This window comes from Geobacillus sp. WSUCF-018B, assembly GCF_002809985.1.
In the GTDB taxonomy this organism is placed as follows: Bacteria; Bacillota; Bacilli; order Bacillales; family Anoxybacillaceae; genus Geobacillus; species Geobacillus thermophilus.
This window is the reverse complement of record NZ_PIJF01000001.1, coordinates 57150-114180: the sequence shown is the minus strand read 5'-3', so window position 1 is coordinate 114180 and position 57031 is coordinate 57150. Positions and strand designations below refer to the sequence as shown.

At 55.4% G+C, this 57031-nt stretch carries 61 protein-coding genes (2 of these 61 only partly in view); 1 reads left to right on the top strand and 60 read right to left on the bottom strand.

Translation table 11 applies throughout. The features are described 5' to 3' along the window. The 5 genes from dapA to dpaA all read right to left on the bottom strand — a co-directional run. Positions 1–726, bottom strand: the 5' portion of a protein-coding gene (dapA, locus tag CV944_RS00605) for a 4-hydroxy-tetrahydrodipicolinate synthase (protein ID WP_033008058.1). 144 nt of this gene lie to the left of the window's left edge; the window shows 726 of its 870 coding nt (coding positions 1–726); the start codon lies at positions 724–726; the stop codon falls past the left edge of the window. 31 nt (positions 727–757) lie between these two features. Then, on the bottom strand, positions 758–1987 hold the full coding sequence (gene dapG / locus CV944_RS00600; protein ID WP_050368519.1) for an aspartate kinase: 1230 nt from the start codon (positions 1985–1987) through the stop codon (positions 758–760). A gap of 19 nt (positions 1988–2006) precedes the next feature. Then, the gene (gene asd, locus CV944_RS00595; RefSeq protein WP_033008061.1) at positions 2007–3050 is read right to left on the bottom strand and encodes an aspartate-semialdehyde dehydrogenase; all 1044 of its coding nucleotides are present in this window, start codon (positions 3048–3050) and stop codon (positions 2007–2009) included. A gap of 120 nt (positions 3051–3170) precedes the next feature. After that, positions 3171–3779, bottom strand: a complete 609-nt coding sequence (locus CV944_RS00590; RefSeq protein WP_033016831.1) for a dipicolinate synthase subunit B — start codon at positions 3777–3779, stop codon at positions 3171–3173. Next, positions 3776–4681: a dipicolinic acid synthetase subunit A gene (dpaA, locus tag CV944_RS00585; RefSeq protein ID WP_100663741.1), complete on the bottom strand. Its 906-nt coding sequence runs from the start codon at positions 4679–4681 to the stop codon at positions 3776–3778. The genes CV944_RS00590 and dpaA overlap by 4 nt, the downstream gene beginning before the upstream one ends. A 173-nt stretch (positions 4682–4854) precedes the next feature. On the opposite strand from dpaA, the gene CV944_RS00580 reads away from it, so the two are divergent. After that, positions 4855–5097 (top strand): YlmC/YmxH family sporulation protein, encoded by a 243-nt coding sequence (locus CV944_RS00580; RefSeq protein ID WP_033008066.1) that lies wholly within the window; start codon positions 4855–4857, stop codon positions 5095–5097. 71 nt (positions 5098–5168) lie between these two features. Here CV944_RS00580 and CV944_RS00575 read toward each other — a convergent pair whose 3' ends face one another. The 55 genes from CV944_RS00575 to flgC all read right to left on the bottom strand — a co-directional run. Continuing rightward, positions 5169–6416, bottom strand: a complete 1248-nt coding sequence (locus CV944_RS00575) for a M16 family metallopeptidase (protein ID WP_100663740.1) — start codon at positions 6414–6416, stop codon at positions 5169–5171. Further along, positions 6403–7386, bottom strand: a complete 984-nt coding sequence (locus CV944_RS00570) for a polysaccharide deacetylase family protein (RefSeq protein WP_033008071.1) — start codon at positions 7384–7386, stop codon at positions 6403–6405. The genes CV944_RS00575 and CV944_RS00570 overlap by 14 nt, the downstream gene beginning before the upstream one ends. A gap of 88 nt (positions 7387–7474) precedes the next feature. Further along, on the bottom strand, positions 7475–9634 hold the full coding sequence (gene pnp / locus CV944_RS00565; protein ID WP_033008073.1) for a polyribonucleotide nucleotidyltransferase: 2160 nt from the start codon (positions 9632–9634) through the stop codon (positions 7475–7477). A gap of 136 nt (positions 9635–9770) precedes the next feature. Next, positions 9771–10040 carry a 30S ribosomal protein S15 gene (rpsO, locus tag CV944_RS00560; protein WP_033008170.1) on the bottom strand — a complete coding sequence of 90 codons (270 nt, stop codon included), beginning with the start codon at positions 10038–10040 and terminating at the stop codon, positions 9771–9773. Positions 10041–10127: 87 nt separating this feature from the next. After that, positions 10128–11114 (bottom strand): bifunctional riboflavin kinase/FAD synthetase, encoded by a 987-nt coding sequence (ribF, locus tag CV944_RS00555; protein ID WP_033008075.1) that lies wholly within the window; start codon positions 11112–11114, stop codon positions 10128–10130. Positions 11115–11150: 36 nt separating this feature from the next. Next, positions 11151–12059, bottom strand: coding sequence for a tRNA pseudouridine(55) synthase TruB (gene truB / locus CV944_RS00550; RefSeq protein WP_033008077.1), 909 nt, complete (start codon positions 12057–12059; stop codon positions 11151–11153). Positions 12060–12114: 55 nt separating this feature from the next. Then, the gene (gene rbfA / locus CV944_RS00545) at positions 12115–12501 is read right to left on the bottom strand and encodes a 30S ribosome-binding factor RbfA (protein ID WP_033008079.1); all 387 of its coding nucleotides are present in this window, start codon (positions 12499–12501) and stop codon (positions 12115–12117) included. Positions 12502–12517: 16 nt separating this feature from the next. Further along, entirely contained in the window at positions 12518–12796 is a 279-nt protein-coding gene (locus tag CV944_RS00540) for a DUF503 domain-containing protein (RefSeq protein ID WP_033008081.1), read from the bottom strand. Beyond that, complete coding sequence (gene infB, locus CV944_RS00535; protein WP_100663739.1) at positions 12793–15018, bottom strand: translation initiation factor IF-2; 2226 nt, start codon at positions 15016–15018, stop codon at positions 12793–12795. The genes CV944_RS00540 and infB overlap by 4 nt, the downstream gene beginning before the upstream one ends. Positions 15019–15022: 4 nt before the next feature. Beyond that, positions 15023–15340, bottom strand: a complete 318-nt coding sequence (locus CV944_RS00530) for a YlxQ family RNA-binding protein (protein ID WP_033008083.1) — start codon at positions 15338–15340, stop codon at positions 15023–15025. Further along, a complete protein-coding gene (gene rnpM / locus CV944_RS00525; protein WP_033016843.1) occupies positions 15337–15621 on the bottom strand; it encodes an RNase P modulator RnpM in 285 nt (94 codons plus the stop codon). The genes CV944_RS00530 and rnpM overlap by 4 nt, the downstream gene beginning before the upstream one ends. Positions 15622–15633: 12 nt before the next feature. After that, positions 15634–16785, bottom strand: a complete 1152-nt coding sequence (gene nusA, locus CV944_RS00520) for a transcription termination factor NusA (RefSeq protein WP_094239897.1) — start codon at positions 16783–16785, stop codon at positions 15634–15636. Between the two features lie 24 nt (positions 16786–16809). Beyond that, complete coding sequence (gene rimP / locus CV944_RS00515) at positions 16810–17283, bottom strand: ribosome maturation factor RimP (protein WP_033008087.1); 474 nt, start codon at positions 17281–17283, stop codon at positions 16810–16812. A gap of 204 nt (positions 17284–17487) precedes the next feature. After that, on the bottom strand, positions 17488–21792 hold the full coding sequence (locus CV944_RS00510) for a PolC-type DNA polymerase III (protein WP_047818152.1): 4305 nt from the start codon (positions 21790–21792) through the stop codon (positions 17488–17490). 105 nt (positions 21793–21897) lie between these two features. Further along, complete coding sequence (locus tag CV944_RS00505) at positions 21898–23601, bottom strand: proline--tRNA ligase (protein WP_047818151.1); 1704 nt, start codon at positions 23599–23601, stop codon at positions 21898–21900. A 26-nt stretch (positions 23602–23627) separates the two neighbouring features. Further along, positions 23628–24893, bottom strand: coding sequence for an RIP metalloprotease RseP (gene rseP / locus CV944_RS00500; RefSeq protein WP_171697966.1), 1266 nt, complete (start codon positions 24891–24893; stop codon positions 23628–23630). A 2-nt stretch (positions 24894–24895) separates the two neighbouring features. Next, entirely contained in the window at positions 24896–26044 is a 1149-nt protein-coding gene (dxr, locus tag CV944_RS00495) for a 1-deoxy-D-xylulose-5-phosphate reductoisomerase (RefSeq protein ID WP_100663744.1), read from the bottom strand. Positions 26045–26064: 20 nt separating this feature from the next. Then, positions 26065–26859, bottom strand: a complete 795-nt coding sequence (locus CV944_RS00490; protein WP_049624612.1) for a phosphatidate cytidylyltransferase — start codon at positions 26857–26859, stop codon at positions 26065–26067. Continuing rightward, positions 26856–27629, bottom strand: a complete 774-nt coding sequence (locus CV944_RS00485) for an undecaprenyl pyrophosphate synthase (RefSeq protein WP_033016874.1) — start codon at positions 27627–27629, stop codon at positions 26856–26858. The genes CV944_RS00490 and CV944_RS00485 overlap by 4 nt, the downstream gene beginning before the upstream one ends. Positions 27630–27711: 82 nt before the next feature. After that, positions 27712–28269, bottom strand: coding sequence for a ribosome recycling factor (frr, locus tag CV944_RS00480; RefSeq protein WP_033008096.1), 558 nt, complete (start codon positions 28267–28269; stop codon positions 27712–27714). 2 nt (positions 28270–28271) lie between these two features. After that, a complete protein-coding gene (gene pyrH / locus CV944_RS00475; RefSeq protein ID WP_033008098.1) occupies positions 28272–28994 on the bottom strand; it encodes a UMP kinase in 723 nt (240 codons plus the stop codon). 68 nt (positions 28995–29062) lie between these two features. Continuing rightward, on the bottom strand, positions 29063–29947 hold the full coding sequence (gene tsf / locus CV944_RS00470; RefSeq protein ID WP_033008101.1) for a translation elongation factor Ts: 885 nt from the start codon (positions 29945–29947) through the stop codon (positions 29063–29065). A 158-nt stretch (positions 29948–30105) separates the two neighbouring features. After that, entirely contained in the window at positions 30106–30813 is a 708-nt protein-coding gene (rpsB, locus tag CV944_RS00465) for a 30S ribosomal protein S2 (protein WP_021322279.1), read from the bottom strand. Between the two features lie 150 nt (positions 30814–30963). Further along, complete coding sequence (locus tag CV944_RS00460) at positions 30964–31590, bottom strand: hypothetical protein (RefSeq protein WP_095859167.1); 627 nt, start codon at positions 31588–31590, stop codon at positions 30964–30966. 9 nt (positions 31591–31599) lie between these two features. Further along, positions 31600–31830 (bottom strand): hypothetical protein, encoded by a 231-nt coding sequence (locus tag CV944_RS00455; RefSeq protein WP_094239894.1) that lies wholly within the window; start codon positions 31828–31830, stop codon positions 31600–31602. 19 nt (positions 31831–31849) lie between these two features. Next, on the bottom strand, positions 31850–32605 hold the full coding sequence (locus tag CV944_RS00450; RefSeq protein ID WP_047818146.1) for a FliA/WhiG family RNA polymerase sigma factor: 756 nt from the start codon (positions 32603–32605) through the stop codon (positions 31850–31852). Positions 32606–32645: 40 nt separating this feature from the next. Further along, the gene (locus CV944_RS00445) at positions 32646–33143 is read right to left on the bottom strand and encodes a chemotaxis protein CheD (RefSeq protein WP_033016882.1); all 498 of its coding nucleotides are present in this window, start codon (positions 33141–33143) and stop codon (positions 32646–32648) included. Then, the gene (locus tag CV944_RS00440) at positions 33140–33772 is read right to left on the bottom strand and encodes a chemotaxis protein CheC (RefSeq protein ID WP_094239893.1); all 633 of its coding nucleotides are present in this window, start codon (positions 33770–33772) and stop codon (positions 33140–33142) included. The genes CV944_RS00445 and CV944_RS00440 overlap by 4 nt, the downstream gene beginning before the upstream one ends. A 23-nt stretch (positions 33773–33795) precedes the next feature. Next, positions 33796–34230, bottom strand: a complete 435-nt coding sequence (locus CV944_RS00435) for a chemotaxis protein CheW (protein WP_063211248.1) — start codon at positions 34228–34230, stop codon at positions 33796–33798. Between the two features lie 108 nt (positions 34231–34338). Beyond that, a complete protein-coding gene (locus CV944_RS00430; RefSeq protein ID WP_100663738.1) occupies positions 34339–36369 on the bottom strand; it encodes a chemotaxis protein CheA in 2031 nt (676 codons plus the stop codon). 13 nt (positions 36370–36382) lie between these two features. Next, positions 36383–37429, bottom strand: coding sequence for a protein-glutamate methylesterase/protein-glutamine glutaminase (locus tag CV944_RS00425; protein ID WP_047818144.1), 1047 nt, complete (start codon positions 37427–37429; stop codon positions 36383–36385). Positions 37430–37438: 9 nt separating this feature from the next. Further along, positions 37439–38311, bottom strand: coding sequence for a MinD/ParA family protein (locus CV944_RS00420; protein ID WP_049624605.1), 873 nt, complete (start codon positions 38309–38311; stop codon positions 37439–37441). Beyond that, on the bottom strand, positions 38305–39417 hold the full coding sequence (gene flhF, locus CV944_RS00415; RefSeq protein ID WP_100663737.1) for a flagellar biosynthesis GTPase FlhF: 1113 nt from the start codon (positions 39415–39417) through the stop codon (positions 38305–38307). The genes CV944_RS00420 and flhF overlap by 7 nt, the downstream gene beginning before the upstream one ends. After that, a complete protein-coding gene (gene flhA / locus CV944_RS00410) occupies positions 39414–41459 on the bottom strand; it encodes a flagellar biosynthesis protein FlhA (protein ID WP_044741293.1) in 2046 nt (681 codons plus the stop codon). Before flhA ends, flhF begins: the two co-directional genes overlap by 4 nt. 18 nt (positions 41460–41477) lie before the next feature. Beyond that, on the bottom strand, positions 41478–42560 hold the full coding sequence (gene flhB, locus CV944_RS00405; protein WP_063211215.1) for a flagellar biosynthesis protein FlhB: 1083 nt from the start codon (positions 42558–42560) through the stop codon (positions 41478–41480). Position 42561: 1 nt separating this feature from the next. Continuing rightward, on the bottom strand, positions 42562–43335 hold the full coding sequence (fliR, locus tag CV944_RS00400) for a flagellar biosynthetic protein FliR (protein ID WP_063211213.1): 774 nt from the start codon (positions 43333–43335) through the stop codon (positions 42562–42564). A gap of 6 nt (positions 43336–43341) precedes the next feature. After that, positions 43342–43611 carry a flagellar biosynthesis protein FliQ gene (gene fliQ, locus CV944_RS00395; protein ID WP_033008116.1) on the bottom strand — a complete coding sequence of 90 codons (270 nt, stop codon included), beginning with the start codon at positions 43609–43611 and terminating at the stop codon, positions 43342–43344. 15 nt (positions 43612–43626) lie between these two features. Further along, a complete protein-coding gene (gene fliP, locus CV944_RS00390; protein WP_033008117.1) occupies positions 43627–44295 on the bottom strand; it encodes a flagellar type III secretion system pore protein FliP in 669 nt (222 codons plus the stop codon). Next, positions 44288–44944: a flagella biosynthesis regulatory protein FliZ gene (gene fliZ / locus CV944_RS00385; protein WP_047818139.1), complete on the bottom strand. Its 657-nt coding sequence runs from the start codon at positions 44942–44944 to the stop codon at positions 44288–44290. The genes fliP and fliZ overlap by 8 nt, the downstream gene beginning before the upstream one ends. Before the next feature lie 24 nt (positions 44945–44968). Then, complete coding sequence (locus CV944_RS00380) at positions 44969–45328, bottom strand: response regulator (protein ID WP_033008120.1); 360 nt, start codon at positions 45326–45328, stop codon at positions 44969–44971. A gap of 25 nt (positions 45329–45353) precedes the next feature. Beyond that, positions 45354–46520: a flagellar motor switch phosphatase FliY gene (fliY, locus tag CV944_RS00375; protein ID WP_100663736.1), complete on the bottom strand. Its 1167-nt coding sequence runs from the start codon at positions 46518–46520 to the stop codon at positions 45354–45356. Then, the gene (fliM, locus tag CV944_RS00370; protein WP_044741299.1) at positions 46510–47514 is read right to left on the bottom strand and encodes a flagellar motor switch protein FliM; all 1005 of its coding nucleotides are present in this window, start codon (positions 47512–47514) and stop codon (positions 46510–46512) included. Before fliM ends, fliY begins: the two co-directional genes overlap by 11 nt. Positions 47515–47541: 27 nt before the next feature. Further along, positions 47542–47970, bottom strand: a complete 429-nt coding sequence (gene fliL, locus CV944_RS00365; RefSeq protein ID WP_100663735.1) for a flagellar basal body-associated protein FliL — start codon at positions 47968–47970, stop codon at positions 47542–47544. Continuing rightward, on the bottom strand, positions 47957–48181 hold the full coding sequence (locus tag CV944_RS00360) for a flagellar FlbD family protein (RefSeq protein WP_047819264.1): 225 nt from the start codon (positions 48179–48181) through the stop codon (positions 47957–47959). The genes fliL and CV944_RS00360 overlap by 14 nt, the downstream gene beginning before the upstream one ends. 50 nt (positions 48182–48231) lie before the next feature. Further along, positions 48232–49092, bottom strand: a complete 861-nt coding sequence (flgG, locus tag CV944_RS00355; RefSeq protein ID WP_094239886.1) for a flagellar basal body rod protein FlgG — start codon at positions 49090–49092, stop codon at positions 48232–48234. Between the two features lie 17 nt (positions 49093–49109). Further along, a complete protein-coding gene (gene flgD, locus CV944_RS00350; protein ID WP_094239885.1) occupies positions 49110–49538 on the bottom strand; it encodes a flagellar hook assembly protein FlgD in 429 nt (142 codons plus the stop codon). Between the two features lie 17 nt (positions 49539–49555). Beyond that, positions 49556–50665, bottom strand: a complete 1110-nt coding sequence (locus CV944_RS00345) for a flagellar hook-length control protein FliK (RefSeq protein WP_100663734.1) — start codon at positions 50663–50665, stop codon at positions 49556–49558. After that, positions 50662–51264 carry a MotE family protein gene (locus CV944_RS00340; protein ID WP_100663733.1) on the bottom strand — a complete coding sequence of 201 codons (603 nt, stop codon included), beginning with the start codon at positions 51262–51264 and terminating at the stop codon, positions 50662–50664. The genes CV944_RS00345 and CV944_RS00340 overlap by 4 nt, the downstream gene beginning before the upstream one ends. Then, entirely contained in the window at positions 51265–51711 is a 447-nt protein-coding gene (gene fliJ / locus CV944_RS00335; RefSeq protein WP_047818133.1) for a flagellar export protein FliJ, read from the bottom strand. A 38-nt stretch (positions 51712–51749) separates the two neighbouring features. Further along, the gene (gene fliI / locus CV944_RS00330; protein WP_094239882.1) at positions 51750–53057 is read right to left on the bottom strand and encodes a flagellar protein export ATPase FliI; all 1308 of its coding nucleotides are present in this window, start codon (positions 53055–53057) and stop codon (positions 51750–51752) included. Further along, a complete protein-coding gene (gene fliH, locus CV944_RS00325) occupies positions 53035–53814 on the bottom strand; it encodes a flagellar assembly protein FliH (protein ID WP_033008141.1) in 780 nt (259 codons plus the stop codon). The genes fliI and fliH overlap by 23 nt, the downstream gene beginning before the upstream one ends. Further along, complete coding sequence (fliG, locus tag CV944_RS00320; RefSeq protein WP_100663732.1) at positions 53798–54817, bottom strand: flagellar motor switch protein FliG; 1020 nt, start codon at positions 54815–54817, stop codon at positions 53798–53800. The genes fliH and fliG overlap by 17 nt, the downstream gene beginning before the upstream one ends. 12 nt (positions 54818–54829) lie before the next feature. Beyond that, complete coding sequence (fliF, locus tag CV944_RS00315; protein ID WP_100663743.1) at positions 54830–56416, bottom strand: flagellar basal-body MS-ring/collar protein FliF; 1587 nt, start codon at positions 56414–56416, stop codon at positions 54830–54832. A gap of 84 nt (positions 56417–56500) precedes the next feature. After that, entirely contained in the window at positions 56501–56797 is a 297-nt protein-coding gene (gene fliE, locus CV944_RS00310; protein WP_033008148.1) for a flagellar hook-basal body complex protein FliE, read from the bottom strand. 21 nt (positions 56798–56818) lie between these two features. Continuing rightward, positions 56819–57031, bottom strand: the final stretch of a protein-coding gene (flgC, locus tag CV944_RS00305) for a flagellar basal body rod protein FlgC (protein ID WP_033008152.1). Its footprint extends 240 nt past the window's final position; the window shows 213 of its 453 coding nt (coding positions 241–453); its start codon lies off the right edge, out of view; its stop codon occupies positions 56819–56821.

Below are 57031 nucleotides of genomic sequence, written 5' to 3'. Positions count from 1 at the left end.
CATGAGCGGAAGCCATTTCCGGTGCAACGCGGCGGCGGCTTGATGGTCGCCGGCCTGGAACGCACGAATCATTTGTTGCATTTCGTTGCCGATGATGTGCGATGCAACAGAAACCACGCCGGCGCCGCCGATCGCCAACACCGGCAGCGTCAAGCTGTCATCGCCGCTATACAGCTGAAAATCGTCCGGCGTGCGTTCAATGATTTCCGCCATCGCTTCTAAATTGCCGCCGGCTTCTTTGACCGCGACAATATTCGGAATCGCTGCCAGCCGAATGACGGTCTCAGGAGCGAGGTTGACCGACGTGCGCCCCGGCACGTTGTACAACATGACCGGCAGCGGCGTGCTCTCAGCGATCGCTTTAAAATGCTGATACAGCCCTTCTTGATTCGGTTTGTTGTAATATGGCGCCACAAGCATGACAGCGTCGACGCCTGCTTCTTCCGCCCGTTTCGTCAGCTCGATCGAGGCGCGCGTATTGTTCGTTCCCGTCCCAGCAATAACCGGCACGCGGCCATTGACGACGGAAACGACATGGCGGAACAGTGCGACTTTCTCTTCCGTCGTCAACGTCGGCGATTCGCCGGTCGTGCCTGCGACAACAAGCGCATCCGTGCCGTTATCAAGCAAATAGTTGACGAGTTCTGTCGTTTTCGCTAAATCTAAGTTTCCTTTTCGGTCAAAGGGGGTGACCATCGCAGTGACGACATTCCCGAACTGAACCACGGTTTTCACTCCTCATTTTCAAATCGGTTGATCATTCGTCCTGTTCGGCCTCGGACAAGCAAAAGGCGTCGTGCAAGGCATTGACGGCCTTTTCCATATCGTCTTGTTTGACTAATACCCAAATGGTCGTATGGCTGTCTGCCGATTGCAAAATTTGGATGCCTTGCTCCGATAGAGCGGTGACGATTTTGGCCGTTACTCCCGGCACACCGGCAATGCCGGCGCCAACGACCGACACTTTGGCGCAGCGGGGCGTCACAACCGGATCATAGCCAATGCGGCGCAAAGCGGCTATCGCTTTTTCCGTCATATCTCCGCTCACCGTATAGACGACGCCGTACGGTGAAATGTTGATAAAGTCGACGCTGATTCCTTCGTGAGCCATCGCCTGAAATACATCCGACTGCAGTTCATAATGCCCTTCTTTTGCCAACACTTTCATTTGCGTCACATTGGCGACGTACGTAATGCCCGTGACGAGACGCTCTTTCACATCGCTTCCTCTTTGACCGCGCACCGATGACGCAACGAGCGTCCCTGGCCCATCGGAATACGTTGAACGGATGCGCAGCGGTACTTTCGCCTGCATGGCGATTTCCACCGCGCGCGGATGGATCACTTTCGCCCCTTGGTACGCCATATTGCAAATTTCCGTATAGGTGACAACTTCCAACGGCCGAGCATTTTCGACAATACGCGGGTCGGCCGTCATCACGCCATCGACATCGGTAAAAATGTCAACCCACTCGGCGTTTAGCGCCGCGCCGAGCGCCGCGGCCGATGTATCGCTCCCGCCGCGCCCGAGCGTTGTGATGTCTCCGTTTTCCGCCATGCCTTGAAAGCCGGCGACGACGACGACGTCGTATTCCCGAAGCGCTTCAAGCAACCGTTCGCAGCGCATTTCAACAATTTTGGCGTTCGTATGATCACTGGTCGTGCGAAATCCGGCTTGCGCGCCGGTAAACGCCGTCGCCTTGATGCCGTGTTCGTTCAGCAAGTTGCTGAACACGACGCTCGAAATGATTTCCCCGCACGCCATAAGCATATCTTGCTCGCGCTTCGTCACATGGTGACGGGCTCCGCCGATCAAGCCAAGAAGCGTGTCGGTCGCATACGGATCGCCTTGGCGGCCCATCGCTGATACAACGGCGACGACTTTGTACCCATCTTCAAGCGCGTTTTCAATATGGCGGCGCGCCAAGTTTCGCCCGCGTTCGTCGCGGACGGACGTGCCGCCGAACTTTTGAACAATGATTTTCATGATAACACCCCGATGCTCGTTAAATGAGCCCGAGCTTCAGCAAACTTTCGGCAATTTGCACGGAATTTGAAGCAGCCCCTTTTAGCAAGTTGTCGGCAACAATCCATAAATGAAAGGCGCGGCTGTTGTCCAAATCGCGGCGGATGCGGCCGACAAAGACGTCGTATTGGCCGACGCAGTTGGCCGGCATCGGATACAGCTGTTCGCTCGGATCGTCTTGGAGAACGACGCCCGGCGCCTCGCGCAGCACCGCTTGCAAATCGGCAGCCGTGACTCCGTCTTGCTCGATCTCGATATACACCGACTCCGAATGCCCGCTCGCCACCGGAATGCGCACGCACGTCGCCGCGACGCTCAGCTCGGGCATATGCATGATTTTTTTCGTTTCGTTGATCATTTTCATCTCTTCGAACGTAAACCCGTTATCTTGAAACTTATCGATTTGCGGAATGGCGTTAAACGCGATTGGGTAATGCTTCCGGTCCGATTTGACCGGCAAAATGGTTGCCTCGAACGGCTTATTGTCAAGCACCGCTTTCGTCTGCTCGTACAGCTCTTCAATCGCCTGCGCCCCTGCTCCCGAGACGGCCTGGTACGTGGAAACGATGACGCGGGATAAGCCGAACGCCTTCCGAATCGGCTCAAGCGCCACGACCATTTGAATCGTCGAGCAGTTCGGATTGGCGATGATGCCGTTATGCCATGTCAAATCGCTTTCGTTCACTTCCGGGACGACAAGCGGCACGTTTTCCTCCATCCGGAATGCGCTCGTGTTGTCGATGACAATCGCCCCGCGCCGAACCGCCTCCGGCGCCAATGCTTTCGACACTGCGCCGCCAGCGCTGAATAAGGCGATATCAACCCCATCAAAGCGCTCGGGCGCGGCGGCCTGCACTTCAATCTCTCTGCCGCGGAAGCGCATTTTTTTGCCAGCCGAGCGTTCTGACGATAACAACGTTAATGTTCCGACCGGGAAGTTCCGGTCTTCAAGCGTCCGCACCATTTGTTGTCCGACTGCCCCCGTGGCTCCGACGACAGCGACATGGTATTGTTTTTCAGCCATCAGCCATTCTCCTTCCACATCGTCACTCTAAAGAGATGAATTCATAGTCTTTATTTTATCACATTCCGCTGCGGACGAGAGAAAATTTTTCTGTCCGGCGTCGATTTTCCACACCCTCCGTTAGTCGTTGTAACGGAACCGTTCGATCACAACTGGCTGCAACTGCTTTCCTTCCAAGGCGGCAAGCACAGTGTCATGCAGGAGCGTCATGCGCGCCACCATCGAGTTCGGTTTGGCGTGCGGAGCATCTTGGCCAAACGGGATGAAGTAAATGTTTTTCGCCGCCATCAGCCGCATCAAATTGACGCCGTTTAGGCCGAGGGCGTCATTCGTGGAAATACCGAGCACGACCGGGCGGTGGTTGCGCATCGTCGCCTTGGCGGCCATCAACACCGGTGAATCGGTCATGGCGTTTGCCAGCTTGCTCATCGAGTTGCCGGTCAGCGGCGCGATGACCATGCAGTCGAGCGGGATTTTCGGCCCGAGCGGTTCAGCCTTGACGATCGTGTCAATCACCTCGTTCCCGGTCAATTGCTCGAGTTTTTTCACCCACTCTTCCCCTTCGCCAAACCGGGTGTTCGTCGTCTTCACCGTATACGTGACGATTGGCAGCACCTCCGCCCCTTCATTCACGAGTTTTTCAATTTCCGGGAACACAGCGTCATACGTGCAGTGCGATCCAGTCAGGCCGAAGCCGATCCGCTTCCCCTTCAGGCTTTTTTCGCTCATTGTTTATTCTCCTCCCGTTTCTGTAAATCTTGATACAAAAGCTGCGCCAAGACGTTGGCGATAATTTGTCCGGCCGTTTTCGGCGCGACGACCCCCGGCAGCCCAGGCGCCAAGATGGCTTTCACTCCGCGCTTTTCAGCATAGCGGAAATCGGTGCCGCCCGGCTTTGACGCCAAATCGATGATCAGCGTATGGGCCGGCATTTTCGCGATGACGCTCGCCGTTACAATCAAATGGGGGACGGTGTTAACACAAACGTCGATATCGCGCACTTCTTTTTCCAAATCATTTAAATGAAACGGTTCAAGCCCCATTTCCGTAATGCGGGCCAAATGTTCCGACCGGCGCGCCCCGACTTTCACTTTTGCCCCCAAAGCGGCAAATGTCCGGGCGACGGTCATGCCGACGCGCCCCAATCCTAAAACGGCGATGCGGGAACCGTGAATCGTAAAATCGGTGTGCTGGATCACCATCATCACCGTTCCTTCAGCGGTCGGGATCGAGTTGTAAATGGCGACATCATCGCGCTCAAACAGCTGGATGTATTTGCGCCCGGTCTTTTTCATCAGTTCGTCTAAATACGGGTTGCTGATGCCGGAATAAACGGTGCACCGCTTGGCTGTTTTTTGCACCATCTCTTCCGTGAACGGAATCGGCTCGTGGGAAAACACGCTGTTGACCTTGCCATCCAACGTCGTGCCGTGAACCGGCAAAATGATCGCATCCAGGTCGGCAAAATCGACCTCCTCGATCGACATCTTCGTCGCCCCGGTAAAATGGTGGGCGAGCTGGTCAAAGCCGACAAGCGACAATTTGGCGTCCAGTTCAACAAGCTTGCGAATCACTTCAAGTTGCCGCGCATCGCCGCCGATGATGGCGACATGCATTCCTGTCAACATCATATGTCCTCGTCACCTTCTTTACTGGCAAACTGCTCCGTTTCTTTTCCCATCTTATGTTGGAAGAAAAATATAGGTGAATGCCCTTGGCGGAAAAATAGGCCATTGGCGGGCGGCATTTTTTTCTCGCCCGTTTCTTACATATAGAAGTAGGGAAGAGGGAAGGGGGAATCAGCGTGCGGCTGAGTGAATTAAGCGGCAAAGAAATCGTCGATGTGCGGCGGGCGGAGCGGCTTGGGGTGCTTGGGCAAACGGATTTGGAAATCAACGAACAAACAGGGCAAATCGAAGCGTTGCTCATCCCGACTGGAAAATGGTTCGGGTTTCGCAAAGACGGGCAGGAAATTCGCGTGCCGTGGAAGTATATTCGCAAAATCGGCGCCGATATGGTGATGATCGACGCTCCAGAACAAGAATGACGGGCGCGCCAAACGAAAAAAGCTAACAACCTCACAACGGGTCGTTAGCTTTTTTTATGCCCGACAGGCGGCTACGATCGAAGCGGGCGCGGCAGCACGCCATCCGGGCTGATTAAGGCGAGCGCGTAATCATCGGTAAAAATGGTGCGCGCTAGCTCATTCACTTTTTCCACCGTGACGCTTTCAATTTCCTCGATAATCTCGTCAAGCGACCGATGGCGGCCGAGAAGAAGTTCGTTTTTGCCGTTGCGGCTCATGCGGCTGTTCGTGCTTTCAAGCCCAAGCATCAAGCTTCCTTTCATCTGTTCTTTGCTGTTATGCAGCTCTTTTTCCGTAATACCGTCTTCTTTCAACTGGCGTAGCGTCCGTTGGATCGTTTCAAACAAAACGTCAAGCTGGCTGCTCCCCGTGCCGGCGTAAATGGCGAGCAAGCCGCTGTCTTGGTAGGCGGAATGGTACGAGAACACCGAATACGCCAATCCGCGCTGTTCGCGCACTTCTTGAAACAGCCGGCTGCTCATGCTGCCGCCTAAAATATTGTTGAGGATCAGAAGCGGATACGCATCCGGGTGGCCGACCGGCAGGCCGTTGAACCCGATGCATACGTGCGCCTGCTCCGTGTCTTTTTTGCGCGCGAGCTTTTGCGGCACAAACGTCGGCGTCCCTGACGGAGCGGGCTTGCGGGACGCAGTGAACGAGCCGAAATAACGTTCGACTTCAGTGATAAACCGCTCATCGACATTGCCGGCAACGGAAACGACAACGCGATCCGGAGTATAGTAGTCGGCCATATATTGGCGCAACGTGTCCCCCGTAAACGTGCGCAACGTCTCTTCCGTGCCTAAAATCGGGTAGCCGAGCGGATGGCCCGCATAGCATGCCTTGCCGAGCAAATCGTGGACGATGTCATCCGGCGTGTCTTCGTACATTTTGATTTCCTCAAGCACCACGTTCCGCTCTTTTTGCAGCTCATCCTCAACGAACGTCGAGTGAAAAAACATATCGGCAAGCATTTCCAACGCGAGCGGTGCATGTTCGTCCAACACTTTGGCGTAATAGCACGTATACTCTTTCGACGTAAAGGCGTTCACTTGCCCGCCGATGCTGTCAAACGCTTCGGCGATGTCCCGGGCCGTGCGCGTTGCCGTCCCTTTAAAAAACATGTGCTCTAAAAAGTGGGAAATGCCGTTGTTTTGTTCCGTCTCATTGCGCGAACCTGTGCCGATCCATACGCCAATGGCCACCGACCTTACAGTCGGAATTTGCTCCAACACGATTCGCACGCCGTTTTTGCACGTGTACTTGTTAATCAACTCCATGTTCCTCCTGTTTTTTGGCCAGTCTTTTCTCGTCGAATAAGGCTGTCAGGCTGCCGATGGCATAGCCTTTCCGCTTGATCGAGGCGATCAGCTCATCGAGTGCGGCCGCCGTCGGCATCGTCGGATGCATCAAAATCATGGCGCCGGGATGGATTTTTGATGTTACCCGTTTCACTATAGCAGATGGCGACGGTTTTTGCCAATCAATTGTATCAACGCTCCACATGATCGTCTTCATGCCGAGCTCGGCGGCGATGTTGACGACGTCATCACGGTAGCTGCCGCTCGGCGGGGCAAACCATTTGCATTTGACCGACGTCGCCGCTTCAATGACTTCATTCGTCTTTTCCAGTTCGCGGCGGACCGCTTCGCTGCTGAGCGTTTTCATATCCGGATGGCTGTAGGAATGGTTGCCGATTTCATGGCCGGCATCTGCTATCATTTTTGCCATCTCCGGATGGTTTTTTACCCATCGCCCTTCCAAAAAGAACGTCGCCTTCACCCCATGTTTTTTCAACGTCTCAAGCATATCGGGGATGTATTCTTCCCCCCAGGCCACGTTGATGAGCAGCGAGACCATCGGTTTGTCGGGGTGGCCGCGATAGATCGGCGCCGGCGGCAAGTCATCCAAATGAACGCGCGGCGGCACTTGGCGGAACACGAGTTTTCGTTCATCGAACGTTCCCGTTTTCTTCATGTTTTCATAAGAGGCGTCAATATCGACAGCGAGCCCGTTGTACCCCGGCGTCGCCTTCCACACTTTATCAATGACCGCATCCTGGGCGGGAATTTCGTATTGCTTCGCCTGCTTGACAATCGTCTCGTACAGTTTGTCGCGTTCTTTCATGGCGGTCATTTCCGCCGGGCGCCAGCTCTCGATGTAGCCGCCGACCGGAGGCCACTGAACCGCCATCCAAGCGATGAGAAACATGACCGCTAGCGCCATGTATCGGGCATAGCCGTTGTTCACCCTTGTCCCCCTCCTTTTTCACTACTACAACCATATGTCTACGGGAGACAAGTTAGAACATAGCAAAAGAGCCTTAAGAAACAAATTCCTAAGGCTTCATGCGTTGGCGCTCCGGCCGTCTTCCGCGTTTTTCCCGCGGCGGCTCGGCAATGCCGCGCTGCTCGCGCAACACCGCTTTGCGCGACAAGTTGACGCGCCCTTGTTTATCGATTTCGGTCACCTTCACCAAAATTTCATCGCCGATCGACACGACGTCTTCCACTTTGCCGACCCGCTCCTCGGCCAGCTCGGAAATGTGGACGAGCCCGTCCTTGCCGTTGAACAGCTCGACGAACGCGCCGAATTTTTCGATCCGTTTCACCTTGCCCAAATACACTTTCCCCACTTCGACTTCGCGGACGATGTCTTCGATGATTTGCTTTGCTTTTTGGTTGGCCGCTTCATCGACAGAGGAGATGAAAATCGTGCCGTCTTGCTCGATATCGATTTTCACGCCGGTTTCATCGATGATTTTGTTGATTTGTTTGCCGCTCGGCCCAATGACCTCGCGGATTTTATCCGGATTGATGTGCATGATCAAAATTTTCGGCGCATATTTGGACAGCTCTTTGCGCGGCTCGCTGAGCGTTTGCATCATATGGTCCAAAATTTCCAAGCGCCCTTTGCGCGCCTGCATGAGCGCCTCTTCCAAAATGTCGCGCGTCAGCCCTTTAATTTTAATGTCCATTTGCAGGGCGGTGACGCCTTTTCTCGTGCCGGCGACTTTGAAGTCCATATCGCCGAGATGGTCTTCAATGCCTTGAATGTCGGTCAAAATTGTGTAATGATCGTCTTGTTTCACCAGCCCCATGGCAATGCCGGCGACCGGCGCTTTAATCGGCACCCCGGCATCCATCATCGCCAGTGTGCTCGCGCAAATGCTCGCCTGCGATGTCGATCCGTTTGACTCGAGCACTTCCGAAACGAGGCGGATCGTGTACGGAAACTCGCGCTCCGACGGCACGACCGGCTCCAACGCCCGCTCCCCAAGCGCGCCGTGTCCGATTTCGCGCCGCCCCGGCCCGCGCATCGGCCCGGTTTCGCCGACGGAAAACGGCGGGAAGTTGTAATGGTGCATGAACCGTTTCGATTCTTCCAAATCAAGCCCGTCCAAAATTTGTACATCGCCGAGCGCCCCGAGCGTACAAACGCTCAACACTTGCGTTTGGCCGCGCGTAAACAAGCCCGACCCGTGCGTGCGCGGCAAGACGCCGACCGCCGACGACAGCGGGCGGATTTCATCGACTTTGCGCCCGTCCGGACGGATTTTCTCAACTGTAATCAAACGGCGCACTTCTTCTTTCACAAGCTTGTGCAAAATTTCCTGCACTTGCTTCAGCTTCTCTTCATCCGCCTCTTCTGCTTCGTACTTGGCGATGACGCCCGCTTTTACATCCTCGATGGCAGCATCGCGCGCCAGTTTTTCCGGCACTTGCACCGCCCGCTTAATATCTGCTTCCGCAAGTTGACGGATTTCCGCCTCCAACTCAGGATCGGGTTCATACAAGACGACTTCCATTTTTTCTTTGCCGACCTGGGCGGCAATTTCCTCTTGGAAAGCAATGAGCCGCTTGACTTCTTCGTGGCCGAACATGATCGCTTCGAGCATCACTTCTTCCGGCACTTCATCCGCGCCGGCTTCGACCATGTTGATGGCATCTTTCGTCCCAGCGACGACAAGATGCAGATCGCTTTTTTCCATCTGCTCGACCGTCGGATTGATGACAAACTGGCCATCGACGCGGCCGACGATGACACCGGCGATCGGTCCTTCAAACGGAATGTCGGAAATCGTCAACGCCGTAGACGCACCGATCAACGCCGCCACTTCCGGGGAGCAGTCTTGGTCGACGCTCATGACCATCGATACGACTTGCACTTCGTTGCGGAATCCTTCGGCAAACAACGGGCGGATCGGCCGGTCGATGAGCCGGCTCGCCAAAATCGCTTTCTCGCTTGGGCGGCCTTCCCGTTTAATAAACCCGCCCGGAATTTTCCCGACCGCGTACAGCCGCTCCTCGTAGTTGACCGTCAGCGGGAAAAAGTCCACATTTTTCGCTTCCCGCGATGCGGTGGCCGTGCTCAGCACCACCGTATCGCCGTAGCGGACGAGCGCCGCCCCGTTCGCCTGTTTTGCCAGTTCGCCGGTTTCAATGACGAGCGGGCGTCCAGCCACATCGATGGAAAACACGCGTTTCTCTTGTTCCATACAGACGAGTACTCCTCTCTATGTACAAAAATAAGGGATCTGCTGATGATTAGTATAGACGAATTGGCGCTATTGTATCATCGCCGCGCAAACGGCGCCTATAAACTAGCAAAAAAGCGGGAATGCTCCCGCTTTTTTATCGACGTAATCCAAGTTTCTTAACTATTTCACGGTAGCGCGCCACATCTTTATTGCGCAAGTAGGCCAACAGCCGGCGGCGTTTCCCGACCATTTTCAGCAGGCCGCGCCGAGAATGATGGTCTTTTTTATGGACGCGCAAATGCTCATTCAAATTGTTGATTTGCTCTGTCAAAATCGCAATTTGCACTTCCGGAGAACCGGTGTCGTTCTCATGGACTTTGAATTGTTCGATGATTTCACGTTTGCGCTCTTGCGTCAATGCCATCATGGTTCACCTCCCTAGTCTTCGATCCCCGTTTGCCGAGCGGGCGTCGGTGACTCGCCTGGCCAAGCAACGGTTCGCATACATTGATTAGAATACCTCTTTTTCCGGCAAAATGCAAGTCTTTTCGTCCAAACGCCGGAAATACTGTTTTGCTTCTTCCTTGTCGCGGGCAATTTGCGCCGCTAGCTCGGCGACGCCGGCAAACTTGCGCTCGCTCCGCAGGCGGCGGTGCCACTCAACCGTCACCGTTTCCCCGTAAATGTCGCGCGCGAACGCAAACAAATGCACTTCCACGCTCGGCAACCCTTCGCGCGCCGCATGGAACGTCGGTTTGTAGCCGATGTTCGCCACCCCTTCGTACGTCCGGCCGCCAACGGTCGCTTTGACGGCGTAAACGCCGACCGCCGGCAATAGGTAGTCGCCATTTAACGCAATGTTGGCCGTCGGGAACCCGATCGTCCGCCCGCGCTGCTCCCCGGCGACAACCGTCCCTTCGATGTCATAAAAACGGCCGAGGAGGCGGGGGAGCTGATCGACCGCCCCTTCTTCAATGAGCTTCCGCACCCTTGTCGAACTCACCTTTTCCCCGTCGACGGCCAGCTTTGGAACAACGGTTTGCCCAAAGCGGCCGCGCGCATGAAGCGGCATCGTCTCCATCGTCCCTTTTCCGAACCGGCCATAAGTGAAATCAAAACCGGCGACGACGTGCTTGACATGAAGCCCATCTAAATATTGATCGGCAAACTGCTCCGGCGGCAGGTTGGCGAACGCCGGTGTAAATTCGACGATATACAGTCGATTCACGCCAAGCGCCGCAACCAACTGCTCTTTTTTGTTAAGCGGGGTAATGAGACGAAGCTCAGGTTGTTTGCCAAGCACGACGGACGGATGAGGATGAAACGTCATCACCGCGCTTTCGTATCCGCGTTCATTCGCAATCTCGACCGCCGTCCGGATCACTTTTTGATGGCCAAGGTGAATGCCGTCAAAATAGCCGAGCGCCATCACCGTCGGGGGAAGCGTCTGGCGCTCAAAGCGATGCGGATGCGAAAGAAATATCGTTTCCATGTCCATAACCCACCTTACTTTTTTTCCGCGCTTCGCCCGGCGTCAACGAAACACTTTGAGCGGTTTCATCAAGCCCGGGCGCGCCGGATGCTTTACATACAGGGCCAGCGCCTCCCGCTCGGGCGTCACGAGCACGACCGGCCCGTCAAGCGCATGCAAAAAGGCGGGAAGCCGGAGCAGCGCCCCGTTTTTTACTTTCTCTGCTACTTTATCATTGATTTCATATTTCGGCAAATGAAAAAGCGCTTGCTCGATCGGAATGAGCAAGGCGGCGGCCGTTCCGTCGGCCGCCCGGCGCTCGACTTCTTCAAGCGTCACACAATCTTCAAGCCGAAACGGGCCGGACGCTGTGCGGATGAGATCGGACATATGAGCCGGATAGCCGAGCTGCTCGCCGACCGTCACTGCGAGCGTGCGGACATACGTGCCTTTGCTGCATGTGACGCGGAAGCGAAATGACACCGTCTCCCCGGCAAACTGCTCGCGATCATCGAGCAGCTCGAGCTCGTAAATCGTCACGCGCCGCGTCGGGCGCTCCACCTCGATGCCGGCGCGCGCATATTCATACAGCTTTTTGCCGCCGACTTTCACCGCCGAATACATGGGCGGCGTTTGCTCGATTTCCCCGATAAGGCGGCGGAAAACGGCTTCGATTTCCACCCGCGCAATCGGCCGCTCGACCGGCCGGACGGCAACGACGTCACCGTCGGCGTCTTCGGTCGTCGTCGCTGCGCCGAGCGTCACTTCCCCTTCGTACGTTTTCGTCGCTCCGGTAAGAAATTCCGCAATGCGCGTCGCTTTGCCAAGGCAAAGCGGCAGGACGCCGGACACGTTTGGATCGAGCGTGCCGGTATGGCCGACTTTTTTTACCCCAAGAAGGCGGCGCACCTTTGCCACACAGTCGTGCGACGTTATTCCTTTTGGTTTGTTGAGCAGCAATACCCCGTCCATCGGCGCACCCTTTCCCTGTCTATACTCGCGCAACGGAAATGGATAGACGGTTCGTCTATCCATTGTTTGGACCATCCTCCGCCTCTTCCGGCCGGCGGCGGTCGCCGTCGGAAATTTCGCGGATCAGCCGCTCAATGCGGCTGCCGTATTCCATCGTTTCATCGATCTCAAACAAAATTTCCGGCGTTTTGCGCAGGCGAATGCGCTGCCCGATTTCCGAACGAATGAATCCTTTCGCCTTTTCCAGTGCTTTCAGCGTGTTCTCCCGCTGCTCGTCATCGCCTAAGACGCTAATGTACACTTTCGCTTGCTGCAAATCGCCGGTGACGCGCACATCGGTGACGGTGACGAAACCGATGCGCGGATCTTTCAGCTTGCGGCCGATAATGTCGCTCAACTCTTTTTTCATTTGCTCGCCAACGCGAGTTGCCCGTATGTTCATCATCCATCACCTCGGTTTACAACCACTCAAATGATGTGGACGCCCGCTCCAACTCGGGGAACGAATCGATCAAGGCCAAGGCCCGCTCGAGTTCCCGCTCAGCCGCCATTCGGCTCGACGCGATGGCGACAAGGCCGATTTTCGCCCGCTGCCATGCGTCTTGATAATCGAGTTCAGCCACAGAGACGTTGTACTTTTGCCGAATCCTTGTCAGCACCCGCTGCAGGACGGCCCGTTTGTCCTTCAGCGAGCGGGCGTTATAAATGAGACATTCGCATGCGGCAAAGCCGATCATGCCCGAGCCACTTCCTGCATGACGTACGCTTCAATAACGTCCCCTTCTTTAATGTCATTGAAGTTTTTGATCGTCAAGCCGCACTCATATCCTTGCGCCACTTCGCGCACATCGTCTTTATACCGTTTGAGCGAATCGATTTCGCCTTCGTACACGACGATGCCTTGGCGGATGAGGCGCACTTTGCTGTCGCGGGTGATTTTGCCGTCGGTGACATAGCAGCCGGCGATCGTGCCAACTTTGGACACTTTGAACGTTTGCCGCACTTCCGCTTGGCCGATGACTTTCTCTTCGTATTCCGGGTCGAGCATCCCTTTCATCGCCGCTTCAATTTCCTCAATGACGTTGTAAATGATGCGATGGAGGCGGATGTCGACTTTTTCCGATTCAGCGGCGCGCTTCGCATTCGCATCCGGGCGGACGTTAAAGCCAATGACGATAGCGTTCGATGCCGTCGCCAGTGAAATATCCGATTCGGTGATGGCGCCGACCGCCGCATGGATGATTTTCACCCGCACGCCTTCGACATCGATTTTTTGCAAGGCGGCAACCAGCGCCTCAACCGATCCTTGAACATCGGCTTTGACGATCAAGTTCAGCTCTTTCATTTCGCCTTGCTTGATTTGTTCGAACAAATCGTCGAGGCTGACGCGCGTTTTCACGCTCCGCTGCTCCTGCAGCTGCCGCTGCGCCCGCGCTTCCCCGATTTGCCGCGCCTTTTTCTCATCCTCAAACACCATGAAACGGTCGCCGGCTTGCGGCACGTCGTGCAGCCCGGTAATTTCCACCGGCATCGACGGCCCCGCTTCCTTGACGCGCCGCCCGCTGTCATTGACCATCGCCCGCACACGCCCGTACGTCGTGCCGACGACGATCGGATCGCCGACTTTGAGCGTGCCGGCTTGAACGAGCAGCGTCGCCACCGGGCCGCGCCCTTTGTCGAGCTTCGCTTCAATGACCGTTCCGACCGCGCGCCGGTTCGGATTGGCTTTTAATTCTTCCATCTCGCTGACAAGCAAAATCATTTCCAACAGATGATCGAGGCCCTCTTTCGTTTTCGCTGACAGCTTGCAGAAAATCGTATCGCCGCCCCATTCTTCCGGAACGAGGTTGTACTCCATCAACTCTTGCATGACGCGGTCCGGGTTCGCTTCCGGTTTATCCATTTTGTTAATGGCGACGATGATCGGCACGTTTGCCGCCTTGGCATGGTTGATCGCCTCGACCGTCTGCGGCATGACCCCGTCATCGGCCGCGACGACAAGGATGACGATATCAGTCACTTGCGCGCCGCGCGCCCGCATCGTCGTAAACGCTTCATGGCCTGGTGTATCGAGGAACGTAATTTTTTTGTCATTGACGGTGACTTGGTAAGCGCCGATGTGCTGCGTAATGCCGCCCGCTTCTTGCTCGGTCACTTTCGAATGGCGGATCGCATCAAGAAGCGTCGTTTTCCCATGGTCGACGTGCCCCATGATCGTGACAACCGGCGGCCGTTCAACCAGGTCTTCCGGAGCATCGGTAATTTCAATCGCTTCAAAGTTCGTTTCGTCAATGGTCACCTTTTCTTCCACTTCAACGCCGTAGTCGGAGCAGATGAGCTCGATCGCATCTTTGTCCAAGTCTTGGTTGATCGTCGCCATCACGCCAAGCATAAACAGCTTTTTAATAATTTCCGACGGCTCGCGGCCCAATTTTTTCGCCAGCTCGGCCACGGTGAGCGAACCCTCGAACGTAATTTTCTTCGGCAGCTCTTTTTCTTTTTTCGCCGGCTGCGGCACCTGCTTCGCGGCCGGAGCCGCTTGTTTTTTCCCTTTCGCCGGCCCTTTTCCTTTCTTCTTCGCCGCTTGGAACGCTTTCTTTTCTTGCTGCTGCGCCTCCGTTCGTTTTGTTTCTTTCCCTTTCGCCGCCCCTTTTTTCTTGGCCGGGTTGGCCGCTTCTTTTGCATCGCCAAAAATTTCCTCATCCGAGAAATCGGCCGTCTTCGCCGGCATCGGCCGCTTCGGCTTGTCGGTTTTCTTTTCCGCTTTCTTTTCATTTTTGGTTTCGGTTTTCTTTTCGGCCTTTGGGCGGTATTGATGGTCAAGCTTTTCGACGACATCGGCCTCGAGCATGGCCATATGATTGTTTACTTCAATGTTCATTTCTTTCAATTTATGAATAACGTCCTTGCTTGGCACGTTGTGTTTTTTCGCATATTCGTACACACGCATTTTTGACATACAGTCACCCCCATAAAGATCGGTCGAGCATCGTTTGCAATTGGCGCGCGAACCCTTCGTCGGTGACGGCGACGACGACGCGGGCGTCTTTGCCGATCGCGCCGCCCAGCACATACCGGTCCGGCACTTTGCAAAGCGGGACGCCATAAAACGCACATTTATCCGTCACTTTTTTTTCCGTGTTGGCCGACGCATCTTCCGAAAGCAACACGAGCCGCGCCCTGCCCCGTTGCACTTCCTTGACGACAAGTCCCTCTCCGGAAACGACTTTTCCGGCCCGCTGCGCCAACCCTAACAGCGATGCCCAGCGGTTCTGTTTCATTGTCCTGCCTGTTTCTCCTTTTTCGCCAAAGCAAGCAGCTCGTCATAGAGCGAGTCGGCGATGTCGGCTTTTAAATGGCGGGCCAAAATGTTTTTCTTTTTCGCCTGTAAAATGCAATCCGGGTCAAGGGTAATATACGCGCCCCGCCCCGCTTTTTTGCCGGTCGGGTCGATCGACACCTCTCCTTCTTTGGAGCGGACGATGCGCACCATTTCCCGCTTTGGCTTCATCTCTCCAGTGACGACGCATTTGCGCAACGGAATTTTCTTTTGCGCTGCCATTTCTATTCCCCCTCACTCGATTTCCGCCGATGCATCGAATGATTGGACGTTCTCATCACTATTTTCATTATCGGCCGCCGCGCCGTTGAAATCAAGCGAAGTGGATGGCGCATACGGATCAATGCCCATGTCCCGCGCCTCAGACTCGCTTTTAATATCGATTTTCCAGCCGGTCAATTTTGCCGCCAGACGGGCATTTTGCCCGCGTTTGCCGATGGCGAGCGACAGCTGGTAGTCCGGAACGATGACGGTCGTCGCCCTTTGCTCTTCATTGACGATGACGCGCAGCACTTTCGCTGGGCTTAACGCATTGGCGACAAACTCCACCGGGTCGGTCGACCAGCGGACGATATCAATTTTTTCCCCGTTCAGCTCGTCGACGATCGCCTGGACGCGCTGCCCTTTTGGCCCGACGCAGGCGCCAACCGGATCGACTTCCGGATTGTCGGAATGGACGGAAATTTTGGAACGATCGCCGGCTTCGCGGGCGATCGACTTGATTTCAACCGTCCCGTCGTAAATTTCCGGCACCTCAAGCTCAAACAGCCGCTTCAGCAAGCCCGGATGAGTGCGGGAGACGAAAATTTGCGGCCCTTTTGTCGTCTTTTCCACTTTCGTAATGTACACTTTCAGCCGATCGTGCGGTTTGTACGTTTCATTCGGCATTTGTTCGTTCGCCGGCAAAAGCGCCTCCGCCTTGCCGAGGCTGACATAGACAAAACGCGGGTCAATGCGCTGGACGATGCCGGTCATAATGTCCTCTTCGCGGTCGACAAATTCGGCGTAGATGATGCTCCGCTCCGCTTCGCGCACGCGCTGGGTCACGACTTGTTTCGCTGTTTGCGCAGCGATGCGCCCGAAATCGCGCGGCGTCACTTCCAATTCGACGACATCGCCGATTTGATAGTTCGGATTGATCCGCTGCGCCTCCTCAAGCGAAATTTCAAGACGCGGATCGGTCACCTCTTCGACGACGTCTTTGCGGGCGAGCACGCGGATCGTCCCTGTTTCCATATTTAAATCGACGCGCACGTTTTGCGCTTGGCCGAAATTGCGCTTGTACGCGGAAACGAGCGCCGCTTCAATGGCTTCCATAATCACTTCTTTGCTGATGCCTTTTTCCCGCATCAGATCGGCTAACGCCTCAAGCAACTGCGTGTTCATGAAACGAAAATCCCCCTTTTATCATTAAGAGAAAATGACGGCTAATCTAGCGCTCGCCACTTTTTCATACGGAATGGCGACCGTTTTTTGCCGCCCGCGGTCTTTGACCGACAGCGTCACGGTCGTCCCGTCAAAAGCGGTCAATTCCCCTTCAAACTGCTTTTCTCCTGCAATCGGCTCGTATGTTTTGATATATACATTTTTCCCAATTGCTCTTACAAAATCTTTTTCATTTTTTAACGGCCGCTCCGCTCCCGGCGATGACACTTCTAAAAAATAGTTGTGCGGAATCGGGTCGACCTCGTCGAGCTTTTCGCTTAGTCTTTCACTGACGACGCCGCACTGTTCAATGTCCACGCCGGTGTCTGAATCAATAAAGACGCGCAAAAACCAGTTTTTTCCTTCTTTCACATACTCGATGTCCACCAGCTCGAGCCCCATTTCGTCCAAAATCGGCGCGACAAGCTGTTCAACCGTTTCTGTCACTTTTTTGCTCATCGTGTTCCTCCTTACTGGGCAAGGCTGCATGCTGCATAATGAGAAAATCCCCTGCACAAGGCGGGGAATGAACGAAAGACGGAAAGACCGATGCTCATTCAAGACGAAAGAGTGGGTTTCCCCACTCTTTGCTTGCCATTATCTTTGCCAATTCCACTAAAACTATAACACATTGGGAAATATATTGCAACGAAAAACCGTCCGTCAGAACAAGGACAGCTGGTTATGATCCGGAAGCGAGTCGAGGCAGCCGCGGCTTTCGAGATACTCAAGCAGCGTTTTCGACACTTTGCCGCGCTGCTGCAAATCTTCTTTTGACAAAAACTCCCCTTCTTCGCGGGCGCGCACAATGTTTTGCGCCACGTTCGTCCCGAGCCCCGGGATGGCGTTAAACGGCGGAATAAGCGAGTTGCCGTCAATGACAAATTCGGTCGCCTGCGAGCGGTACAAGTCGATATTTTTAAAGGAAAAGCCGCGCTCGCACATTTCCAGCGCCACTTCCAGCACCGTGAGCAAGCTTTTCTCTTTCGCCGTCGCCTGAATGCCTTTGGCGTTGATTTCCTCAATCCGCTTGCGAATGGCGGCTGATCCTTTGATCATGGCATCAAGGTCAAAGTCCTCCGCCCGCACCGTAAAGTACGACGCGTAATACAAAAGCGGATGGTGCACCTTAAAGTAGGCGATGCGCACCGCCATCAACACGTAGGCCGCCGCGTGCGCTTTCGGGAACATGTATTTGATTTTTTTGCACGAGTCGATGTACCATTCCGGCACGTTATGCTTGCGCATCTCCGCCTCAAATTCCGGCGTCAATCCTTTCCCTTTGCGCACCGATTCCATAATTTTAAACGCCAGCGACGGCTCAAGCCCGCGGTAAATGAGATAGACCATAATGTCGTCGCGGCAGCCGATCACCTCAGAAAGCGTGCACGTGCCATTTTGAATGAGTTCTTGCGCGTTGCCAAGCCATACATCGGTGCCGTGCGACAAACCGGAAATTTGCACGAGCTCGGAAAATGTTTTCGGCTTCGTTTCTTCGAGCATTTGCCGGACAAAGCGCGTGCCGAATTCCGGGATGCCGATCGTGCCGACGTTGCACATAATTTGCTCCGGCGTAACGCCAAGCGGCTCGGTGCTGCTGAAAATGCCCATCACGTCCGGGTCGTCGGTCGGGATCGTTTTCGGATCGATGCCGCTTAAATCTTGCAGCATGCGGATGACCGTCGGATCGTCGTGCCCGAGAATATCGAGCTTCAATAAATTGTCATGAATCGAGTGGAAGTCAAAATGGGTCGTCCGCCATTCCGATGACGTATCATCGGCTGGATATTGGATCGGCGTAAAGTCGTAAATTTCCATATAATCGGGAACGACGATAATGCCTCCAGGGTGCTGCCCAGTCGTCCGCTTCACTCCGGTGCAGCCGGCCGCCAGCCGGTCGATTTCCGCGCCGCGCAGCTCTAAGTTATGGTCGCTCGCATAGCCTTTCACAAACCCGTACGCCGTTTTGTCGGCGACCGTGCCGATCGTTCCGGCGCGGTAGACGTTGTCTTCGCCAAACAGCACTTTCGTATAGTTGTGGGCGCGCGGCTGGTACTCGCCGGAGAAGTTCAAATCGATATCCGGCACTTTGTCGCCTTTAAAGCCGAGGAACGTCTCAAACGGGATGTCATGCCCGTCTTTTTTGTATTTCGTCCCGCATTGCGGGCAGTTTTGATCCGGCAAGTCAAAGCCCGACCCGACCGAACCGTCATTAAAAAACTCGGAATGTTTGCAGTTCGGGCAGACGTAATGCGGCGGCAGCGGGTTCACCTCGGTAATTTCCGTCATCGTCGCGACAAACGATGAGCCGACCGAGCCGCGCGACCCGACAAGGTAGCCGTCATCGAGCGACTTTTTGACGAGCTTATGCGAAATTAAGTAAATGACGGCAAATCCGTGGCCGATAATGCTCTTCAGCTCTTTTTCAAGCCGCTCCTCAACGAGTTTCGGCAGCGGGTCTCCGTAAATTTCTTTCGCCCGCCGGTAGCTCATTTCCTTGATTTCCTCGTCCGCCCCTTCGATGCGCGGCGTGTACAGCTCATCCTTGATCGGCTTCACTTCACCGATTAACGAAGCGATTTTTTGTGTGTTGTCGACGACGATTTCTTTCGCTTTTTCCGGCCCTAAAAACGAGAAGCAATCCAGCATTTCGTTCGTCGTGCGGAAATACACATCCGGCAGCTCATGCCGGTTGAGCGGGTTCGCCCCGCCTTGCGAATGGATTAAAATTTTCCGGTAAATTTTGTCCTCCGGATTTAAATAATGGACGTTGCCGGTGGCGACGACCGGAATGTTGAGCTTTTCGCCAAGGGCGACGATGCTGCGGATGATGTTTTGGATCATCTCTTCATCTTTGACGTAATCCATTTCAATGAGCGGCTTGTACACCTCGGGCGGATGCACCTCAAGAAAATCGTAAAAGCGGGCGATGTCTTCGACTTCCTCCGGCGCCTTTTGGATCAAGTTGTCAAACAGCTCGCCTTTGTCGCAGCCCGAGCCAACGAGCAGCCCTTCACGATGCTTGACCAGCACGGAGCGCGGGATGCGCGGCACGCGGTGAAAATAATCGATGTGCGACAGCGAGACGAGCTTGAACAAGTTTTTCAGCCCGATGTCGTTTTGCGCCAACAGCGTCGCATGGAACGGGCGCGCCAGGCGGTACGACGCATCGCTGTGCGTGCGGCTGTTTAATTCGTCATGAAACAGTATGCTGCGCTCTTCCGCTTCCTTCAATAGCCGCATAAGCAAATGCCCGGTTGCCTCCGCGTCGTAGATGGCGCGGTGGTGCTGGGTCAGTTCAATGTCGAACTTTTTGCAAAGCGTGTTCAGCCGGTGGTTTTTCAAATCCGGATACAAAAAGCGGGCGAGTTCAAGCGTGTCAATGACCGGATTGGCGAGCTTGCCGCGTCCCATGCGGGCGAGGCCTGCGTTTAAAAACCCGATGTCAAAGCTGGCGTTATGGGCCACAAGCGTCGCATCGCCAATCCAGTCAACAAAACGGGCCAGCACCTCATCCGGCTGCGGAGCGTCTTTCACCATTTCGTCCGTGATTCCGGTCAATTCCATCGTCGTCACGGACAGCGGATGTCCCGGATTGGCAAAGGACATAAACCGGTCGATGATCTCGCCGTCTTTGATTTTGACGGCCGCCAGCTCAATGATCGTATTGTACACAGCCGACAGCCCGGTCGTTTCAACGTCAAAGACGACGTATGTCTCCTCCGAAAGACGGCGGTGCGTTTCATTGTAGGCGATCGGCACGCCATCGTCGACGATGTACGCCTCAAGGCCGTAAATGACCTTCATGCCGTGTTTTTTCGCCGCGCTGTAGGCCTCCGGAAACGACTGAACAACGGCATGGTCGGTGACGGCGATCGCCGGATGACCCCATTTTTTCGCTTGTTCGATGAGTTTTGTCACCGAGGTAACCGCGTCCATTTGGCTCATCGGGGTATGCAAATGGAGCTCGACCCTCTTTTCCCCTTCGGGCGCTGTATCTTGCCGTTCGTTTGCAGCGATTTCGTTCAAATCGTTGGCGATGATGACCAAATCGCGGACGAATGTGTCGTTTTGCACGCTGCCGCGCACTTTCACCCACATGCCTTTTTTGACGCCGCTCATGAGCTCGGCGTCCTCTTTGTCGCGCGAGAACATTTTGACTAAAATCGAGTTCGTGTAATCGGTGATTTTCATGGTCAACAGCGTGCGGCCGCTTTTGAGCTCGCTCACCTCAGCGTCAAACACATACCCTTGCACCACAACGCGCCGTTCTTCCTCAACGATCGTCTCAAGCGGACGCACTGGCTCCTCGTCGCGGATCGGGTAGCCGATGACGAGCGGGCCGGATGGAGAAGCCGCTGCTGCCTTTTCCTCTTCTTTTGCCATATCGGTCAGCACCGCCAACGCCCGCTCTTCATCTTCTTGCTGCTTTTGCGCCAAAAACTGCTCCATTTCCTGCTCAGCCGGTTGCACGTCGACTTCCAGCTGAAGCGGCGGAAAACCGAACGACGCGTAAATCGCGGCGATTTTTTGCGCAAACCGCCGTTTGACAGCCAGCGCCTCCGCCTCGTGGCGGGCGGTGACAACGAGCTTGTTCCCTTTCACCGCCGGCGTCTGCCGGCTCAGCAAATCGACAAGCGGCGAGACGCCTTCTTGCAGCTCGGCGAGGCAAAGCGGCCAGTACGCCCGCACATCGTCTTCCGTTACGCGCGGCGATTCGACATCAATCGTATACCGGATGGCAGCGATATGGCGGAAAGCAGCCGCCAAGCGGTCCGTAAACGATTTGTACACCTCGGCCGGCAGCACGTTGGCGAACTGAAAATAGAAATGCCAGCTTTTTTCTTCTTTATCAATCACGACTTTGCGAATGAACGCATCACGGAAATACGGCATCCATTCATCCGACGTCATCTTCAGTTGCTCAAGCAAAACGAAAAACCGCTCTTTTTGTTCTTTCGTGGCCATGATTTCCCCTCTCAACGAAATCGTTTCTCTTTCTAATCATACCATACAAACGCCAAAAAGCGCCGACGGAAAAGAAACTCGTTCTTTTTCGCCGGCGCCGTTCGTTCACCCTTGCAAGAGGCGGCGCACCGTATCGGTCAATTCGCCCACCGGCACGTCAAACGTCTCGCCTGTTTTTCGCACTTTCACTTCGACGATGCCTTCGCCCGCCCGCTTGCCGACGGTGACGCGAACCGGAATGCCGATCAAATCGCTGTCGGCAAACTTGACTCCGGCCCGCTCCGGGCGGTCATCATATAACACTTCAAATCCTGCCTGTCCCAATTTTTCGTACCATTCCTCCGCCAACGCTCGCTGCTCGTCGCTTTTCGCGTTCGCTGTCAGCAAATGGATATGAAACGGCGCCACCGAAGCCGGCCAGACGAGCCCGTTTTCATCGGCAAACTGCTCGGCAATCGCCGCCACCAGCCTGGAGACGCCGATGCCGTAGCAGCCCATGATCATCGTCTTCGTTTGGCCGTTTTCATCCAAGTACACGGCGTTCATTGCCTCGCTGTATTTCGTGCCAAGCTTGAACACGTGCCCGACTTCAATGCCGCGAGCGAAGCGGATCGTCCCTTTGCCGTCCGGAGACGGGTCACCCTCTTGGACAAAGCGCAAGTCGGCGTATTGACTGACGGCAAAATCGCGGTCCGGGTTGACGCCGATGTAATGGTAGCCTTCCTCATTCGCGCCGCAAACACCGTTGACGATGGCAGCAACAGCATGGTCCGCGATCACCATGACCGCTTCGCTGACACCGATCGGACCGAGCGAGCCGACCGGCGCCCCCATCACCCGTTCTGTTTCTTCCGGCGTCGCCAGCTCCACGACGGTGGCGTCGAGCACATTTTTCACTTTCACCTCGTTCGCCTCGTGGTCGCCGCGGACAAGAACAAGCACGTACCGGCCATCGACATTGAACAAAAGCGACTTGATGCAGCGCTCCGGCGAAACTTGTAAGTAGGAAGCGACTTCATCAATCGTTTTTTGCCCCGGCGTCGCCACTTTTTTCAATTCAGCCGGCGGCTCGCTGCTTTTCTCGTACGTGGTCACAACCGGCGCCATTTCAATGTTGGCGGCATAGTCGGACGCGTCGGAATAGGCGATCGTATCTTCGCCAATGTCCGAGAGCACCATGAACTCGTGCGTATCTTTGCCGCCGATCGCCCCCGAATCCGCGATGACGGCACGGAAGTTTAAGCCGCAGCGGCGGAAAATGTTCGAATAGGCGTTATACATGTCGTTGTACGTTTCATCCAAACTTTCTTTTGACGTATGGAACGAATAGGCGTCTTTCATCATGAATTCACGGCCGCGCAGCAGTCCGAAGCGCGGGCGCTTTTCATCGCGGAATTTCGTTTGGATTTGGTACAACACAAGCGGCAGCCGCTTGTACGTTTTCACTTCATCGCGGACGATCGCCGTGATCATTTCCTCATGCGTCGGCCCAAGGGCGAAATCGCGCTCGTGCCGGTCTTTTAAGCGCATCAACTCCGGTCCGTACGAATACCAACGGCCGGACTGCTGCCAAAGCTCGGCCGGCTGCAGCGCCGGCATCAGCAGTTCCATGCCGCCGATGCGGTTCATCTCCTCACGGATGATCGCTTCAATCTTTTGCAGCACGCGTTGCCCGAGCGGCAAAAACGTGTAGACTCCGCTCGCGCTCTGGCGGATGAAGCCGGCCCGCAGCAGCAGCTGATGGCTTTTCACTTCCGCGTCCGCCGGCACTTCGCGCAATGTCGGAATAAACGCTTGACTTTGTCTCATTCACAGCCACCTCATTCTCTCTCTCTTTATAGGAAAAATTTTTGAATGTCGTTCCATGTGACGACAAGCATCAGCAACATAAGCAAGGCGAAACCGATAAAATGGACCATTCCTTCTTTTTGCCGGTCGACCGGCTTGCCGCGCACGGCTTCAATGGCGAAAAAGAGGAGCCGCCCGCCGTCTAGCGCCGGCAATGGCAACAAGTTGACAATCCCGAGGTTGATGCTTAAAATCGCGCCCCATTTCATCAAGTAGTAGATCCCGGACTCCGCCACCTTGCCAGTCGATACAGCGATGCCGACCGGGCCTGACAGCATGTCAAGCTGAAACTGGCCGGTGATCAATTGAACGAGCCCTGTTGCAATTTCCCTCGTCCAGTAATACGTCTCGACCAGCCCTTGCTTTACGGAGCCGAACACCGATTTTTCCATCGGCTGATAGACGCCGATTAAGCCGATCGTCTCCCCTTGAATCGTTTTCGCTTCCGGGGTGACGGTCACGCTCATGTCTTTCCCGTTCCGCTCAATTTGAAACTCCAGCGGCTCCTCTGGATGAGCGCGAATCGTGTTGACGATTTCCGTCCACGTTTCCATCCGTTCGCCGTTGATGGCGATGACCTCATCCCCTTGCTTCAACCCCGCCGCGCGCGCCGCTCCATCCGGCGTCAGCTCGCCGATGACCGGCTTATCGACCGGGTAGCCTTGCAAAAGGCCGATGATGATAAAGACGAGGACGGCCAATAGAAAGTTGGCGAGCGGGCCGGCCAAAATCGTCATCGTCCGCTGCCCGAGCGTTTTTGCCGCAAATTGGCGGTGGTACGGGGCGATTTGAATTTCTTGGCGGTCGACGACAAAAAACGCCGGTTCTTTCACCGCAAACCGCTCCAGCCGCTCGCCGTCGGCATAGCCGGTGACGTACATGCCATGCTCCAAATCAGCGTCTTCCACCTCAACGACCCGAATGTTCGGATAATCGTCCTTATGGTTGAGGACGATTTTTTCCACCCGTCCTTCACTGTCAAGCAAAAGACCGACGACTTGCCCGCGCTTCAGCTCGATCGTTTCCGGGTCTTCGCCGGCCATGCGGACGAAACCGCCAAGCGGCAAAAGCCGGATCGTATACACCGTTTCGCTTTTCTTAAACGAAAACACTTTCGGTCCGAACCCGATGGCAAACTCGCGGCACAAAATGCCGGCCCGTTTGGCCAGCAGCAAATGCCCGAGCTCGTGAAAAAAGACGAGAGCGCCGAAGACAACAATAAACGAAATAATCGATTCCAACGTTTCAACCACCTTTATGCTAATAGTGAGCGGACATAAGCGCGCACATCCGCGTCAATTTCGCGAATCTCTTCAAGCTGCGGATCGTCCACCGGCTGATGGCGCTCAAGAGCGCGCTCGATCCACTCCTCGATGGCCAAAAACGGAATGCGTCCGGCTAAAAACGCCGCCACCGCTTCCTCATTGGCGGCATTCAACACCGTCGGCAGCGAGCCGCCGCGTTTTCCAGCTTCATAGGCAAAGCGGAGGCAGCGGTAACGGTCAAAATCGACCGGGGCGAAATGGAGCGCCCCAAGCGCAGCCAAATCGAGCGGCTTGGCCGCCGCAAGCGGCAGCCGCTCCGGATAGGCGAGCGCGTATTGAATCGGGATGCGCATATCCGGCGTGCCCAACTGGGCTAAGATGCTCGTGTCGCGAAACTCGACGAGCGAATGGATGACGCTTTCTCGGTGCAGCACGACCTCGATCCGCTCATACGGCAGCCCAAACAGCCAATGCGCTTCAATGACTTCAAACCCTTTGTTCATCATTGTGGCGGAATCAATCGTAATTTTCGCCCCCATCGACCAATTCGGATGGCGAAGCGCTTCTTCGACCGTCACATGAGCGAGCTCTTCGCGCGTCCGATCGCGAAAGCTCCCGCCCGACGCGGTCAGAATCAGCTTCTCCACGTGTTCACGCTTTTCCCCTTGTAAGCATTGAAAAATGGCGGAATGCTCGCTGTCAACCGGCAACAGCGGCACACCGCGCCGCTTGGCTGCCGCCGTGACAAGATGCCCGGCAACGACAAGCGTCTCTTTATTGGCGAGAGCGATCGTCTTCCCGGCTTCAATCGCTTTTAATGTCGGCACGAGGCCGACGCTGCCGACGACGGCGGTGACAACGACGTCCGCCTGCGGGCAAGCAGCCGCCTCCACCAACCCTTCCTCTCCGTACACGACTGCAGTCCGCCCGCTGTACTCACAGCGAAGCACTTCGTAAGCGTCTCGGTCGGTGACAGCGACAAGAACAGGGGAAAACTCAGCAATCAGCTTTCTTGCCGCTTCCACATTTTTCCCAACCGATGCCGCCGCCAGACGAAACTTGTCCGGATGAGCGCGCATGACATCGAGCGTTTGCTGGCCGATCGATCCGCTCGCCCCTAATATACTAATATATTTCAACATTTTCACTCCTCATCCGCTTATCGTACTGCTTCGATGAATATGTATAAGAGCGGCAGCACAAACAGCAGACTGTCAAACCGGTCCAAAATGCCGCCATGCCCCGGCAAAATCGCCCCCGAATCCTTCACGCCGTAATGGCGTTTGAAAGCGGACTCGACCAAGTCGCCAAGCTGGCCGAACATCGAAAGCAAAAGCGCAATCCCCACAGCTGCGCCAAGGCTGCCGAACGGGCCGACTGCCCATTCGTAAACGGCCGCGATGACAACAGCGCAGACGACGCCGCCAATGGCGCCTTCGACTGTCTTATTCGGGCTGATTTCCGGCCATAGCTTGCGCCGGCCGAACGCGCGGCCGAGAAAATACGCTCCGATGTCGGTCGCCCAAATGACAAACAGCGCGTAGACGAAGTACGCCAAGCCGGCCAAGCGGATCGCGGCGAAGCAGAAAAACCCGACGCCAACATACAAAACCGCCAGCACGACAAATGCTGCCTCATCAAACGTCAGCGCATTTTTTGTCACGACGGTGCCGACAAGCAGCAAAAAAGCGAGCGCGGCCAGCACACCGAACTTTGTCGTCCCGGACGCCAGCCATTCTTGGCCGTAAAGAGCGGGAACAAGCAGGAGCCAAAGGGCGGCAAACCCGGCGGCCCCAGCGAAAGACAACGGGGACATCCCTTTCATCCGCAGCAGCTCAAACAGTCCGACCGTGGCCAATATATATGTTACTATTATAAACGGAAATCCGCCAAAAATAACAATCGGCAAAAAGAGCGCCGCCGCTATGACTCCGGTGATGATTCGCTGCTTCATCGCGCTGACACTCCTCCAAACCGGCGGTCGCGGCGCTGGTAGGCAGCGATCGCCTCTAGAAAATGTTGCTCCGTAAAATCCGGCCATAAGACATCCGTAAACCAAAGTTCCGTATACGCCAATTGCCAAAGCATGAAATTGCTCAGGCGGATCTCTCCGCTTGTGCGAATGAGCAAGTCCGGATCTTTCAGGCCGTTCGTCATCAAGTATGAGGAAATGAGCGGCTCCGTAATATCGTCCGGCGCGAGCACCCCGCGCTCGACATCCTCAGCGATCCGCTTTACAGCGGCGGCAATCTCCGCCCGGCTTCCGTAATTGAGCGCAAAGTTTAAAATTAAGCCGGTGTTGCCGCTCGTTTCGTGAATCGCTTGCTCAACCGCCCGGCGCGTATGATCGGGCAACGCCTCCGTATGACCGATCACTTGGACTTTGACATTTTCGGCGACGAGCTCGGGAAGAAACGTCGTCAAAAACTGTTCCGGCAGCTTCATTAAATAGTCGACTTCCGTTTTCGGCCGTTTCCAGTTTTCCGTCGAAAACGCGTAAAGCGATAAAATTTCGATCCCAAGCTCATTGGCAAAACGGGTGATTTTGCGCACGACTTGCATGCCTTCGTAATGGCCGGCCACCCTCGGCAGCGCCCGTTTTTTTGCCCATCTCCCGTTCCCATCCATAATGATGGCAACATGGTTCGGAATCGGATGGCCAAGCACATCCTCTTTTGTCAGCGGGGCATCTTCCCGCTTCGCTTTTCGGATTTTATTAAACATACGAGTCCTCCGCCAACATGTTTTGCCTTTCCATTATAGCAAAAAAACCCTCCATCAACATAGAGGGTTTGCATCGTTTTGCCTATACTTCCATAACTTCTTTCTCTTTCTCTTTTGTGATGGCGTCGATTTTGGCGATATGGTCATCGGTCAGTTTTTGCACATCATCAGTGTAGCTGCGAAGTTCGTCTTCCGTAATTTCGCCGTTTTTCTCGAGCTTTTTCAGCTCGTCGTTCGCGTCGCGGCGGATGTTGCGAACCGCGACTTTCGCATCTTCTGAATATTTTTTGACAAGCTTGGCCAGCTCGCGGCGCCGCTCTTCCGTCAACGGCGGAATGACAAGGCGGATGACCGATCCGTCGTTTGATGGCGTCAACCCTAAATCCGATGCTAAAATCGCTTTTTCCATCTCTTTGATGACCGATTTGTCGTACGGCTGGATGACGAGCAGGCGCGCTTCCGGCACGCTGATCGAAGCAAGCTGGTTGATCGGCGTTTGGACGCCGTAATAATCAACCGTCACTTTTTCGAGCAGCCCGGCGTTCGCCCGTCCGGCGCGAATGCTTGCCAGCTCGCGGGTGAATGCTTGCACGGCCTTATCCATTTTTTCTTTCGCCTGTTGAATCACTTGCTTTGCCATCGTTATTTCCCCCTTACGATCGTTCCGATGTTTTCGCCTAAGACAGCGCGTTTAATGTTGCCTTCTTCCATGATTGAAAAGACGATAAGCGGAATGTTGTTGTCCATGCAAAGCGATGAAGCAGTCGAATCCATGACGCCAAGCCCTTGCTTGATGACGTCCAAGTACGACAGCTCGTCGTACTTAACAGCGTTGGCGTCAACGTTCGGATCGGCGCTGTAGACGCCGTCGACGTTGTTTTTCGCCATTAAAATGACGTCCGCTTCAATTTCCGCCGCCCGCAAGGCCGCCGTCGTATCGGTCGAAAAATACGGGTTGCCCGTGCCGGCAGCAAAAATGACGACCCGCTTTTTCTCAAGATGGCGGATCGCCCGCCGGCGGATGTACGGCTCGGCGACTTGCCGCATTTCAATCGACGTCTGCACCCGCGTCTCGACGCCGAGCTGCTCGAGGCTGTCCTGCAGGGCAAGCGAGTTCATCACCGTCGCCAACATCCCCATATAATCAGCTGTCGCCCGGTCCATCCCCATTTCGCTTCCCGTTTTTCCGCGCCAAATGTTGCCGCCGCCGACCACGATGGCGATTTCCACGCCAAGCTCAGCCACTTCTTTCACTTGTCTGGCGATCGACTGGATCACCGCCGGCTGAATGCCAAACCCTTGCTTTCCGGCGAGCGCTTCCCCGCTTAATTTTAATACGACACGTCGATATTTTGGCTGTTCCATGTCCGACCTCCATGATGCAAATCGCTTTGAAAAACAGGGAACACGCGCGTGTTCCCTGTTGCGGTCCGTCACTGCTTTCTGACTTGGCTCATGACTTCTTCAGCGAAATTGTCTTGGCGCTTTTCAAGCCCTTCACCGACTTCATAGCGGATGAACTGTTTAACGGTCGCCCCGTTCGATTCCACATATTGGCGCACTGTGACATCTGGATTTTTGACGAACGCTTGCTCAAGCAGGCAAACGTCTTCGTAAAACTTTTTCAAACGGCCCTCAACCATTTTCTCGACAATATTTTCCGGCTTGCCTTCGTTTAACGCCTGCTGTTTCAATACTTCGCGTTCGCGGTTAAGTTCTTCCTCCGGCACATCCTCGCGCGAAACATATTTCGGATGGAGCGCGGCGATATGCATGGCCACGTCTTTGGCGACCTCTTCGCTGGCGTTGCCGGCTAATAACGTTAATACGCTGATGCGCCCGCCCATGTGCAAGTACGCGCCAAACGTTTCACCGTCCGCTTTGTTGACGACGGCAAAGCGGCGGAGCGTAATTTTTTCGCCGATTTTGGCGATCGCTTCGTTGATGTAGTCTTGAACGGTCGCGCCGTTGTCCATCGTTTGCCCGAGCGCCTCGTCAAGCGAAGCCGGCTTTTGTTTCAGCAAGTGGGCGGCCAGCTCTTTGACGAGCGTTTGGAACGACTCGTTTTTGGCGACGAAGTCCGTTTCCGAGTTCACTTCCAAAATGACGGCTGTGTTGCCTTCAGCAGCGACGTACGTCATTCCTTCCGCCGCGATGCGGTCCGCTTTTTTCGCCGCTTTGGCGATCCCTTTTTCACGCAGCCAGTCGATCGCCTTTTCCATGTCGCCGTTTGTTTCGGTGAGCGCTTTTTTGCAGTCCATCATGCCTGCGCCCGTTTTTTCGCGCAGCTCTTTGACCATTTGTGCTGTAATTGCCATGAATAAATCCTCCTTCTTTTGATCGCATATATGTATCGATGCCGGCAACGGATGCCCATTTTGCCCTTATTCGTTAGTATAGCCAAAAGTTGCTGACTTTTGTCTAAAAAAAGGTGATAAAAGGCTTTCCCCTCTTATCACCTTTCCTCCACCTTGCCTTACTCTGCTGCCACAGCGGCTTCTTCGCCTTGTTTCGCCTCAAGCACCGCATCGGCGATTTTCGACGTCAACAGTTTGACGGCGCGGATGGCGTCGTCGTTCGCCGGAATGACGTAGTCGATCTCATCCGGATCGCAGTTCGTGTCGACAATGCCGATGATCGGGATGTTCAACTTGCGCGCTTCCGCCACTGCAATCCGTTCTTTGCGCGGGTCGATGACAAACAGCGCATCCGGCAGTTCTTTCATGTCTTTAATGCCGCCTAAAAATTTCTCAAGCCGCTCTTTTTCTTTTTTCAAACCGATGACTTCTTTTTTCGGAAGAACGTCAAATACACCATCTTCTTCCATTTTTTCAATTTCACGCAACCGCTTGATCCGCTTTTGGATTGTTGCAAAGTTTGTCAGCGTGCCGCCAAGCCAGCGTTGGTTGACATAAAACATGCCGCAGCGTTCGGCTTCTTCTTTCACGGATTCTTGCGCTTGTTTTTTCGTGCCGACGAACAAAATTTTGCCGCCGTTCGCCGCCAGTTCGCGGACGAAGTTGTATGCTTCCTCGACTTTTTTCACCGTTTTTTGCAAGTCGATAATATAAATGCCGTTGCGCTCCGTGAAAATGTATTTTTTCATTTTCGGGTTCCAACGGCGCGTCTGATGTCCGAAATGGACGCCAGCTTCAAGCAATTGCTTCATTGAAATGACTGACATGCATGCTCCTCCTGTTTCCTTGTGGTTTTTGTGCCTCCGCCTGCCTCATCTTTCAGCAAGACTGGCGTTGCCAGCACCGTTGCTGAAATCATCAGGCGTGTGTATTCACACCATGTAAAAATATATCATAACCGCCGGCAGGAAATCAAGCTATTGTTCGCCCATTCGGCCGTTTTTTCGGCCAAATTTGAGCAGCAGTTCGACTTCTGTTTTTCCTTTTCCGAGCTTCTTCGCGATTTCTTCGACCGTCATCCCTTCGGCTTCGAGACGGCGGGCGATGGCGGCGGCATGGGCGGATGGCGGCGAAAAGTCGACTACATCTTCGATGGCGTCAACATCGGGAAAATAGTCCGACAGCGCGTCCATGGCGTCCGTTTGTTCAACCCGGCCGCTTCGCCCCAGCTCCGGCCGCTCCGATGCAGTTTGTTTCCGACCCGGCCTGTTTTCGCTGCCCGCTCCGTTTACCAGCCTGCTCTCTTTCTCATTGCCGGGCTCTGACTGCTGAGGCAGGCGGCTCTTGACGGGAGCCGGCGTCCGCTTGTCCGCCGCGGCGGCCGGTTTCGCGCTAAGCAGCGCATCCAACTCGGCCAAAAAGCGCTCATTTTCCTCTTTCCATGCCACGAGATGGGCCGCCATCGCCTCCTCAAGCTCCTCAGCCCGCCTCTTGGCTCTTGCTTCCTCTTCGCTTAGCCGCGACAAGCGCGTGTAAAGCAGGATGATCAACCAAAACGAAAACGCGTGCAGCAACAAGCTGACAGTCAGCCAAAATGCCTCCATCGTTGTTCACTATCCTTTGATGTCGATTGTTTTTCCTTTATAAGGATGACTCCCAAAACGGAGCGCATCTCCCGCCCGTTTTCCCGTCACTTGGCGGCGCGCCAGCTCCGCTCGTTTTTCCTCCGCGGCTGCCCGCTGCGCCTGCACAACATGAGGGTGCTGCTGCGCCAAGGCGTGCTTGGACGCGGCTTCAGGCGCCTTCGGCATGACGCTTTGCAGCATCGGCAATTGGATGTCCATCTTCCCGCTTCCTTTCGCCTCATGAATCCCCGCTTAAAAAGCGGCGCAATTTCCACAGCGCTTTGGCATGAATTTGCGAAATTCTTGATGTCGACAGCTGCAAAAGACTTCCGATTTCCGTAAACGTCAGCTCTTCTTTGTAAAACAAACTGATGACGAGCTGCTCTTTTTCATTCAACCGTCGAATGCCTTCCGCCAACTGGTCGATCATTTCCCGCTTAATGGCTTCCTCTTCCGGGAGCAGGGCGCGGTCGTCCCGAATCGCCAGCGGCTCATCTTCGTCTTCAGCCGCTCCTTGTCCGAGCGGCAACCAAAGCGACCAAAACGTGTCGCTGGCCGCCGCCTGCACTTCCGCTTCCGTCATGCCAAGTTCAGCCGCAATTTCCTTCGCTGTCACCGATCGCATATACTGCTGCTCCAGCCGTTCGGCCGCTTCCTCGATTTTTTTCGCCTTGTCGCGCACGCTGCGCGGCAGCCAGTCTTCTTTGCGCAAACCGTCCAATATCGCGCCGCGGATGCGGAACGATGCATACGTATCGAATTTCAAATCGCGCGATGGGTCAAACTTTTCAATCGCATCGTACAACCCGAGGAGCCCGAGACTGATCAACTCATCCTTTGGCACAGAACTCGGCAGCGTCGCCGAAAGCCGCTGCACATGGTAGGAAACAAGCGGCATATAGCGCTGCACGAGCTCTTCAGCCGCGCGGCGGTCGCGGCCGTTGACCCAGTCGTCCCAATATTTCCGTTCTTCGCCTTTTAGCGCGCTCCCCATCATTCTCCCCCTCGCCTCGCGGAAACCACATATCGTTCCATCATATTTCTTTTATGTCCTGGCACGCCGTGCGGATGGCCAGCACGCCCGTCTGCGGGTTAAACTCGATTGTGCGGCCGCTATGGCCCCCGACATCTTCGGCCACAATCGGGATATGAAGCCGTTCAAGCTGCCTTTTCACTTCCTCAACGTTGCGGGCGCCGATGCGCATCATGTCCCCGCCAGCTGCGGAAAACGAGAACATTTGCGCCCCTCCGGCCAACTTCGCTTTGAGCATGCCCTTCCGTCCTCCAGCGGCCAGGACGAGCTTACAAAGCGCTTCCACCGCTGTATCAGCGTATTTGGCGGCATTGACAACTCCCCCGCGCGCCATCGATGAATGCGGCAGCATCACGTGCGCCATACCGGCAACCGCTTTTCCGCTGTCATAAATGACGACGCCCACGCACGACCCGAGCCCGCATGTGCGGATGACGTTCGGCGCCACGACAACTTCCATTTCGGCAATGCCAACCTTCACTGCTTCTGCCGTCTTCATCCCCCATCCACACCTAACGCTCGAAAAATAATGGAAAATGATTCCGGGTCAGGAAGAAGGAAGAAATGGCCGTTAATGCTCTCGTTTGGCCGCCGGTCATCGTAAATGGCTGTATCGATCAAAATGGCGCAATCGCCGACGCGCGACAGCTCAAGCAAGCCAAACGACAGCACCGCTCCGATCATATCGATCGCCAGCGCCGGCACGGACGGATGCAAGTTTAACCGGGTGAAATCGGCGAGCGCCGACAAGTATGAGCCGGCCAAAATGTTGCCAAGTTCCTGCAGCGCCGACCGCCCGAGCTCATGGGCTTCGCCTTGGAACGAAAACGAGCCATCGCCCGTCATTCGGCGGACAAACTGCTCGGCCTGGTCCGGCGGCAGCACGAAAAACATGTTTCCCGGCGCTTCGCCTTCGACGCGCAAATAGACGCATGCCACCACTTGCTCCGGACCGCCGATCAGCTCCATCATCTCGGCAAATGTCGCAATTTGGACGCGCGGCACAGCCATTTCGATTTTTTTGTTGAGCAGCATGGACAAAGCGGTCGCCGCGTTGCCGGCCCCGATGTTGCCAATTTCGCGCAAAATATCAATGTGTGTCCCTGTTAAGTTGCGAATGTCGTCCAACCGCAAACGCCCCTCTCTCCGTTTTATTCACTTAAGACACTTGCCAAATCGAGCAAAATGAGGAGACGCTTCTCGACTTTCGCCACTCCGCAAATGTAAGCGGCCCCGATGGCGCCGATCGCCTCGGGCGGCTCAATGCTCGCTGCCGGAATATCGAGAACATCGTTGGCCGCATCGACGATCAACCCGACTTCGATATCCCCAAAGGCGGCGATAATCATCCGCGTCTGCTCCCCGTATGGTTCGGGCGCAAACCCGAACCGCTCGCGCAAATCGATAATCGGCGTGACGACCCCGCGCAAGTTGATGACTCCTTTGACATAAGGAGCCGTTCCCGGCACGCGCGTAATCGGCTGCATTTTTTCAATGGAACGAACGTATTGCACCGGCAAGGCATATTCTTCCTCTTGCAGGCGAAATGCAATCACTTTCCAATCCGTCTGCACGCTCATGCTCATCGGTCGCTTCCCCCTTTTTCTGTTCAGCTTCCTCGCCCGGCGCCGCCAACGAAAAGGCCGCGTCCGCCCGCGGCCTTTTTCCAGCTCCGCCGGCATACAGTCGGCTTTCTATTTGACAAGCGCGTTGCAGTCAATAATGAGCGCCACCCGGCCGTCTCCCAAAATCGTCGCCCCTGAAATGGCGAAAACAGAAGATAAATAGTTGCCGAGCGACTTCAACACGACTTCTTGCTGGCCGATAAACGAGTCGACCGCCAACGCCGCCAGCTTTTCCCCTTTTCGCACGATGACAGCCGGCACCGTCTCGCTGTCATCCGACGCGCCCGGCACAGCGAACACGTCCTTCAGCCGGACGAGCGGCACAACTTTGCCGCGGAAATCGATGACCGGCTGGTTATGGACATAGAACACGTCTTCTTTCCTAATGAGCGCCGTCTCCATAATCGATGACAGCGGGATGGCATACGTTTCCGCCGCAATTTGCACAAGCAGCACCGAAATGATCGACAACGTGAGCGGCAGCTGAATGGAAAACAGCGACCCTTGGCCGGGCCGGGAATCGACGGCCACCGTGCCGCCGAGCGACTCGATGGTGCTTTTGACGACATCCAAGCCGACGCCGCGCCCGGAAATGTCGGAAATATGATCGGCAGTGGAAAACCCGGGAGCAAAAATAAGCTCATACACTTGCTCATCGGTTAAATGCTCAGCCGCCTCGGGCGAAACGATGCCGCGGCTGATCGCCTTTTTCAGCACTTTTTCCCTAGAAATACCGGCGCCATCATCCTCAATTTCAATAAAGACATGGTTGCCGCTATGGTAGGCGCGCAATTGGATCGTCCCTTCCTCCGGCTTTCCGCGCGCCGCCCGGACGTCCGGCGCTTCAATGCCATGATCAAGCGCATTGCGGAGCAAATGGACAAGCGGATCGCCGATTTCATCAATGACCGTCCGGTCAAGCTCCGTTTCCGCCCCGATCACATCAAGACGCACTTTTTTGCCGAGCTCGCGGGCGAGCTGGCGCACCATGCGCGGAAAGCGGTTAAACACCGTTTCCACCGGCACCATGCGCATGTTTAAAATAATCGTTTGCAAGTCGCTTGAAATGCGCGACATCCGCTCGACCGTCTCCGTCAGTTCGGCATGGCCGACATCGCGGGCAATTTGCTCAAGCCGCCCGCGGTCGACGACAAGCTCTTCAAATAAGTTCATCAGCATATCGAGCCGTTCAATATTGACGCGGATCGTTTTGCCCACATGCTTGGCCGGCTGCTTTTCCGGCGCTTCGGCTTCGGTTTGCGCCCCCCCGGCTTCCGTTTGCGCCGCTGTGGCTTGCTCGACGGTGGCCGACATCGGCGATTCGGGCGCGGCGGCACGATCTTCGCCTTCGACGGACAGGTCATCGGCATCGAGCACTCGAACGGCCACCTCATCGATTTCGGAAATGCCCATCAGCTGCTTTTGCAGCTCATCCGCCGGCGTTTTCGACACGACCGTGACAAGAAACTCTTGGTCAAACTGCTCCTCCTCAAGCATGTCCACAGGCGGCGTTGATTTCACGACCTCCCCCTCTTGATTGAGCAGTTCAAACACCATGTACACGCGCGCCGATTTCAACAGGCAGTCGTCGCGGAGGCGGACGCGAATTTCATAGACGGAATATCCTTGTTCTTTCGCTTGCTGCAGCACACGGTATTCAAATTCCCCATACGCCTGCTCGAGAGCCGGCAGTTCGCCGTTTGCCCGCCCCCTGGGCCCTTCCCCCTGCTCGATCCGCTTCAGCTGCTCGACCGTCTCGCTTACATCGCGCTTTCCATCGCCGCCGGCGGCAATCGAGAGGATCATGGCTTCCAAATGGTCGACCGCTCGGAAAATGACATCAAGCAGTTCCGGGGTAATGGCTAGCTTTTGGTTGCGAATGCCATCGAGCACATTCTCCATTTGATGCGTCAAATTTGCCAAATCTTCAAACCCCATCGTTGCCGACATGCCTTTTAACGTATGGGCGGAGCGGAAAATCTCATTCACAAGCGCCATATCGCCCGGATCATTTTCGAGTTCAAGCAGCCGTTCGTTGATCGTTTGCAAATGTTCTTTGCTTTCATCAATAAACAAGTCTAAATATTGGCTCATATCCATGCCGTTTTCCCCCTTACTCCCCGATCGATTGAACAATAGCGGCGGCGATGGCCTCAAGCGGAGCAACGGCATCCACAACCCCTGCTTCAATCGCCGCTTTCGGCATGCCAAACACAACAGCGGTTTCGCGCGCCTCAGCAATGACCTTCACATTTTCGTTTTCTTTCAATTTTTTCAGCCCGGCAGTGCCATCCGCCCCCATGCCGGTCATGATCACCGCCACTTTCCGGCAGCAGCGAATGGCCGCAAGCGACTCGAACAATACGTCAACAGCCGGGCGATGGCCCGCTCGCGGCGGCGATTCGTCGAAACGCGCTTTTAACATGCCGTTTTCCTCATCGACGGCAAGATGGACGCCGCCCGGGGCGATATAGGCGGTGCCATTTCGCAACAGTTCCCCGTCTTCCGCCTCTTTGATCGTGATCGCCGCCAGTGCGTTGAGCCGGTCGGCAAGCGATTTCGTAAACCCTTTCGGCATATGCTGAACGATGACGACCGGAGCGGCAAAATCAGGAGGCAGCTGCGTCAACACCGTTTCCAAGGCGCGCGGACCGCCTGTCGACGTGCCGATGGCGACGACCGTTTTTTGGCTGCGCGCCGTTTGGGCCGGCGGGCGCCGGGCGGCAAGCGCCGGGCGGTGGGCGGCGAGCGCCCTTACATTCGCCTCGCTTGCGTGCAGCACTTTGCGGATCAGCTCATCTTTTACTTTGTATAAATCAAGCGAAATCGGGCCAGACGGCTTGGCGACAAAATCCACCGCCCCGTATTGCATGGCGGTGATCGTGTTTTCCGCCCCTTCCCTCGTCGTGCTCGACACCATGACGACCGGCAGCGGCTGCTTGTGCATGATGCGCCGCAGCGTTTCGAGCCCATTCATAACCGGCATTTCGACATCAAGCGTGACGACATCCGGGCGCAAGAGGGCGATTTTGTCGAGCGCCTCTTGGCCATTGCGAGCCGTCCCGACGACTTCGAGGCGTGGGTGCTCGGACAAAAAGTCGCTGATCCATTTGCGCATAAACGCCGAGTCATCGACGACAAGCACCTTGATCGTCTTCATGTTCCGTCTCTACCTTTCTAGCAAAAATTGGCGCAGCATCGCAAAAAAGCGGGGGATTTGACCCGGCGGCGCCGGCTCGCCCTCTCTGCCCATCGCATAGCGCCAAGCCATTTGGCGGACGGCCTGGCTCGCCTTCGCCTTCGGGTCAAGCAGGACAAACGGCATCTGGCTGACGACCGCGCGGGCGACAACCCGGTCTTCCGGCACAATGCCGAGCAGGGCAATCGGTTTGTTTAAAAAGCGCGCCGCCGCATCTTTCAGCCGCTGAAAGACGCCATACCCTTCTTGCCCGCAGCTCGTGCGGTTGACAATGATCGAAAACGGCGCTTCGCTGCCGGCGGCATGCATGTATTTCATCATGGCATAGGCGTCCGTCACCGCAGTCGGTTCCGGCGTCGTGACGATGAACACATCGTCGACCGACTTTAAAAAATAAAGACGCTCTTCCGATGCCCCCGCCCCCATATCAAAAATGAGATAATCATAGCGCGAGGCAATGGCCTGCAGTTCAGCCAAAAAATAGTCGATGCCCGCCATATCCAACGTCCGCCATTGCGCAACGCCCGTCCCCCCGGCGATATATGATAGTTGCCCCGGCCCGCTTTTGACGATGTCCGAAAGGGGCAGCCGAGTGGAAAACCAATCCGCCAATGTAAGCGGCGACGATTGACCGAGCAAAATGTCGATATTGCCCATGCCGACGTCCATATCGAGCAACAGGACGCGAAACCCGAGTTCAGAGAGCGATACGGAAAGATTGAGCGAAAGGTTCGATTTGCCGACTCCGCCTTTTCCGCTCGCCACTGCGATCGTCCGCGGCGAAGCCGGACGCCGTGGACGGCTTAACGCGCGGCGAAGCCGTTCCGCCTGGTCTCTCACCATCGATCCGCTCCAAACAACAGATGGACAAACCGGTCGGCTGACGCTTCCACCATATCGTCCGGCACGTTTTGCCCATTCGTTAAATAGGCAACGCCAACCCGGCTCTCGAGCAGAAAATTGACGACCGCGCCGTACGTATCGGTCTCATCAAGCTTCGTCACGATCAGACGGTCAATCGGGAGGACGGAAAAGCGATCATAAATGGCTTTCATATCATTGTATTTTCCGGTGGCGGCGAACACGAGAAACGTTTCCGTCTCGCTGTCAAATTCGATCGTTTGCTGGAGCTCGGCAACATAGTGCGGGTTGCGGAAATTGCGGCCGGCCGTATCAATGAACACAACGTCGCAATCGGTCAGGCGCTGCTTAGCCGCCCGAAAGTCATCGGCGTTGTAGCACACCTCGAGCGGAGCCTGCAAAATGTGCGCATATGTCTTCAACTGGTCGATCGCGGCGATCCGGTACGTATCGGTCGTGATAAATCCGACTTTTTTTTCATGTTCAAGCACCGCGCGCCCCGCCATTTTGGCAAGCGTCGTCGTTTTTCCAACTCCGGTCGGGCCAAGCAGCAGGCGATATTTTTTCGTTCCTGCCGTTTCAGCGAACGGGAGCGGCGAAAGAAGATCGCGCACCGCTTCTTTCGCCCAGCCGGCAACTGCAGCAGCGGATCTCTCTTTTTTGTCCGCATACCATCGCTCAAGCAGGCGGTCCATCACTTGGCGGATGTAGCCATCGGCGAGGCCTTGCTGCAGCAGCCGCCGCTCCGCATCCATAAGCGGCGGCGGGTACAACAGCGACGACGTCCGGCCGGCCATTTGACGGACGAGCGCTTTCACTTCCCGAAGCTCGGCGGCCAACAAACCGTCCGCTTCCTCCCGCCCCGCCGGCCGTGAAGAAGCGGGGGCCTTCGCCTCTGACGCGCGGCGCGGCAGTGGATCGGGATCGATGCCGGCCAGCACCTCAATCTTCTTTTTGGCAAACAAGCCGAACAGTCCGCCCGTTTGAATCTCCTTCGAGTGCAAAATGACGGCATCGCGGCCGAGCTCGGCTCGGACCATTTTCATCGCTTCGTTCATCGACGGGGCGACAAATTTTTTCACTTTCATTCGATTTCCACCATCCCCACGCTTTGAACTTCGACGTCAGCTTCGAGCTCGTTGTACGACAGCACCGGGATTGACGGAAAATGGCGCTCCGTCAGCTGCCGGACATACATGCGCACCGCCGGAGAACAGAGCAAGATCGGCGTTTGGCCGGCGAACGGGTGGCGGTCGAGCGCCGCCGCCACCGCCTCGACAAGCGCCTGCGCCCGCGCCGGATCAAGCGCCAAATAGCGTCCGTGCTCCGTTTGCTGCACCGCATCGGCAATCGTTTTTTCCGCCTTGCCCGAAAGCGTAATGACACGCAGCGGTTCGCCCGGCACGGCGTACTGCTTCGTGATTTGCCGCGCCAGCGCCTGGCGGACGTATTCCGTCAACAAGTCGGTGTCGGCGGTCAGGCGGGCAAAGTCGGCAAGCGCCTCAAAGATAAGCGGCAAATTGCGGATCGACACGTTCTCTTTCAGCAGCTTGGCAAGCACTTTTTGGACATCCCCGACCGGCAGCGGATTCGGTGTGACATCCTCAACCAGCACGGGGTGCGACTCTTTCAAATGATCGATCAACTGTTTCGTTTCTTGGCGCCCAAGCAGTTCATGGGCGTGGGCCTTGAGCACTTCCGTCAAATGCGTCGAAACGACCGACGGCGGATCGACCACCGTATAGCCGAGCATTTCCGCGCGGTCTTTGGCCGCCTCGGAGATCCACTTCGCCGGCAGGCCAAACGCCGGTTCAACCGTGTCAATCCCTTCGACCGATCCGTCATCAATCCCGGGGCTCATCGCCAAATAATGGTCAAGCAGCAGCTCGCCGCGCGCCACCTCTTCGCCTTTAATTTTCACTCGGTATTCGTTCGGCTGAAGCTGGATGTTGTCGCGGATGCGCACAACCGGAACGACGATGCCGAGCTCAAGCGCGAGCTGACGGCGGATCATGACGATCCGGTCAAGCAGGTCGCCGCCTTGGGCGGCATCCGCAAGCGGAATAAGCGCGTAACCGAACTCGAACTCGATCGGGTCGACATGCAATAGTTGAATCACGCTCTCCGGACTTTTTAATTCGTCAGCCGCCGCTATTTCTTCATCCGGCTGGACGGCAGCCGCTTCCCCCTGTTTTTGCTGCTCGACAAATCGGTAGCCGCCAAATGCCAGCAGCCCGGCGATCGACATTGTCAACGCATCGTTGATCGGGGTAAACAAGCCGAGCAGGAAAATCGTTCCCGCCGTGACGTACAACATTTTCGGAAACGCAAATAACTGACGCATAATGTCGCCGCTTAAATTGCTGTCAGACGCCGCACGCGTGACGATGATGCCGGTCGCGGTCGAAATCAACAGCGCCGGAATCTGGCTGACGATTCCGTCGCCGACCGTCAACAACGTATAGCGCTTCGCCGCCTCCGCCATGTCCATTCCTTGCTCAACAACGCCGATCACCATGCCAAACAGCATATTGATGATCACGATAATAATGCCGGCGATGGCGTCGCCTTTTACAAATTTGCTCGCTCCGTCCATCGCACCGTAAAAATCGGCCTCTTGGGCGATTTTTTCCCGCCGCTCGCGCGCTTCCTGCTCCGAGATCATGCCGGCGTTCAAATCAGCGTCAATGCTCATCTGTTTGCCCGGCATCGCATCGAGCGTAAAGCGGGCCGCCACTTCCGAGACACGCTCCGCCCCTTTTGTGATCACAATGAACTGAATAATGACCAAAATCAAAAACACGACAAACCCGACGACGACATCGCCGCCGACGACGAACGTCCCAAACGTCTCAACGACGCCGCCCGCTTCCCCCTTGCTTAAGATCGAACGGGTTGTCGAGACATTCAACCCGAGCCGGAACAACGTCAGCACTAACAGCAATGACGGAAAAACGGAAAACTGAAGCGGCTCTTTCGTGTTCATCGCCGTCAGCAAAACGAGCAAGGCGAGGGAAATGTTGATGATGATCAAAACGCTCAGCAGCCATGTCGGCAATGGAATGACGAGCATGGCGACGATGAGCACAACCATAATTAACACGGATAAATCTTTGAGCTGCGCTTGCATGGTTTTCTCTCCTTGCTGTTACCCTTTTCGTTTGAGCCGGTAGACGTACGCCAAAATTTCCGCCACTGCCTTAAAAAACGTCTCTGGAATCATGTCGCCGACGTCCGTCTGCCGGTAAAGCGCCTGCGCCAACGGACGATTTTCAACCGTCACGACGCCGTTCGCCTTGGCAATTTCCTTTATTTTCAACGCCACATAGTCAGCCCCTTTCGCCACGACAACCGGCGCCTCCATTTTTCCATCTTCATACTTCAGCGCTACCGCATAATGGGTGGGATTGGTGATGACAACATCGGCATTCGGCACCTCCTGCATCATCCGCCTCATCGCCATCTCCCGCTGTCTTTGCTTAATGCGCGATTTAATGAGCGGGTCGCCTTCCGTCTTTTTGAATTCATCTTTAATGTCTTGCTTCGACATGCGGATGTTTCGTTCAAACTCAAACCGCTGGTACAAATAGTCAAACAACGCCAAAAACAAGAGCGCGGCCGCAGCATACAGCCCCATTTTCACCGTCAGCGCGCCGACAATGGCAAGCATGGCGGCCGGCGGCCTGGCCGCAAGCGCCGTGAGCTCGTCCCATCCCCCGAGCAAGAGCATAAACACGACCGCACCGATGATTCCAGCTTTTAACACAGATTTTAACAGCTCGACAATGGCGCGCAGCGAAAAAAGCCGTTTTATTCCTTGCACCGGGTTGAGGCGGTTTCCGTCGATTTTGAGCGGCTCTGCGGTAAACAAGACACCGACTTGCAAAAAGTTGGCCAGCCCAGCCGCTAATACGGCGGCGGCAAAAAATGGAGCTAACAGAAGCGCCGCATGGCGAAGCCAGTCGAGAAAGATGGCATGAAGCGAATCAATCGTCAGCGGAGCGGCGGCATAATCGGAAAGCGCACGCGCGAGCATGCGCAGCAGCCCGTCCCGCTCATACGCTCCCGCCAGCGACAAAACGAGAAACAGCGCGAGCAATACGATGGCGGCCACCGCATCGCTGCTTTTGGCGACCTGGCCTTTTTCCCGCACTTCTTGCCGTTTGCGCGGCGTCGCCTTTTCCGTCTTTTCCCCGGCGAAAAACTGCAAATCAAGCCGCCGTTCGCCCACGTTACGCGCCTCCCAACAGCTGCATAAACTCGCGCAGCGACACAAACATAAGTTGAAACAGTTCGCGCGCCGCGGTCAACATTCCCCCGATCGCCGCAAACAACATGAAAAACGCAGCCGCTGTCTTGAGCGAAAACCCGACAGCAAAAATATTCATTTGCGGCACGGCGCGGGCGATGAGGCCGAGCGCCACATCGACCAAAAAGAGCGATCCGACAAGCGGGGCAGCCATTTGCACAGCGGCGGCAAACATCGCCGCGAACGTGCGCACCGCATACTCAGCCGCCCGCCCGTCGGCAATGTGCGGCCACCGGTCAAGCGGCAGCCAGTGATAGCTGTAAAACAAGCCGTCAAGCAGCAAATGATGCCCGTCAAGCATAAGCAGCAGCAAAAGCGCCAGCGAGTGAAGATACTGCCCGAGCAACGGGCTTTGCACCCCGGTTTGCGGATCGATGACGTTGGCGATGGCAAACCCGATTTGAAAATCGATCAAGCCGCCGGCGACTTGCACAGCCGCCATGACGATGGCCGCGATCAAGCCGAGCGCCAGCCCGACGAGCGCCTCTTTGACGACGAGCAATACATACACATCATCCAATGGAAGCGACGGCTTCGGCCCTGCCAAAAACATAAGCCAGCTGAAAAAAAACGCCATTCCAATCTTGTACGAAGCCGGCACCGTCCGGTACGAAAAGAGCGGCATGGCCGCAAAAAACGAAGCGGTGCGGGCGAAGATGAGCAAAAACGCGGGAAAATACGTCCATAGTTGTTCCATCATAGATCAGCCTATAAATGAAGCCAAATTCGCGAAAATGTCATGGGCGTACGACACCATTTTCGAGAGCATCCACGGCCCGAACAAGACGAGCCCGAGCAGGACAGCAACGATTTTCGGGACAAACGCGAGCGTCTGCTCTTGAATTTGGGTCGCAGCCTGAAAAATGCTGACAACGAGCCCGACAACAAGCGACAGCAGCAGCAACGGGCCGCAAACGATCAACACGATGTAGACGCCTTGTTCGGCAAGGCGGATGATAAAATCGGCACTCATAAACGCCACCCATCTTTATTGAAAGCTTTGCAGCAACGATTTGACGACCAAATGCCAGCCGTCGACAAGAACAAATAGCAAAATTTTAAACGGCAGCGAAATCATCACCGGCGGCAGCATCATCATTCCCATCGACATCAAGACGCTGGCAACGATCATATCGATGACCAAAAACGGGATGAAAATCATAAAGCCCATTTGAAACGCGGTTTTCAGCTCGCTGATCGCAAACGCCGGGACGAGCGCGGTAAGCGGAATGTCGTTGACCGTTTTCGGCTGCCCGGCGCCGCTGTATGATAAAAACAAGGCCAAATCTTGCTGTCTCGTATGTTGGCTCATAAACTGCTTGAGCGGAACAGCGGCGCGTTCGTACGCCTCATCCAAATCAATTTTTTCGGCAAACAGCGGCTCAAGCGCCTGATCGTGAATCTCTTTCCATGTTGGCGCCATGATGAAAAACGTCAAAAACAGCGCCAGCCCGATCAACACTTGGTTGGGCGGCATTTGCTGCGTGCCAAGCGACGTGCGCACGAACGACAAAACGATGACGATGCGCGTAAAACACGTCATCATGATCAAAATGCCGGGAGCAACCGACAAAATGGTAAGAAGCAAAAGCAGTTTCACCGATGTCGAGACATGCTCGGGCGCCATCGAGTTAAACATATGGACAAAGTCATTCATCGCCAGCCGTTCCTTTCTCTTTCAACCGCTTCAGCCACTCATTCCGCCTGTCGGCCATTCGGCTCATTTCCTCGGCAAACAGTGAGGAAAAGGACGGAGCCGGACCGCTTCCCCGTTTCGCTTTCGCTGTCCAATATTCACGAAGGCGGGACCCAAACGGGTGGAAGCTGGCCATCCGTTCGAGCCGCTCATTATGCTGCGCCAGCAGTTCGTTTATTTCGTCTTCATTGCTGATTTCCCGCAGCAGCTGGATCGAATCGCCAACGCCGATGACGAGCAGCCGGTTGCCGACTTTGATGAGCTGAACAGAGCGGTTTGCCCCGACGCTCGTTCCACCGAGATTCTCAATGAGACCCTTTGACCCGAAAACAGGCGAATGGCGGCGGGAAAGCCATTTTAACAGAGCGTAAAGAAGAACGAGGACAAAGGCGGTCGCCCCGATGAGCCGGAGCACATCGGAAGCAGACACCGCATCAGCCGGTTGATTCGCTGTCGGTTTTGTCTGTTGCCCGGCCGGCGCTGACGGCCCGCACGCATCCGGATGCTGCAGGCAATCGGCGACCGTCGGGCTTTGGGCAGCCGACGCCGGCGGCGCCCCAAACAAGATGGCTGCCGCCAGCAATCCCGCTGCCCATCGCCGTATGGCCATCAACATCCCCTCACCTCTAATCGCCTAGCCGATCGTTTTGTTAATCGCTTCAATGACGCGGTCCGCCTGGAACGGCTTGACAACGAAATCTTTCGCCCCGGCTTGAATGGCGTCAATGACCATCGCCTGCTGCCCCATCGCCGAACACATGATCACTTTGGCGTTGCTATCGATTTTTTTTATTTCTTTAAGCGCCGTAATCCCATCCATCTCCGGCATCGTAATATCCATCGTCACAATGTCGGGGCGCGTCTCCTTGTATTTTTCGACCGCCTGTCTCCCGTCCGCCGCTTCAGCGACGACCTCATGCCCATTCTTCGTCAAAATGTCTTTAATCATCATCCGCATAAACGCAGCATCGTCGACAACAAGCACTCTTGCCATATCCCCCTACCTCCTGCCATGCACATTATTTTAGCCGTTTTAACCGATCGCTTTGGCTGACAATGTCGGTGATGCGCACGCCGAAGTTTTCATCGATCACGACCACCTCGCCTTTGGCGATCAGCTTATTGTTGACAAAAACGTCGACCGGCTCGCCGGCCAGCTTATCAAGTTCGATGATCGACCCGGTGGACAATTGCAAAATCTCTTGCACCGAGCGTTTCGTCCGTCCCAGTTCAACCGTCACTTGCAGCGGCACATCAAACAGCAGTTCCAAATTGCGCGCCTCCGCCGCGGCAAGCGGTGGGGCGTCAAACTCAGCAAAATCAGCTGCTTGAATATGCCGTCCAGCTGCGCTTTTGCCTTCATCCAGGCGCTCAGCCGGCGCCTCCGGGAAACGGTTCGCCGCCGGGGAAGAAGGGGCGCCGGCCTCCGCATAGGCGTAGGCGGGCTGCGGCTCCGGCTCCACGGACAGCGGCGCCCCGGCCGGCAGCTCAGGCCGGTTTTCCTCCCCCCCTGCCGCCGCACCAAGCAAATAGGTGACCAGTTCTTTGGCAAAATCAACGGGCAGCAGCTGCATGATGTTCGAATCAATTAACGTGCCGATTTTCAGCCGGAACGACACTTTAATCAAAAAGTCTTCATCCGGCAAATATTCCAGACCTTTTCCTTCGCTCAAATCAAGAAGATGGATCGTCGGCGGGGAAATGTCGACCCGCTTGCCAAAAACAGTCGACATCGACGTCGCCGCTGACCCCATCATTTGGTTCATGGCTTCCTGCACGGCGCTCAGCTGAATTTCCCCAAGCGCGCTGTCGGGCGCCGTTCCGTCGCCGCCAAGCATCAAATCGGCGATAATGGCGGCGTCCCGCTGCTCAATGACCAGCAAGTTGGTCCCGAGAAGCCCTTCCGTGTAATTGACTTGAATGGCGACATACGGCTGCGGGAACTCATCCGCGACGCGCGTCCGCTCGATCACCGAGACGTTCGGTGTCGTAATCTCGACTTTTTGGTTCAATAACATGGACAGCGCCGTCGCTGAGCTGCCAAAGGAAATATTGCCAATCTCCCCTAGAGCGTCCTGCTCGAGCGGGGTGAAAATATCGTGAAGCGCCGGTGCGCGGTCACGGCTGTCCATTCCGCGCAACAGAGCATCGATTTCATCTTGCGACAACATTCCGTCATTCATCATGTCCTGCTTCGTCCCCCTCGATCATCGCTAAAATTTGCACCGCCAGCTTTTTGTTCCGTTTCCCCGGTTGACCGATAAATTTCGGAATATGGCCGATTTTGATGACAAGCGGATCATGGATCGACTGCCCGAGCTGGATGACATCTCCGACCTCGAGCTGCAAAAATTCGCCGACGGTAACAGCCGCTGTGCCAAGTTCGGCGACAATCGGCAGTTGAGCCGCGCGGATACCTTGCTCAATTCGTCCCGCTTCCTCGGGGGAACGCTCTTTTTTTTGCGCCTGCATCCAGTAATGCACCGACAGCCGCGGCATAATCGGCTCCAAAACGACGTGCGGAATGCAAACGTTCATCATGCCGCGCGCCTCGCCGATTTGCGTGTTGAGCGAAATGACAACGACCGTATCGTTCGGCGCGATCATGCGCAAAAACTGCGGGTTGACCTCAAAGTCGACAAACAGCGGATCCATTTCCGCCACCGACTCCCACGCATCGCGCCAATAGGCAAACGCCTTGTCGAACAAGTTGGACATGATGCGTGTCTCAATTTCCGTGAGGTGCTCCACTTTGTCCATGCCGGCGCCGCGGCCGCCCATCACCCGATCGAGCATGGCATAGGCGATATTCGGATTGATTTCCAGCAGCACATGCCCGTCGAGCGGCGGCACTTCAAAGACGTTAATGATCGTCATTTTTGGAATCGAGCGGACGAACTCTTCGTACGGAATCTGGTCGGCCGACGCGACCGAGATTTGCACATACGTGCGCAGCTGGGCGGAAAAAAACGTGGTCAACAGGCGGGCGAAGTTTTCATGAATGCGCGTCAAACTGCGGATCTGGTCTTTGGAAAACCGAAGCGCCCGCCGGAAATCATACGTTTTGACGCGCCGCCCTTCCTCTTCTTTTTTCAGTTCTTCCGCATTCATTTCTCCGGCCGAAAGCGCGGCAAGCAGCGCATCAATTTCACTTTGCGATAGTACTTCGCCGGCTGTCATGTCACCTTCCCCCCTTCGGATGGCAGGCTACTGGAGGATAAAGGAGGTAATGTAGACGTTCTCCACTTTCCCTTCCTGCATTAACGCATTAATCTGTTGTTTCAGCTGCTCTTTCAACGCCGCCATTCCTTCTTTTCCTTTAAAGTCGGCCGCTTTCATTTCCGAGAGCTGTTCGATGATTGCATCCTTAATCTGGAAATCACGCTTCTCCGCTTCTTCTTTTCCTTTGTCGCTGTCGGTTTGAATTTTAAAGGAGATTTTAATATAACGGCCGTCCGCCAAATTCGTTGTCATTTCCGGAATGTCGATCGATCGTTCCGCCAGTTCGTCAGCGCTTGGCGCCCCTTGTTTTTCCGCATGCCCCATCTTCATCACCGCGACAAGCGCCGCCGTTCCAGCCAAAGCGATGACCGCCAGCACAATGATCATCGTTTTGATTGCTTTATTCCCTTTCACGGTCCAATCCTCCTGCTTCCGGCAAGCGAAACGCGCCAATTTGCCGGTAAAATTCGCTCGCCAACGCCGCGACTTGTTCGACCGTCTCGCGCACGACGAATTTTTTTCCGTTCGTCAGCGTCACGGTCGTGTCGGGAAATGCCTCGATTTGTTCGATGTAAAACGCATTGAGCACAAACCGTTTGCCGTTGAGCTTCGTCAGCGGAATCATCGGCAAGCGGGCATCAGCGTCCAACAACAGCTGACGCCCTACCTCCTATTCTACTTTTTCAAGTTGACAAGCTCTTGCAAAATTTCATCCGATGTCGTAATGATGCGCGTATTCGCCTGGAAGCCGCGCTGGGCGACGATCATCTCCGTGAATTCCTCAGCAAGGTCGACGTTGGACATCTCAAGCGCCCCGGAGACGATTGAGCCCGCTCCGCTTTCTTGAGGCGAGTAGGCAATCCATTCGTTTTGATTATTTGGATTGATGATTGTGCCTGAGTTGGCTGTTTCTCTAAATAAATTTCCTCCTACTTTTTCTAAACCATCATTGTTGGGGAACTTGGCCAGTCGAATTCTCCCTGCCACTTGCAAGTTTCCAACCGCATCTACATAGTTCACAACCCCATCAGCGCCGATGCTGACGCTTTTCGCATTAGTTGGAATTTGAATTCGAGCCCGTTTTCCCGTAAATGCCCCGTTCTCATATCCTTCACCAACTAAATATAAGCCATCGGTATTGACAATATATCCCTCTTTATCTAAATAAAAATTTCCTGCTCTCGTAAACAACGGATTTATAAGATTTCCATTATTCAACTCGCCGAGAATAAAGAATCCATCCCCCGAAATCGCCAAGTCGAGCACGCGCCCGGTCGTTTGCAAGCTGCCTTGCGTATGGACGGTGTCGATCGCCGCCAGCTGCGAACCGAGCCCGACCTGCTTTGGATTCGTCCCGCCGCGGCCGGCGTTCGGCCCTCCCGCTCCGGAAATCGTTTGGCTCATTAAATCTTTAAAGATCGTTCGTCCTTTTTTAAACCCGTACGTATTGACGTTGGCGATATTGTTGCCGATAACGTCAAGTTTTGTTTGGAAATTGCGCATGGCGCCAATGCCGGAATACATCGAACGAAGCATTCGCTCCCTCTCCCCTCTTATTCGTGTTGTTCGACTGTCATCACCGCGTCAGCGGCAATCGTCGCTCCGTTATCGAGCCCGAGAACAATGTTCCCGTCTTTTTGCGTCACCGATTTGACAACCGCGCTCATCGTTGCATCGCCTTCTTGCCAGTGCACCGTTTTGCCGATCCATTCGCTGTAGCGCAAAAGCGCATCACGGCTTGACACTTGCATCCATTGCTGCATCAAATTGGCGATGTTCATCATTTGCTCAAGCGAAGAGAAGCTCGCCATTTGCGCGATAAAGTCTTTATCTTCCATCGGATTGAGCGGATCTTGGTTTTCGAGCTGGGCGAGCAAAATTTTGAGAAAGTCGTCTTTTCCTAAAATTTGATTACCCGTTTTCCGTTCCGGCTGAACCGCGTTTGCCATCCATAAGCTTCCATCAATCACATTCGTTGTCATCCTCGTTCTTTTCCCCCTTATGCGTCAGCTTCGATCCCGTCTAGCGCTAACGGGAAGGAAGATGATGGCTCCCGCTTTTGTTTTTGCCGCGATTCGCCCTGCTGCCCTCCTTGGCGATTCCCGGAATACGGCGGCATCGCGGAGCTGTCATAATCCGACCAAACGGTCCATTTTTCGACCGTGATGGAACTCGCATCAAGCTGCTGAGCAAGCTGCGGCAAGTGGTTGCGGATCAACTCTTCCGCCGCATCGGTCGCCACAAGCAGCCGGGCGGTCAATTTTCCGCCTTCTTGCGCCATTTTCACCGTCACCGTTCCAAGATGTTCCGGATGAAGGCGAATAACAAACTGCATAACGCCGTTTGGCAGCTTCACCCATCGGCCGAATTGCCATGCACGGGCTACTTGCTCGACAAACGAACTTTCATTCCCTGCTTCCACCGTCCCCGCCTCATGGCCGCCAGGGACGAATGGAATCAAAGAGGCAAGGTTTGTCGAAACGAGCACACTATGCAGCTGGCGAGCGTCCTCCTGCTGCCGTAAAGAGGCTGGCCCGTACATCGAAGATAAAACTCGCGGCGCCAGCCAGCTGCTTTCACCGTTGGAGTGCACCGCCATTTCCTTTCTAGCTCCCTCGGTTCGCGGCAAAATTTGTGAGAAAGGCGGCTGGTGTTCGCCATCGAAACGCCCGTTCATTTCTTTGGCCTGTTGTTCCAGCCAAGCAGCTTTGTCCAACCCGCTATTTTCATCCGTCTGTAGCCAAAAAGACGGAACGGCTGCCAGCGCTTTTGCACCAGCCCCTTCTTGGTTGACTCTTCCGCTTTCCCCATCAGCCGCCAAGGCTTCACCATCATTGTGTGTAGCCGCCGGAGGGGCGTTTAAAACGTTGGCAGCGCCAACGTGCATAGCTGAAGCGGCCAGCCATAACGGCTCTGTCCATTCGTCTGTTATTCGCGGCTTCTTTCCTTCCGGCTGGGATGACCGTTCAATCCCCTCCTCAACCGGCAGCTTCCCGGTTTGCTTTTGCGCCAATAATGCCGCAAATGCGCTGGAAGCCGCTGTCTCTTTTCTCGCTGTCAGCTCCACGCCCGTTGGCTGCGGTGCAACTGCTGCGATCATCACTTTCATTCAGCCCCCTCCTCTCTCGCCGCCCATTTATGCAATGACGAAAGCAAGTTCGCCGCCTGCTCGGCCGGCATTTGTTCTAAAATAGCCGCGGCTTTGTCGCTATCGAGCCGGCTCAGCACCTCAAGCGCTTCATCCTCCGGCAGCTTGGCTAAAATAGCCGCGGCCTGCTTGTCTGACATGGCATCGTACATGCTGATGACATCCACCGCAGACGCTTGTCCGCCGCCTTTTTCCTGCTGGGTCGGCAGCTGTTGCTGCGTCGACAGCCGGGCAATTTCCTCGTCTTTTGCCGCCAATTCGCTTTTTAGCTGCTCAATTTGCTTTTTTTGCTTGGCGATCGTTTGGTTTTGCCGCTTGATCGTCTGCTGTTGCGTCTCGATCGTGTTGGCCAGCGTCTTTTCTTTCTTCTTCCAATCAAACCATTCGGCGACGAACGGCACGCTGTCCACCCATTGTTTCGCCTTCACCGCATCAATGCCGGCCGCCTTTGCAATCAGCAAGAGGAAGAAAGCCGCAAAGAGGCTCGGGACGACAACGACGAACAACATCCATTGCCACCGGCTTACCGTTTCTTCCTGCTGAAGTTTGCTGCCCGCCATCTATAACTCTCCTTGCCGCACAAAGCGCTGAACGGCTATTTCATCGAGCAAACGGCTTTCGGCCTCTTTTTCGCGCTGCTCTGTCCACCGCCGCACGCGCTCCTGCATTTTCTCATACTTTTTCACTTCAATATTGAGCTCAATGAGGCGCTGGTGCCGGCACTGCATTTGCTCGCGCGCCCGCATGACGATGAGCTGATAGTGATCAATGGTTTGTTGCAAACTGGCGAGATACTGCAGCGTATGGCGAATGGCCCCGACAGCGAGGCCATCTTGCAGCCGCCTGTCCCTTTCCGCCTCGCATCGTTCTTTTTCCTTGAGCAACTTGTACAGCGCCTCGGCCGCCTGCTCAAACTTGTGCACCGCTTCTTCGTATTCAGCCAGCGCTGCTTGCTTTTCTTTTTCCTTCATCGTCCATAGTTTTTGCAGCCGAAATGTCGGCATCATTGTGGATCACCCTTCCCCCTCTTAACGCTGTGCCCCCATCATGGCGGCGAAATGAGACGGAAAAGGGCATCAATGCTTTCGGCGCGCGTCGCCTTTTCCTCTATTTCTTGGCGGCAAAACGCCATCATTTGCGGATAACGTTCAATCGCCTCATCAATTTCTCGCGATGCCCCCCGCTTGTACGCCCCTATTTGAATCAAATCCTCCGAATCGATATAAGTGGAAAGGAGACGGCGGAACCGGTTCGCTGCTTCGCGGTGCTCAGCGCTGATAATATGGGGCATGACGCGGCTGACGCTTTTCAGCACGTTAATGGCCGGGTACTGGCCTTTATTCGCGAGCTGGCGTTCCAACACAAAATGGCCGTCCAAAATGCCGCGCACCGCATCGGCAATCGGCTCGTTCATATCGTCGCCGTCAACGAGCACCGTATAAAACGCGGTAATGGTGCCTGAGTCGCTCGTCCCGGCCCGCTCGAGCAGCTTCGGGAGCAAGGCGAACACCGACGGGGTATAGCCCTTTGTAGTCGGCGGCTCGCCGACAGCCAACCCGATCTCCCGCTGCGCCATCGCGACGCGGGTGACCGAATCCATCATCAGCATGACATCCGCCCCTTGGTCGCGGAAATATTCGGCGATCGCTGTCGCGGTGTACGCCCCTTTGACGCGCATGAGCGCCGGTTGGTCCGAGGTGGCGACAACGACGACGGAACGGGCCAACCCTTCCGGCCCAAGATCGCGCTCTAAAAATTCGCGCACTTCGCGCCCCCGCTCGCCGATTAAGGCGATAACGTTCACGTCAGCCGATGTGCGGCGGGCGATCATTCCCATGAGCGTGCTCTTGCCGACGCCGGAACCGGCAAAAATGCCGACCCGTTGCCCTTTCCCGACCGCCAGCAGACTGTCGATGACGCGCACGCCGACTTCAAGCGGCTCGGCGATCGGCGGCCGGGTGAGCGGATTGGGCGGATCGCGGTCGACCGACACAGGCTTCAGCCCGGGCGGCAGCGGGGCGCCGTCCAACGGTTGGCCGAGCGGATCAAGAACCATGCCGATGAGCGCATCGCCCACATACACTTCGAGCGGCTTGCCGGTCGCTTCCACCAAACAGCCGGGGGCGATATGCGTCATGGCGGAAAACGGCATGAGCAAGACGTGGTGCTCGTGAAAGCCGACGACTTCCGCCGGAATTTTCCGGCCGCTCGTTTCATGAATGTAGCAAAGGTCGCCGATCGAGCTGCCCGGACCTTTCGATTCGGTCATGAGCCCAACGACGCGCGATACTTTGCCGAATCGTTTGTACAAATCGACGGTGGCGATGTCCTCAAGAAGCGCCTGCCAGTTCAGAGGACATTCCCTCCTTCAGCCGTCTGTAGAGCGCTTCGCGCAGCCGTTCAAGTTGCATGTCTACGCTGGCATCGATGCGGCCGAACGGCGTTTCCACGAGACAACCGTATTCCGGCAACGCCTCATCCGGATAGATGAACAAATCGACGCGGTGCGGAAATAGCGATTTCAACAATTCTTGCTGTTCGGCTACCGTCTCATAACAACCCGGATGCACGTAAACGGACACTTCCGTTTGCCGCCGCACTTCCTGCAGCACTTGGCGCACAAGCGGCAAAAACGCGCTCCGGTCTCGCTCGAGCGTGGCGCCGATGATGCGTTCCGCCGCTTTCAGCGCCACTTCGAGCATCATCTCATCCGCCGCCTCGGCCTTCGCATAAAATTCGTGATTCATCCGCTCCGCCAAGCGGCGGGCTTGGTCGATCCATTCGCGGTGTTCGCGAAGCGCCGCCTCGCGCCCGGCGGCGTAGCCGTCTTCGTACCCTTGGGCGCGCGCTTCCTGCCTAAGCCGGTCTTTCTCGCGCTCCCATTGCTCCCGTTCACGGGCCAGCTGTTCGCGCACCGTCTCGCAATATTGCTCGGCTTGGCGGCGAAGCGCGGCCGCCTCTTCTTTGGCGGCGGAAATCGCCTCGATTTCCTTTTGCCGATCCTCGTTCGAAGGCGGAACATCGAAAATGCAGCGCTGCACGGCGATCGTCTTTTTGCCGGCGCGCCCGGCCAATGCCGGCGCTTTAATGACGCTAGACAATAATATCATCTCCTCCCCCGCGGGCGATGACGATTTCCCCGGCTTCCTCGAGACGGCGGATAATGGCGACAATGCGCGATTGCGCTTCTTCCACATCACGCAGCCGGACCGGGCCCATATATTCCATTTCTTCTTTGAACGTCTCGGCCATTCTTGTTGACATGTTGCGGAAGACAATTTCTTTCACTTCATCGCTCGCCACCTTAAGCGCCAGCATAAGGTCATTGTTATCCACTTCGCGGATGACGCGTTGAATGGCGCGATTGTCGAGCGTAACGATGTCTTCAAACACAAACATCCGCTTTTTAATTTCTTCCGCAAGCTCGGGGTCTTGAATTTCCAAAGCCTCTAAAATCGTCCGCTCCGTGCTTCGGTCGACTTGGTTCAGCACTTCGACGACCGCCTCAATGCCGCCGGCTTGCGTGTAATCTTGCATCACTGTCGCCGACAGCCGCCGCTCCAAAATTTGCTCGACTTCGCTAATGATCTCCGGCGACGTGCTGTCCATAAGCGCGATGCGCCTGGCCACATCGACCTGCATCTCTTGCGGCAGCGCTGATAAAATCTGCCCCGCCTGCGCCGGGTCTAAATACGAAAGAATGAGAGCGATCGTTTGCGGATGCTCATGCTGAATAAAGTTTAACAGCTGCATCGGGTCGGCTTTGCGGGCGAAATCAAACGGCCGCACCATAAGCGCTGATGTCAGACGGTTGATAATGTTCATCGCCTTGTCCGGGCCGAGCGCTTTTTCCAACACTTCTTTCGCGTAGGCGATGCCGCCTTGGGCGATGTAATCCTGCGCCAAAGCGAGCTGCCGGAATTCCTCAAGCACTTCCTCTTTTTGCTCGGCCGTCACTTGGCGGACGTTGGAAATTTCGAGCGTCAGCTTTTCAATGTCTTCTTCGGATAAATGTTTATAGATGGAGGCCGATACGTCCGGGCCGAGGGAAATGAGCAAAATGGCTGCCTTTTGCCTGCCCGTCAGCCCGCCTTTCCGATCGCGTTTTGCCATACGCCGCTCCTCCTACTCTTCCGATATCCATGTTTTCAATAGTTTGGCAAACTCATCCGGTTTTTCTTTCGCCAACCGCTCCAGCTGCCGACGGCGCAGCGCCGCCTCCGTCTCCGGCGGCTCCGGCAAATCCGGCTCGACCGGAAGCGGCGGGGTGAATGCGAGCTCCTCCTCTTCTTCTTCATCTTCACGGCGGCGTCGCAGCCAGAAGAAGAGCAGTAGGGCAATGAGCAATAGCGCGCCTCCGCCGGCCGCGTACCACCACCACGCCGGCTGAACCGGCGCCGGTTCGGTGAATGCCGGTTTGCCGTTGAACTTTTGCACCGAGACGACGACGCGGCTATTGACATCTTGGTCGGTCAGCGCCTGCGCTTCTTCTTTGTCAATCGACGTCCGGACAATCGTCCCTAATAGTTTTTGAATGTCGTTGACCGTTTCCGGCGGCAATGAATTCGGATCATCCGGATTTGGCGGCTCGACCATCACTTGAATGCCTAGATCGCGAATTTTATACGGGCTTTCCACGATTTGTTTTTTAATTTTGTTGACCTCATTGTTGATCGTTTCTTCGGTCCGCTCATAGTTTCCGTTCGTTCCGCCGTTTGCTCCTTGGTAGCCCGGCACTTCATTCGTCCCCGTTCCGGCCGTGCCGCCCGGCGGCGCACCGCTTCCCGAGTACGTCTCTTTAATGCGCTGGACGCTGACGGCAATGCCTTCGTTGTTCTTTTCGTCCACCGGAGCGACCAACTGCTCCTCCCGCTTTTCCTGTGTAAAGTCGATGTCGGCCGTCACCGAGACAACGACTTTGTCCTGCCCCATCATCGTGCCGAGCATTCGCTGGACTTGCCGTTGAATGTCGCGTTCGATTTGTCGTTTGATCTGTTGCTGCTCAGTGAATGCCGCCGCTGTCGAATTTTTGTTTTCATTTTTCAAATCGAAATACTCAAAAAACTGGTTCATAATGACGATATTATCTGTAGAGAGGTGGGGAACACTTTTGGCGACGAGATGATACAAAGCCCGAATTTGCTCGTCGCTGAATTCATAGCCCGGCTTCGTCTTCAGCACGATCGAAGCCGAGGCTTCCCCCTTTTCATCGGAAACGAATACGCTCGGCTGCGGAAGATTAATCATCACTTTCGCGTCCTCGACGCCGTCGATCGTTTTGATTAAGTTGGCGAGCTCCGTTTGCATCGCCTTCAGTTTCACCATATTAAACTCGTTGTCGGTCATGCCGAAGCTCGCGTTTTGGCCGAAAAACGAATAATCGATGACCCCGCTGTTCGGAATGCCCTCGGCGGCCAGCTCGACTTTCAGCGCATCCACTTGCTCTTTCGGCACTTTAATTGTCGTGCCGCCATCCGTCACTTCGGCGGGAACACCGCGCTGATCCAGCGTCGCCTTGATTTGTCCGGCTTCTTGCGGCGTCAAATCGCTGTATAGCGGCACCATTTCCGTCCTGAAGGCGAAAAAAATGCCAAGGCCAAGGATCAAAAGGACCGCAGCCGCGCCTCCGGCGGCAAGCCATTTCTGTTTTTTCGTCCGCTCTTGCCAAAACAAACGGGCCCGGCCCCACCACTCTTTCCACTTGTTGCTCATACGATTCCCCCGATCATCCAGCCATACAGCCGCCGCGGCCACCGTTCGGCCATGGCGGGCTCTGTATGTATCGTCCCTTGCCGTCTACAACGGCATGCGCATCATTTCCTGGTACGCCTCAACCGCTTTGTTGCGGATTTCGATCGTCAGTTGCAGCGCGATGCTTGCCTTTTGCGCCGCGATCATCACATCATGCAATTGGACGTTTTCCCCACGGACAAGCTTTTCTGTCAGCGCATCCGCCTCGATTTGTGCGTTATTGACATTGTTGAGCGCTTCTTTGAAAAAGGCGGCGAACTGCTTTTGCACCGCTGCCGGCTTCACCGGGCTTGAAGCGGCGGCCGCCGGCGCCAGCCCGATGCGGCTCACTCCATCAACCATTTGTCATTCCTCCTCTTCGGCTTATTTCCCGATTTCAAGCGCCTTCATGAGCATCCCTTTTGAAGCGTTCAGCGCGGTGACATTCGCCTCATACGAGCGCGTCGCACCGATCAAATCGACCATTTCTTTGAGCGGTTCGACGTTTGGCAGGCGAACGTAGCCATCTGCGCCCGCATCCGGATGGTCCGGGTCGTAGACGAGTTTAAACGGAGCCGGATCGTCAGCAATTTCGCG

Coding starts and splice junctions, on each gene's coding strand:
- dapG (WP_050368519.1), bottom strand. CDS start 1,987: ATGAAAATCATTGTTCAAAAGTTCGGCGGCACGTCCGTCCGCGACGAA.
- asd (WP_033008061.1), bottom strand. CDS start 3,050: ATGGCTGAAAAACAATACCATGTCGCTGTCGTCGGAGCCACGGGGGCA.
- CV944_RS00590 (WP_033016831.1), bottom strand. CDS start 3,779: ATGAGCGAAAAAAGCCTGAAGGGGAAGCGGATCGGCTTCGGCCTGACT.
- dpaA (WP_100663741.1), bottom strand. CDS start 4,681: ATGATGTTGACAGGAATGCATGTCGCCATCATCGGCGGCGATGCGCGG.
- CV944_RS00575 (WP_100663740.1), bottom strand. CDS start 6,416: ATGGAGTTGATTAACAAGTACACGTGCAAAAACGGCGTGCGAATCGTG.
- pnp (WP_033008073.1), bottom strand. CDS start 9,634: ATGGAACAAGAGAAACGCGTGTTTTCCATCGATGTGGCTGGACGCCCG.
- rpsO (WP_033008170.1), bottom strand. CDS start 10,040: ATGGCATTGACGCAAGAGCGCAAACGTGAAATCATCGAACAATTCAAA.
- ribF (WP_033008075.1), bottom strand. CDS start 11,114: ATGGACATGGAAACGATATTTCTTTCGCATCCGCATCGCTTTGAGCGC.
- truB (WP_033008077.1), bottom strand. CDS start 12,059: ATGGACGGGGTATTGCTGCTCAACAAACCAAAAGGAATAACGTCGCAC.
- rbfA (WP_033008079.1), bottom strand. CDS start 12,501: ATGAACATACGGGCAACTCGCGTTGGCGAGCAAATGAAAAAAGAGTTG.
- CV944_RS00540 (WP_033008081.1), bottom strand. CDS start 12,796: ATGATCGGCTTTGCCGCATGCGAATGTCTCATTTATAACGCCCGCTCG.
- infB (WP_100663739.1), bottom strand. CDS start 15,018: ATGTCAAAAATGCGTGTGTACGAATATGCGAAAAAACACAACGTGCCA.
- CV944_RS00530 (WP_033008083.1), bottom strand. CDS start 15,340: ATGAAACAGAACCGCTGGGCATCGCTGTTAGGGTTGGCGCAGCGGGCC.
- rnpM (WP_033016843.1), bottom strand. CDS start 15,621: ATGGCAGCGCAAAAGAAAATTCCGTTGCGCAAATGCGTCGTCACTGGA.
- nusA (WP_094239897.1), bottom strand. CDS start 16,785: ATGAACACGCAGTTGCTTGAGGCGTTAGCCGATCTGATGCGGGAAAAA.
- rimP (WP_033008087.1), bottom strand. CDS start 17,283: ATGAGCAAAAAAGTGACAGAAACGGTTGAACAGCTTGTCGCGCCGATT.
- CV944_RS00510 (WP_047818152.1), bottom strand. CDS start 21,792: ATGGCCACGAAAGAACAAAAAGAGCGGTTTTTCGTTTTGCTTGAGCAA.
- CV944_RS00505 (WP_047818151.1), bottom strand. CDS start 23,601: ATGAGACAAAGTCAAGCGTTTATTCCGACATTGCGCGAAGTGCCGGCG.
- CV944_RS00490 (WP_049624612.1), bottom strand. CDS start 26,859: ATGAAGCAGCGAATCATCACCGGAGTCATAGCGGCGGCGCTCTTTTTG.
- CV944_RS00485 (WP_033016874.1), bottom strand. CDS start 27,629: ATGTTTAATAAAATCCGAAAAGCGAAGCGGGAAGATGCCCCGCTGACA.
- frr (WP_033008096.1), bottom strand. CDS start 28,269: ATGGCAAAGCAAGTGATTCAACAGGCGAAAGAAAAAATGGATAAGGCC.
- pyrH (WP_033008098.1), bottom strand. CDS start 28,994: ATGGAACAGCCAAAATATCGACGTGTCGTATTAAAATTAAGCGGGGAA.
- tsf (WP_033008101.1), bottom strand. CDS start 29,947: ATGGCAATTACAGCACAAATGGTCAAAGAGCTGCGCGAAAAAACGGGC.
- rpsB (WP_021322279.1), bottom strand. CDS start 30,813: ATGTCAGTCATTTCAATGAAGCAATTGCTTGAAGCTGGCGTCCATTTC.
- CV944_RS00460 (WP_095859167.1), bottom strand. CDS start 31,590: ATGGAGGCATTTTGGCTGACTGTCAGCTTGTTGCTGCACGCGTTTTCG.
- CV944_RS00455 (WP_094239894.1), bottom strand. CDS start 31,830: ATGGACATCCAATTGCCGATGCTGCAAAGCGTCATGCCGAAGGCGCCT.
- CV944_RS00450 (WP_047818146.1), bottom strand. CDS start 32,605: ATGGGGAGCGCGCTAAAAGGCGAAGAACGGAAATATTGGGACGACTGG.
- CV944_RS00445 (WP_033016882.1), bottom strand. CDS start 33,143: ATGAAGACGGCAGAAGCAGTGAAGGTTGGCATTGCCGAAATGGAAGTT.
- CV944_RS00435 (WP_063211248.1), bottom strand. CDS start 34,230: ATGAGCATGAGCGTGCAGACGGATTGGAAAGTGATTGCATTTCGCCTG.
- CV944_RS00430 (WP_100663738.1), bottom strand. CDS start 36,369: ATGGATATGAGCCAATATTTAGACTTGTTTATTGATGAAAGCAAAGAA.
- CV944_RS00425 (WP_047818144.1), bottom strand. CDS start 37,429: ATGAAGACGATCAAGGTGCTTGTCGTCGATGACTCGGCGTTTATGCGC.
- CV944_RS00420 (WP_049624605.1), bottom strand. CDS start 38,311: ATGGTGAGAGACCAGGCGGAACGGCTTCGCCGCGCGTTAAGCCGTCCA.
- flhF (WP_100663737.1), bottom strand. CDS start 39,417: ATGAAAGTGAAAAAATTTGTCGCCCCGTCGATGAACGAAGCGATGAAA.
- flhA (WP_044741293.1), bottom strand. CDS start 41,459: ATGCAAGCGCAGCTCAAAGATTTATCCGTGTTAATTATGGTTGTGCTC.
- fliR (WP_063211213.1), bottom strand. CDS start 43,335: ATGGAACAACTATGGACGTATTTTCCCGCGTTTTTGCTCATCTTCGCC.
- fliQ (WP_033008116.1), bottom strand. CDS start 43,611: ATGAGTGCCGATTTTATCATCCGCCTTGCCGAACAAGGCGTCTACATC.
- fliP (WP_033008117.1), bottom strand. CDS start 44,295: ATGAATGACTTTGTCCATATGTTTAACTCGATGGCGCCCGAGCATGTC.
- fliZ (WP_047818139.1), bottom strand. CDS start 44,944: ATGGCCATACGGCGATGGGCAGCGGGATTGCTGGCGGCAGCCATCTTG.
- CV944_RS00380 (WP_033008120.1), bottom strand. CDS start 45,328: ATGGCAAGAGTGCTTGTTGTCGACGATGCTGCGTTTATGCGGATGATG.
- fliY (WP_100663736.1), bottom strand. CDS start 46,520: ATGATGAATGACGGAATGTTGTCGCAAGATGAAATCGATGCTCTGTTG.
- fliM (WP_044741299.1), bottom strand. CDS start 47,514: ATGACAGCCGGCGAAGTACTATCGCAAAGTGAAATTGATGCGCTGCTT.
- CV944_RS00360 (WP_047819264.1), bottom strand. CDS start 48,181: ATGATTCCGCTGACGAAGCTCAACGGCAAACGGTTTGTGCTCAATGCG.
- flgG (WP_094239886.1), bottom strand. CDS start 49,092: ATGCTTCGTTCGATGTATTCCGGCATTGGCGCCATGCGCAATTTCCAA.
- flgD (WP_094239885.1), bottom strand. CDS start 49,538: ATGACAACGAATGTGATTGATGGAAGCTTATGGATGGCAAACGCGGTT.
- CV944_RS00345 (WP_100663734.1), bottom strand. CDS start 50,665: ATGAAAGTGATGATCGCAGCAGTTGCACCGCAGCCAACGGGCGTGGAG.
- CV944_RS00340 (WP_100663733.1), bottom strand. CDS start 51,264: ATGGCGGGCAGCAAACTTCAGCAGGAAGAAACGGTAAGCCGGTGGCAA.
- fliJ (WP_047818133.1), bottom strand. CDS start 51,711: ATGATGCCGACATTTCGGCTGCAAAAACTATGGACGATGAAGGAAAAA.
- fliH (WP_033008141.1), bottom strand. CDS start 53,814: ATGATATTATTGTCTAGCGTCATTAAAGCGCCGGCATTGGCCGGGCGC.
- fliG (WP_100663732.1), bottom strand. CDS start 54,817: ATGGCAAAACGCGATCGGAAAGGCGGGCTGACGGGCAGGCAAAAGGCA.
- fliF (WP_100663743.1), bottom strand. CDS start 56,416: ATGAGCAACAAGTGGAAAGAGTGGTGGGGCCGGGCCCGTTTGTTTTGG.
- fliE (WP_033008148.1), bottom strand. CDS start 56,797: ATGGTTGATGGAGTGAGCCGCATCGGGCTGGCGCCGGCGGCCGCCGCT.